General features: G+C 71.7%; 54 protein-coding genes, 1 pseudogene and 1 riboswitch (2 of these 56 running past the window's edge). Of the genes and pseudogenes, 35 read left to right on the top strand and 20 right to left on the bottom strand.

Going from position 1 to position 55,431, the window contains the following annotated elements:
• Positions 1-4,317: the 3' portion of a HAMP domain-containing protein gene (locus tag ABZ808_RS11220; RefSeq protein WP_357003813.1), read on the top strand. The gene continues 51 nt to the left of window position 1, outside the view; only the last 4,317 of its 4,368 coding nucleotides appear in the window; its start codon lies off the left edge, out of view; it ends in the stop codon at positions 4,315-4,317.
• Positions 4,314-4,868 (top strand): response regulator, encoded by a 555-nt coding sequence (locus ABZ808_RS11225; protein ID WP_357003816.1) that lies wholly within the window; start codon positions 4,314-4,316, stop codon positions 4,866-4,868. The genes ABZ808_RS11220 and ABZ808_RS11225 overlap by 4 nt, the downstream gene beginning before the upstream one ends.
• Before the next feature lie 57 nt (positions 4,869-4,925).
• Here ABZ808_RS11225 and ABZ808_RS11230 read toward each other — a convergent pair whose 3' ends face one another.
• Positions 4,926-5,261, bottom strand: a complete 336-nt coding sequence (locus ABZ808_RS11230) for an STAS domain-containing protein (protein ID WP_357003819.1) — start codon at positions 5,259-5,261, stop codon at positions 4,926-4,928.
• Positions 5,262-5,453: 192 nt separating this feature from the next.
• Between ABZ808_RS11230 and hemL the strand changes: the two genes are divergently transcribed.
• Genes hemL through ccsB form a run of 6 tightly spaced genes read left to right on the top strand, consistent with a single transcriptional unit; the run spans position 5,454 to position 11,467 of the window.
• Entirely contained in the window at positions 5,454-6,791 is a 1,338-nt protein-coding gene (gene hemL / locus ABZ808_RS11235; protein ID WP_357003822.1) for a glutamate-1-semialdehyde 2,1-aminomutase, read from the top strand.
• A gap of 6 nt (positions 6,792-6,797) precedes the next feature.
• Entirely contained in the window at positions 6,798-7,445 is a 648-nt protein-coding gene (locus tag ABZ808_RS11240) for a histidine phosphatase family protein (protein ID WP_357003825.1), read from the top strand.
• Positions 7,445-8,011: a TlpA disulfide reductase family protein gene (locus ABZ808_RS11245; RefSeq protein WP_357003828.1), complete on the top strand. Its 567-nt coding sequence runs from the start codon at positions 7,445-7,447 to the stop codon at positions 8,009-8,011. The genes ABZ808_RS11240 and ABZ808_RS11245 overlap by 1 nt, the downstream gene beginning before the upstream one ends.
• The gene (locus tag ABZ808_RS11250) at positions 8,011-8,832 is read left to right on the top strand and encodes a cytochrome c biogenesis protein CcdA (protein WP_357003831.1); all 822 of its coding nucleotides are present in this window, start codon (positions 8,011-8,013) and stop codon (positions 8,830-8,832) included. Before ABZ808_RS11245 ends, ABZ808_RS11250 begins: the two co-directional genes overlap by 1 nt.
• The gene (locus tag ABZ808_RS11255) at positions 8,832-10,487 is read left to right on the top strand and encodes a cytochrome c biogenesis protein ResB (protein WP_357003834.1); all 1,656 of its coding nucleotides are present in this window, start codon (positions 8,832-8,834) and stop codon (positions 10,485-10,487) included. Before ABZ808_RS11250 ends, ABZ808_RS11255 begins: the two co-directional genes overlap by 1 nt.
• Positions 10,487-11,467: a c-type cytochrome biogenesis protein CcsB gene (gene ccsB / locus ABZ808_RS11260; protein WP_357003837.1), complete on the top strand. Its 981-nt coding sequence runs from the start codon at positions 10,487-10,489 to the stop codon at positions 11,465-11,467. The genes ABZ808_RS11255 and ccsB overlap by 1 nt, the downstream gene beginning before the upstream one ends.
• A gap of 21 nt (positions 11,468-11,488) precedes the next feature.
• Here the strand turns inward: ccsB and ABZ808_RS11265 are convergent, their stop codons facing one another.
• Positions 11,489-11,737 (bottom strand): hypothetical protein, encoded by a 249-nt coding sequence (locus ABZ808_RS11265; protein WP_357003840.1) that lies wholly within the window; start codon positions 11,735-11,737, stop codon positions 11,489-11,491.
• Positions 11,738-11,863: 126 nt separating this feature from the next.
• The gene (locus ABZ808_RS11270) at positions 11,864-12,340 is read right to left on the bottom strand and encodes a MarR family transcriptional regulator (protein ID WP_357003844.1); all 477 of its coding nucleotides are present in this window, start codon (positions 12,338-12,340) and stop codon (positions 11,864-11,866) included.
• A 53-nt stretch (positions 12,341-12,393) separates the two neighbouring features.
• Here ABZ808_RS11270 and ABZ808_RS11275 point away from each other — a divergent pair, with 53 nt between their 5' ends.
• The 5 genes from ABZ808_RS11275 to ABZ808_RS11295 all read left to right on the top strand — a co-directional run bounded on the left by ABZ808_RS11275 (position 12,394) and on the right by ABZ808_RS11295 (position 17,088).
• A complete protein-coding gene (locus ABZ808_RS11275) occupies positions 12,394-12,990 on the top strand; it encodes a carboxymuconolactone decarboxylase family protein (protein WP_357003847.1) in 597 nt (198 codons plus the stop codon).
• A gap of 207 nt (positions 12,991-13,197) precedes the next feature.
• Entirely contained in the window at positions 13,198-14,658 is a 1,461-nt protein-coding gene (locus tag ABZ808_RS11280) for a menaquinone biosynthesis decarboxylase (protein WP_357003849.1), read from the top strand.
• Positions 14,658-15,632, top strand: coding sequence for a menaquinone biosynthesis prenyltransferase MqnP (gene mqnP, locus ABZ808_RS11285; protein WP_357003852.1), 975 nt, complete (start codon positions 14,658-14,660; stop codon positions 15,630-15,632). Before ABZ808_RS11280 ends, mqnP begins: the two co-directional genes overlap by 1 nt.
• Before the next feature lie 104 nt (positions 15,633-15,736).
• Positions 15,737-16,093: a GntR family transcriptional regulator gene (locus ABZ808_RS11290; RefSeq protein WP_124854291.1), complete on the top strand. Its 357-nt coding sequence runs from the start codon at positions 15,737-15,739 to the stop codon at positions 16,091-16,093.
• The gene (locus ABZ808_RS11295) at positions 16,090-17,088 is read left to right on the top strand and encodes a DUF1648 domain-containing protein (RefSeq protein ID WP_357003855.1); all 999 of its coding nucleotides are present in this window, start codon (positions 16,090-16,092) and stop codon (positions 17,086-17,088) included. The genes ABZ808_RS11290 and ABZ808_RS11295 overlap by 4 nt, the downstream gene beginning before the upstream one ends.
• Before the next feature lie 19 nt (positions 17,089-17,107).
• On the opposite strand, the gene ABZ808_RS11300 is transcribed toward ABZ808_RS11295, so the two are convergent.
• Entirely contained in the window at positions 17,108-18,070 is a 963-nt protein-coding gene (locus tag ABZ808_RS11300) for a terpene synthase (RefSeq protein WP_357003857.1), read from the bottom strand.
• Positions 18,071-18,226: 156 nt separating this feature from the next.
• Here ABZ808_RS11300 and ABZ808_RS11305 point away from each other — a divergent pair, with 156 nt between their 5' ends.
• On the top strand, positions 18,227-18,856 hold the full coding sequence (locus ABZ808_RS11305; RefSeq protein ID WP_357003859.1) for a UbiX family flavin prenyltransferase: 630 nt from the start codon (positions 18,227-18,229) through the stop codon (positions 18,854-18,856).
• A gap of 94 nt (positions 18,857-18,950) precedes the next feature.
• On the opposite strand, the gene ABZ808_RS11310 is transcribed toward ABZ808_RS11305, so the two are convergent.
• Entirely contained in the window at positions 18,951-19,217 is a 267-nt protein-coding gene (locus tag ABZ808_RS11310) for a BldC family transcriptional regulator (protein WP_007454516.1), read from the bottom strand.
• Between the two features lie 268 nt (positions 19,218-19,485).
• Between ABZ808_RS11310 and ABZ808_RS11315 the strand changes: the two genes are divergently transcribed.
• From ABZ808_RS11315 to ABZ808_RS11325, 3 genes are read left to right on the top strand one after another with little or no spacing between them, the layout of a single operon-like run.
• A complete protein-coding gene (locus ABZ808_RS11315; RefSeq protein WP_357003862.1) occupies positions 19,486-19,944 on the top strand; it encodes an Lrp/AsnC family transcriptional regulator in 459 nt (152 codons plus the stop codon).
• Between the two features lie 48 nt (positions 19,945-19,992).
• Positions 19,993-20,823 (top strand): SDR family oxidoreductase, encoded by an 831-nt coding sequence (locus ABZ808_RS11320; RefSeq protein ID WP_357003865.1) that lies wholly within the window; start codon positions 19,993-19,995, stop codon positions 20,821-20,823.
• Between the two features lie 31 nt (positions 20,824-20,854).
• On the top strand, positions 20,855-21,946 hold the full coding sequence (locus tag ABZ808_RS11325) for a PLP-dependent cysteine synthase family protein (RefSeq protein WP_357003867.1): 1,092 nt from the start codon (positions 20,855-20,857) through the stop codon (positions 21,944-21,946).
• A gap of 19 nt (positions 21,947-21,965) precedes the next feature.
• Here the strand turns inward: ABZ808_RS11325 and ABZ808_RS11330 are convergent, their stop codons facing one another.
• The 4 genes from ABZ808_RS11330 to ABZ808_RS11345 all read right to left on the bottom strand — a co-directional run bounded on the left by ABZ808_RS11330 (position 21,966) and on the right by ABZ808_RS11345 (position 25,716).
• Positions 21,966-22,586, bottom strand: coding sequence for a putative glycolipid-binding domain-containing protein (locus tag ABZ808_RS11330; protein ID WP_357004822.1), 621 nt, complete (start codon positions 22,584-22,586; stop codon positions 21,966-21,968).
• Between the two features lie 106 nt (positions 22,587-22,692).
• Entirely contained in the window at positions 22,693-24,720 is a 2,028-nt protein-coding gene (locus tag ABZ808_RS11335; protein WP_357004825.1) for a DEAD/DEAH box helicase, read from the bottom strand.
• A 326-nt stretch (positions 24,721-25,046) separates the two neighbouring features.
• The gene (locus tag ABZ808_RS11340; RefSeq protein WP_357003870.1) at positions 25,047-25,244 is read right to left on the bottom strand and encodes a hypothetical protein; all 198 of its coding nucleotides are present in this window, start codon (positions 25,242-25,244) and stop codon (positions 25,047-25,049) included.
• Positions 25,245-25,377: 133 nt separating this feature from the next.
• Entirely contained in the window at positions 25,378-25,716 is a 339-nt protein-coding gene (locus tag ABZ808_RS11345; RefSeq protein WP_357003872.1) for a hypothetical protein, read from the bottom strand.
• Positions 25,717-25,764: 48 nt separating this feature from the next.
• Here ABZ808_RS11345 and ABZ808_RS11350 point away from each other — a divergent pair, with 48 nt between their 5' ends.
• Positions 25,765-26,421 (top strand): hypothetical protein, encoded by a 657-nt coding sequence (locus ABZ808_RS11350; RefSeq protein ID WP_357003875.1) that lies wholly within the window; start codon positions 25,765-25,767, stop codon positions 26,419-26,421.
• Between the two features lie 411 nt (positions 26,422-26,832).
• On the opposite strand, the gene ABZ808_RS11355 is transcribed toward ABZ808_RS11350, so the two are convergent.
• Positions 26,833-28,392 (bottom strand): C40 family peptidase, encoded by a 1,560-nt coding sequence (locus ABZ808_RS11355; RefSeq protein WP_357003877.1) that lies wholly within the window; start codon positions 28,390-28,392, stop codon positions 26,833-26,835.
• A 255-nt stretch (positions 28,393-28,647) separates the two neighbouring features.
• On the opposite strand from ABZ808_RS11355, the gene mqnE reads away from it, so the two are divergent.
• The 3 genes from mqnE (at position 28,648) to ABZ808_RS11370 (ending at position 30,656) form a co-directional block, all read left to right on the top strand.
• A complete protein-coding gene (gene mqnE / locus ABZ808_RS11360; RefSeq protein WP_357003880.1) occupies positions 28,648-29,817 on the top strand; it encodes an aminofutalosine synthase MqnE in 1,170 nt (389 codons plus the stop codon).
• A 23-nt stretch (positions 29,818-29,840) separates the two neighbouring features.
• Entirely contained in the window at positions 29,841-30,278 is a 438-nt protein-coding gene (locus tag ABZ808_RS11365; RefSeq protein WP_357003883.1) for a hypothetical protein, read from the top strand.
• A gap of 72 nt (positions 30,279-30,350) precedes the next feature.
• Complete coding sequence (locus ABZ808_RS11370) at positions 30,351-30,656, top strand: DUF4229 domain-containing protein (RefSeq protein ID WP_357003885.1); 306 nt, start codon at positions 30,351-30,353, stop codon at positions 30,654-30,656.
• 89 nt (positions 30,657-30,745) lie between these two features.
• Here ABZ808_RS11370 and ABZ808_RS11375 read toward each other — a convergent pair whose 3' ends face one another.
• Positions 30,746-32,083: a C39 family peptidase gene (locus tag ABZ808_RS11375; protein WP_357003887.1), complete on the bottom strand. Its 1,338-nt coding sequence runs from the start codon at positions 32,081-32,083 to the stop codon at positions 30,746-30,748.
• A 211-nt stretch (positions 32,084-32,294) separates the two neighbouring features.
• Between ABZ808_RS11375 and ABZ808_RS11380 the strand changes: the two genes are divergently transcribed.
• From ABZ808_RS11380 to ABZ808_RS11395, 4 genes are all read left to right on the top strand, one after another.
• Positions 32,295-34,175: a M14 family zinc carboxypeptidase gene (locus tag ABZ808_RS11380; RefSeq protein WP_357003890.1), complete on the top strand. Its 1,881-nt coding sequence runs from the start codon at positions 32,295-32,297 to the stop codon at positions 34,173-34,175.
• Positions 34,176-34,218: 43 nt separating this feature from the next.
• Positions 34,219-34,367: riboswitch (cobalamin riboswitch) on the top strand.
• An 81-nt stretch (positions 34,368-34,448) separates the two neighbouring features.
• Positions 34,449-35,384, top strand: coding sequence for an ABC transporter substrate-binding protein (locus ABZ808_RS11385; RefSeq protein ID WP_357003892.1), 936 nt, complete (start codon positions 34,449-34,451; stop codon positions 35,382-35,384).
• Between the two features lie 22 nt (positions 35,385-35,406).
• A complete protein-coding gene (locus ABZ808_RS11390) occupies positions 35,407-36,513 on the top strand; it encodes an iron ABC transporter permease (protein ID WP_357004827.1) in 1,107 nt (368 codons plus the stop codon).
• Positions 36,510-37,328, top strand: a complete 819-nt coding sequence (locus ABZ808_RS11395) for an ABC transporter ATP-binding protein (RefSeq protein WP_357003894.1) — start codon at positions 36,510-36,512, stop codon at positions 37,326-37,328. The genes ABZ808_RS11390 and ABZ808_RS11395 overlap by 4 nt, the downstream gene beginning before the upstream one ends.
• A gap of 9 nt (positions 37,329-37,337) precedes the next feature.
• On the opposite strand, the gene ABZ808_RS11400 is transcribed toward ABZ808_RS11395, so the two are convergent.
• The 5 genes from ABZ808_RS11400 to ABZ808_RS11420 all read right to left on the bottom strand — a co-directional run bounded on the left by ABZ808_RS11400 (position 37,338) and on the right by ABZ808_RS11420 (position 40,887).
• Complete coding sequence (locus ABZ808_RS11400; RefSeq protein ID WP_357003897.1) at positions 37,338-38,111, bottom strand: VOC family protein; 774 nt, start codon at positions 38,109-38,111, stop codon at positions 37,338-37,340.
• A 94-nt stretch (positions 38,112-38,205) separates the two neighbouring features.
• Positions 38,206-38,943, bottom strand: a complete 738-nt coding sequence (locus ABZ808_RS11405; RefSeq protein ID WP_357003900.1) for an ABC transporter permease — start codon at positions 38,941-38,943, stop codon at positions 38,206-38,208.
• An 11-nt stretch (positions 38,944-38,954) separates the two neighbouring features.
• Positions 38,955-39,944: an ABC transporter ATP-binding protein gene (locus tag ABZ808_RS11410; RefSeq protein WP_357003902.1), complete on the bottom strand. Its 990-nt coding sequence runs from the start codon at positions 39,942-39,944 to the stop codon at positions 38,955-38,957.
• Positions 39,941-40,252 (bottom strand): transcriptional regulator, encoded by a 312-nt coding sequence (locus ABZ808_RS11415; protein WP_357003904.1) that lies wholly within the window; start codon positions 40,250-40,252, stop codon positions 39,941-39,943. The genes ABZ808_RS11410 and ABZ808_RS11415 overlap by 4 nt, the downstream gene beginning before the upstream one ends.
• The gene (locus ABZ808_RS11420) at positions 40,249-40,887 is read right to left on the bottom strand and encodes a transporter (protein ID WP_357003906.1); all 639 of its coding nucleotides are present in this window, start codon (positions 40,885-40,887) and stop codon (positions 40,249-40,251) included. The genes ABZ808_RS11415 and ABZ808_RS11420 overlap by 4 nt, the downstream gene beginning before the upstream one ends.
• Before the next feature lie 133 nt (positions 40,888-41,020).
• Here ABZ808_RS11420 and ABZ808_RS11425 point away from each other — a divergent pair, with 133 nt between their 5' ends.
• Genes ABZ808_RS11425 through ABZ808_RS11440 form a run of 4 tightly spaced genes read left to right on the top strand, consistent with a single transcriptional unit; the run spans position 41,021 to position 43,323 of the window.
• The gene (locus tag ABZ808_RS11425; RefSeq protein ID WP_357003909.1) at positions 41,021-41,431 is read left to right on the top strand and encodes a type VII secretion target; all 411 of its coding nucleotides are present in this window, start codon (positions 41,021-41,023) and stop codon (positions 41,429-41,431) included.
• The gene (locus ABZ808_RS11430; protein ID WP_357003911.1) at positions 41,428-42,354 is read left to right on the top strand and encodes a WXG100 family type VII secretion target; all 927 of its coding nucleotides are present in this window, start codon (positions 41,428-41,430) and stop codon (positions 42,352-42,354) included. The genes ABZ808_RS11425 and ABZ808_RS11430 overlap by 4 nt, the downstream gene beginning before the upstream one ends.
• Positions 42,355-42,365: 11 nt before the next feature.
• On the top strand, positions 42,366-42,713 hold the full coding sequence (locus ABZ808_RS11435; RefSeq protein WP_357003914.1) for a YbaB/EbfC family nucleoid-associated protein: 348 nt from the start codon (positions 42,366-42,368) through the stop codon (positions 42,711-42,713).
• Positions 42,714-42,717: 4 nt separating this feature from the next.
• Positions 42,718-43,323 (top strand): hypothetical protein, encoded by a 606-nt coding sequence (locus tag ABZ808_RS11440; protein WP_357003918.1) that lies wholly within the window; start codon positions 42,718-42,720, stop codon positions 43,321-43,323.
• 201 nt (positions 43,324-43,524) lie between these two features.
• On the opposite strand, the pseudogene ABZ808_RS11445 reads toward ABZ808_RS11440, so the two are convergent.
• Both ABZ808_RS11445 and ABZ808_RS11450 read right to left on the bottom strand, forming a co-directional pair.
• Positions 43,525-45,912 (bottom strand): annotated as a pseudogene (locus tag ABZ808_RS11445) (AAA family ATPase); the annotation flags it as partial.
• 547 nt (positions 45,913-46,459) lie between these two features.
• Positions 46,460-47,710 carry a DUF222 domain-containing protein gene (locus tag ABZ808_RS11450; RefSeq protein WP_357003920.1) on the bottom strand — a complete coding sequence of 417 codons (1,251 nt, stop codon included), beginning with the start codon at positions 47,708-47,710 and terminating at the stop codon, positions 46,460-46,462.
• A 458-nt stretch (positions 47,711-48,168) separates the two neighbouring features.
• Here ABZ808_RS11450 and ABZ808_RS11455 point away from each other — a divergent pair, with 458 nt between their 5' ends.
• The 3 genes from ABZ808_RS11455 to ABZ808_RS11465 are packed head-to-tail and all read left to right on the top strand — an operon-like array spanning position 48,169 to position 51,397.
• Positions 48,169-48,747: a winged helix-turn-helix domain-containing protein gene (locus ABZ808_RS11455; RefSeq protein ID WP_357003923.1), complete on the top strand. Its 579-nt coding sequence runs from the start codon at positions 48,169-48,171 to the stop codon at positions 48,745-48,747.
• 41 nt (positions 48,748-48,788) lie between these two features.
• Positions 48,789-50,594, top strand: coding sequence for an MFS transporter (locus tag ABZ808_RS11460; protein ID WP_357003925.1), 1,806 nt, complete (start codon positions 48,789-48,791; stop codon positions 50,592-50,594).
• On the top strand, positions 50,546-51,397 hold the full coding sequence (locus tag ABZ808_RS11465; RefSeq protein ID WP_357003927.1) for a menaquinone biosynthesis protein: 852 nt from the start codon (positions 50,546-50,548) through the stop codon (positions 51,395-51,397). The genes ABZ808_RS11460 and ABZ808_RS11465 overlap by 49 nt, the downstream gene beginning before the upstream one ends.
• A 39-nt stretch (positions 51,398-51,436) precedes the next feature.
• Here the strand turns inward: ABZ808_RS11465 and ABZ808_RS11470 are convergent, their stop codons facing one another.
• Both ABZ808_RS11470 and ABZ808_RS11475 read right to left on the bottom strand, forming a co-directional pair.
• Complete coding sequence (locus ABZ808_RS11470) at positions 51,437-52,393, bottom strand: hypothetical protein (protein WP_357003930.1); 957 nt, start codon at positions 52,391-52,393, stop codon at positions 51,437-51,439.
• The gene (locus ABZ808_RS11475) at positions 52,393-53,379 is read right to left on the bottom strand and encodes a hypothetical protein (RefSeq protein WP_357003932.1); all 987 of its coding nucleotides are present in this window, start codon (positions 53,377-53,379) and stop codon (positions 52,393-52,395) included. Before ABZ808_RS11475 ends, ABZ808_RS11470 begins: the two co-directional genes overlap by 1 nt.
• Before the next feature lie 372 nt (positions 53,380-53,751).
• Between ABZ808_RS11475 and paaA the strand changes: the two genes are divergently transcribed.
• The 3 genes in view from paaA to paaC are tightly spaced (at most 43 nt apart) and all read left to right on the top strand, a layout consistent with a single transcriptional unit that may run on beyond the window.
• On the top strand, positions 53,752-54,819 hold the full coding sequence (gene paaA / locus ABZ808_RS11480) for a 1,2-phenylacetyl-CoA epoxidase subunit PaaA (protein WP_357003935.1): 1,068 nt from the start codon (positions 53,752-53,754) through the stop codon (positions 54,817-54,819).
• Positions 54,816-55,103, top strand: a complete 288-nt coding sequence (gene paaB, locus ABZ808_RS11485; protein WP_139585175.1) for a 1,2-phenylacetyl-CoA epoxidase subunit PaaB — start codon at positions 54,816-54,818, stop codon at positions 55,101-55,103. The genes paaA and paaB overlap by 4 nt, the downstream gene beginning before the upstream one ends.
• A gap of 43 nt (positions 55,104-55,146) precedes the next feature.
• Positions 55,147-55,431: the beginning of a 1,2-phenylacetyl-CoA epoxidase subunit PaaC gene (gene paaC, locus ABZ808_RS11490; protein WP_357003940.1), read on the top strand. 441 nt of this gene lie beyond the right edge of the window; 285 of the gene's 726 nt are visible here — the first part of the coding sequence; it begins with the start codon at positions 55,147-55,149; its stop codon lies beyond the right edge, outside the window.

Genomic DNA, 55,431 nt, shown 5'->3' on the forward strand with positions numbered 1-55,431 from the left:
GCGCTCCTCGGTGAGTTGACCGAGGCGCTGCGACGGGTCCGTCGCGGCGACCTGAAGGTCCGGCTTCCCCGCCGCGCCGGCACTGCCGGTGAGGTGGCGGACGCCTTCAACGAGGTGGTCTCGGTCCAGGAGCGGCAGTACCTGGACCTGCGGCGGATCAGTCGGATCGTCGGTCGGGACGGCCGGCTCACCGAACGGCTCGACGACGAGGGGTTGGACGGCGCCTGGGCGGAGGCGCAGCGGACCGTCAACTCGCTGATCGACGACCTGGGCCGGCCGACGACCGAGATCGCCCGGGTCATCGTGGCGGTCGCGGACGGCGACCTGTCCCAGCACATGGCCCTGGAGATCGACGGGCGGCCGCTGCGCGGCGAATACCTGCGGATCGGCCGCACGGTCAACACGATGGTCGACCAGCTCTCGTCGTTCTCCAACGAGGTGACCCGGGTGGCCCGTGAGGTGGGCACCGAGGGCAAGCTGGGCGGCCAGGCCGATGTGCGGGGCGTCGCCGGCACCTGGAAGGACCTCACCGACTCGGTCAACACCATGGCGTCGAACCTGACCGGCCAGGTGCGGTCGATCTCGCAGGTGGCGACCGCGGTGGCCAAGGGCGACCTGTCGCAGAAGATCACGGTCAGCGCGCGGGGCGAGGTCGCCGAGCTGGCCGACACCATGAACTACCTCACCGACACGCTGCGGCTCTTCGCCGAGCAGGTGACCCGGGTGGCGCGCGAGGTGGGCACCGAGGGCAAGCTCGGCGGTCAGGCCGAGGTGCCGAACGTGGCCGGCACCTGGAAGGACCTGACCGACAGCGTCAATTCGATGGCGTCCAACCTGACGGCCCAGGTCCGCAACATCGCCCAGGTGTCGACGGCGGTGGCGCGGGGTGACCTGTCGCAGAAGATCACGGTGGCGGCGCAGGGCGAGATCCTGGAGCTGAAGGACACCGTCAACACGATGGTGGATCAGCTGTCGTCGTTCGCCGACGAGGTGACCCGGGTCGCCCGCGAGGTCGGCATCGAGGGCAAGCTGGGCGGCCAGGCGCAGGTGCGCGGGGTCTCCGGCACCTGGCGGGACCTCACCGAGAACGTCAACCAGCTGGCCGGCAACCTGACCAGCCAGGTCCGCAACATCTCGCAGGTGTCGACGGCGGTGGCGCGGGGTGACCTGTCGCAGAAGATCACGGTGGACGCGCAGGGCGAGATCCTGGAGCTGAAGAACACCGTCAACACGATGGTGGACCAGCTCTCGTCGTTCGCCGACGAGGTGACGCGGGTGGCCCGCGAGGTGGGCACCGAGGGCAAGCTGGGTGGTCAGGCGCAGGTCAAGGGCGTCAGTGGTACGTGGCGGGACCTGACCGACAACGTGAACTCGATGGCGTCGAACCTGACCAGTCAGGTCCGCAACATCGCCTCGGTGACCACGGCGGTGGCGAAGGGCGACCTGTCGCAGAAGATCACGGTGGACGCTCGTGGCGAGATCCTGGAGTTGAAGTCCACGGTCAACACGATGGTGGATCAGCTGTCGTCGTTCGCCGACGAGGTGACCCGGGTCGCGCGTGAGGTGGGCACCGAGGGCAAGCTGGGTGGTCAGGCGCAGGTGCGCGGGGTCGCCGGCACCTGGCGGGACCTGACCGACAACGTGAACTCGATGGCGTCCAACCTGACCGCCCAGGTCCGCAACATCGCCCAGGTCTCGACGGCGGTGGCGAAGGGCGACCTGTCGCAGAAGATCACGGTGGACGCTCGTGGCGAGATCCTGGAGCTGAAGTCCACGGTCAACACGATGGTGGACCAGTTGTCGTCGTTCGCCGACGAGGTGACCCGGGTCGCGCGTGAGGTGGGCACCGAGGGCAAGCTCGGCGGCCAGGCGCAGGTCAAGGGCGTCAGTGGTACGTGGCGGGACTTGACCGACAACGTGAACTCGATGGCGTCGAACCTGACCAGTCAGGTCCGCAACATCGCCTCGGTGACCACGGCCGTGGCGAAGGGCGACCTCAGCCAGAAGATCACGGTGGACGCCCAGGGCGAGATCCTGGAGCTGAAGTCCACGGTCAACACGATGGTGGACCAGCTCTCGTCGTTCGCCGACGAGGTGACCCGGGTGGCCCGCGAGGTCGGCATCGAGGGCAAGCTCGGCGGTCAGGCGCAGGTCAAGGGCGTCTCCGGCACCTGGCGGGACCTCACCGAGAACGTCAACCAGCTCGCCTCGACGCTTACCACCCAGTTGCGGGCCATCGCCCAGGTGTCCACGTCGGTGACCCGGGGTGACCTGACCCAGCGGATCGCGGTGAAGGCGCAGGGCGAGGTCGCCGAGCTGAAGGACAACATAAACCAGATGATCGTCACCCTCCGGGAGACGACCAAGAAGAACGCCGAGCAGGGCTGGCTGGACTCCAACCTGGCCCGGATCGGTGGCCTGTTGCAGGGCCAGCGTGACCTGGGCGAGGTCTGCCGCATGATCATGACGGAGGTGACGCCGCTGGTCGACGCCCAGCTCGGCGCCTTCTTCCTGGCCGACGAGACCGACGGCAGCGTGCGGCTGCGGCTGACCTCGTCCTACGGGTACGTGGCGCGCGGGCACGACGTCACCTTCGGCCCGGGTGAGGGGCTGGTCGGCCAGACCGCGCTGTCCCGCCGGACGATCCGGGTCAGCGCCTCCCCGAACAGCCGGCTCACCCTTCGCTCCGGCCTGGCCGAGACGCCCCCGTCCGACCTGGTGGTGCTCCCCGTGCTCTTCGAGGGGGAACTGCTCGGGGTGATCGAGTTCGCCAGTGTGGCGGCCTTCTCCGAGCTGCACCTGTCGTTCCTGGAGCGGCTGGTTCTCACCATCGGTGTCGCGGTCAACACCATTCAGGCCAACCGGCGTACGGAGGAGCTGCTGGCCCAGTCGCAGCGGCTCGCGCACGAGCTTCAGGAGCAGTCCGCGGAGTTGCAGCGCACCAACGCCGAGCTGGAGGAGAAGGCCACCCTGCTCTCCGAGCAGAAGGGCAACATCGAGACGAAGAACCGGGAGATCGAGCTGGCCCGGCTCGGCCTGGAGGAGAAGGCGCAGCAGCTCACCCGGGCATCGGCGTACAAGTCGGAGTTCCTGGCCAACATGAGCCACGAGCTGCGTACGCCGTTGAACTCGTTGCTGCTGCTGGCGCGACTGCTGGCGGAGAACTCGGAGCAGAACCTCAACCCGAAGCAGATCGAGTTCGCGCGGACCATCCACAGTGCCGGCTCGGACCTGCTCTCGTTGATCGACGACATCCTGGACCTGTCCAAGATCGAGGCGGGTCGGATGGACGTCGAGCCGACCGAGATCCGGTTCGCCGAGATCCGCGGCTACGTCGAGCAGGCGTTCGCGCCGCAGGCCGAGGAGAAGAACCTGGACTTCCAGGTACGGGTGAGCAAGGATCTGCCGCCGGCGCTGGTCACCGACGCGCAGCGGTTGCAGCAGATCCTGCGCAACCTGCTCTCCAACGCGGTGAAGTTCACCGACAACGGCGCGGTGACGTTGCGGATCGCGCCAGCGGCGGAGAACGCGGTCTTCGACGTGCCGGCGTTGACCAACGCCCAGCAGGTGATCGCGTTCACCGTGATCGACACCGGGATAGGCATCTCCGACGACAAGCTGTCGATCATCTTCGAGGCGTTCCAGCAGGCGGACGGCACGACCAGCCGCCGCTACGGCGGCACCGGCCTGGGGCTGTCGATCAGCCGCGACCTGGCCCGGCTGATCGGTGGCGCCATCACCGTGTCGTCGGCGCCCGGGCAGGGTTCGACGTTCACCCTGTTCGTGCCGCAGGTGCTGGCACCGGACGCGGTGGTCGCGCCCCTGTCGCCGTCGCCGCAGCGCGCCGGCCTGCCGTCGTCGCTGCTGATGCCGCCGCTGGAGCTGCTGCCGGAGAGGCCGGAGGCACCGGCCACCCGTCAGTTGGACGGCGCCACGGTGCTGATCGTGGACGACGACGTCCGCAATGTCTTCGCCCTGACCAGCGCGTTGGAGCTGCACGGCATGACCGTGCTGTACTCGGACAACGGGGCGGACGGCGTCCGCCTGCTGGCGGAGCACCCGGAGGTGGACATCGTGCTGATGGACGCCATGATGCCGGACCAGGACGGATACGAGACGACCCGGCAGATCCGCCGTAACCACCGGTTCGCCGACCTTCCCGTCGTCTTCCTGACCGCGAAGGCGATGCCGGGTGACCGTGAGTCGGCGCTCGCGGCCGGGGGAAGCGACTACATCACCAAGCCGGTCGATCTGGACGATTTGATTGAATTGATGTCGTCCTGGATCAGCGGCAGCCGAAGCAAGGAGATCTCGTGACCCAGATCGCCAAGGCGCTGCTCGTGGACGACCGGCGGGAGAACCTGATGGCCCTGGAGGCGATCCTCCAGGGCCTGCCGGTTCAGTCGGTGGCGGTGGAGAGCGGCGAGGCGGCTCTCAAGCAGTTGTTGGTGGACGACTTCGCGGTGATCCTCTTGGACGCGCAGATGCCGGACATGGACGGCTTCGAGACGGCCAGCCACATCAAGCGCCGCGAGCGGACCCGGCATGTGCCGATCATCTTCCTCACGGCGGCGGACCGGGACGCCCAGCTCGCCCTGCGCGGCTATCAGGTGGGGGCGGTGGACTACCTGACCAAGCCCTTCGACCCGTGGGTGCTGCGGGCCAAGGTGTCGGTCTTCGTCGAGCTGTGGGTGAAGACCCGGCAGTTGGCCGCCCAGTCGGACCTGGTCCGGGAACGCGACACGCAGTGGCGGCGGCTCACCGACGCGGTCGACGAGGCGACGACCCTGCTCCGCTCCGACGACCCGGAGGGCCGGGAGCGGGCGATGGAAATGCTGGAGCAGGCCCGCTGGGGCAGCAACTCCTGACGGCTCGCGCTCTGCCCTCGCCGGTTCAGCCCTCGGCGGGGCGGAGGTGGCCTGGGGTCAGCCGGCGGGCTGGTCGTTGCGGATCATCAGGGCGCTGCGGAGGCCGGTGATGTCCAGGACGCGGATCAGGAAGTCGCCGACGTGGGTGAGCATCAGCAGGCTCTGCGCGCGACTGGCCTTGCGACTGAGCACCACCAGGGTGCCCAGGCCCTGCGAGTCGCAGAAGGTGACGCCCTCAAGGTCGAGCACGATCCGGGGAGGCGGGTCGGCGAGAACCTCGTTGACCACGGTCGAGAGCTGGGAGGCCGTGAGCATGTCGATCTCACCGGCGAGGCGCAGCACTGCTTCGTCGCCTGTCCGGTGAAGCGTGATCGAAAGCTCGGCACGATCCACCCGGTCAGCCTAGCGCGATCCAGCCGCCCCAGCCCGTCGGGAGCCGTGCGCCGGCCCCCACGTCACCTCCGTGCCGCCCTCCGCCAGCCCTGCGTTCGTGCTGCTGGGAGGCACCCGGGGTGGGTGAGTCCGGTAACGTCGGCCCGGGGTGGCTGCGGATTGGCAGGCCGGCGCTGACACAATGGCCGCATCGTGACCGACATCGTTTCCGCCGGATCTGGCCGCTACCCGGCCGACGCGCCGGCCTCCGAGGCCCTGTTCCACCGCGCCCGCGCCATTGTGCCGGGCGGGGTGAACTCCCCTGTGCGCGCCTTCCAGGCGGTCGGCGGCACCCCGCGCTTCATGGTCCGTGGCGAGGGCCCCTGGCTGTTCGACGCCGACGGCCGCCGCTACGTCGACCTGGTCTGCTCGTGGGGTCCGCTGATCCTCGGGCACGCCCACCCGGAGGTGGTGGACGCCGTGCAGGCTGCCGCCGCCCGGGGCACCAGCTTCGGCACCCCCACCCCGGGCGAGGTGGAGTTGGCCGCCGAGATCGTCGACCGGACCCCGGTGGAGCAGGTACGCCTGGTCAACTCGGGCACCGAGGCCACCATGTCGGCGATCCGGCTGGCCCGGGGCTTCACCGGCCGCTCCAAGATCGTCAAGTTCGCCGGCTGCTACCACGGCCACGTCGACGCGCTGCTCGCCGCCGCCGGGTCCGGAGTGGCGACCCTCGGCCTGCCCGACTCGCCCGGCGTCACCGGCGCGGCGGCCAGCGAGACGATCGTGTTGCCGTACAACGACATCCGGGCCGTCGAGGAGGCCTTCGCCGCCGAGGGCGAACACATCGCCGCGGTGATCACCGAGGCCGCGGCAGGCAACATGGGCGTGGTCGCGCCCCGCGACGGCTTCAACTCCCAGCTCGCCCGGATCGCGCACGCGCACGGCGCCCTGCTCGTCGTGGACGAGGTGATGACCGGGTTCCGGGTCTCCCGCGCCGGCTGGCACGGCCTCGACGCCTCCGACGCCGACCTGTGGACGTACGGCAAGGTCATGGGTGGTGGCCTGCCCGCCGCGGCGTTCGGCGGGCGCGCGGAGATCATGGCGCGGCTGGCCCCGGCCGGCCCGGTCTACCAGGCCGGCACGCTCTCCGGTAACCCGCTGGCCTGCGCCGCCGGCCTGGCCACGCTGCGGCTGGCCGACGACGCGCTCTACCGCAAACTCGACGACACGGCCGCCGTCGTGGGCAAGCTCGCGTCCGACGCGCTGGCCGCCGCCGGGGTTCCGCACCACCTGTCGTACGCGGGCAGCATGTTCTCGATCTTCTTCACCGACGCCGATGTCGTCGACTACGACAGCGCCCGCACCCAGCAGGTGCCGGCGTTCAAGGCGTTCTTCCACGCGATGCTCGCCGCCGGCGTCTACCTGCCGCCGAGCGCGTTCGAGTCGTGGTTCGTCTCGGCGGCGATCGACGACGCCGCTCTGGAGCACATCGCCGCCGCCCTGCCGACGGCGGCGAACGCGGCGGCAGCGGCTGGTAACGGGGGGTAAAAAACCTTGAGCAAGACGGTGGTCCACGTGCTTCGGCACGGCGAGGTGCACAACCCCGACCAGATCCTCTACGGCCGGTTGCCCGGTTTCCGCCTCTCCGAGCTGGGCGTGCAGATGGCCAAGGCCGCTGCGGAAGGGCTGGCCGAGCGGGAGATCGTGCACGTGGTGGCCAGCCCGCTGGAGCGCGCACAGCAGACCGCCGAGCCGATCGCCGCCCAGTTCGGGCTGCCGGTCGGGGTGGACGAGCGGCTGATCGAGAGCGCCAACTGGTTCGAGGGCAAGAAGGTGTCCCCGGGTGACGGGTCGTTCCGCGACCCGCGCAACTGGTGGGTGCTGCGTGACCCGGTGACCCCGTCCTGGGGTGAGGCGTACCGGGTGATCGCCGAGCGGATGTTCGCCGCCGTGCACGCCGCCCGGGTCGCGGCCGAGGGGCGCGAGGCGGTGCTGGTGTCGCACCAGCTCCCGATCTGGACGCTGCGCCGCCACGTCGAGCGCAAGCGGCTCTGGCACGACCCGCGCAAGCGGCAGTGTGGGCTGGCGAGCCTGACCTCGTTCCACTTCGACGGCGCGAAGGTGGAGGGCATCGGCTACAGCGAGCCGGCCGCGCACCTGATCGCTCTCTCCGCGACAGCCCGGACGGCCAAGGGGGCCTGATGAACGCCCGGAGGTGGACCGCGGGTCTGCTCGCCGCCGTCGCGATGGTGGCGCTGGCCGGCTGCACGTCGCAGGGGCGGGAGAAGACCTGCACGACCACCGCCGACGGGGTCATCGAGTGCGCCCCGGACCAGCGCTCGGCGCCTCCGAAGCTCGCTGGTGAGCTGCTCACCGGCGGCACGTACGACGTCAGCCAGGCTCGCGGTCAGGTCGTGGTGGTCAACTTCTGGGGCTCCTGGTGCGCGCCGTGCCGGGCCGAGGCCGACGACCTTGAGGCCGTCTACCAGGCGACCAAGGGCTCCGGGGTGACGTTCCTCGGCATCAACGTCCAAGATCAGCGGGACAAGGCCAAGGCGTTCGAGGAGGGCCGGGTCACCTATCAGAGCCTGTTCGACCCGTCCAGCCGCCTGGCACTCGACCTGGACATTCCGCCCAACACCGTCCCGGCGACGGTGGTGCTCGACCGGGAGGGCCGGGTCGCGGTGGTGATCCGGGCCGCCGTCAAGCAGGAGGGCCTGCAACCGATCGTCGAGCGGGTCGCCGGCGAGAAGCCGGCGTCGGGCTGATGGGCGAGACCTTCCGGGAGCTGGCCCTGAGCGGGCCGCTGCTCCTGGCCATCGGCGCGGCGGCGCTCGCCGGCCTGGTCAGCTTCCTCTCCCCGTGCGTGCTTCCGCTGGTCCCCGGCTACCTCTCGTACGTCACCGGCCTCGCCGGCGCCGACCTCGAAGGCCGTCGACCCGAGGCCGACCCCGCGTCCGCCGAGGGCGGTGGCGGTGTCGCCGTCCGCGAGCGGACCGCGACCGTGGCGGTCAAGGGCCGGGTGCTCGCCGGGACGCTGCTCTTCATCGCAGGCTTCACCGTGGTCTTCGTCGCCACCGCGATTCTGTTCGCCGGCATCGGCCGGGTCTTCTTCGAGTACGAGCGGCAGCTCGAAATCGTCGTCGGCGCGCTGATCATCGTGCTCGGGTTCGGCTACCTCGGGCTGATCCCCGCACTGCAACGGGAGTTCCGGATCTCCCGACTGCCCTCGGCCGGGCTGCTCGGCGCCCCGGTCGTCGGGGCGGTCTTCGCGCTCAGTTGGGTGCCCTGCACCGGCCCCACGCTCGGCGCGGTGATGGGCATGGCGACCGCGAGCGGCCAGAGCGACCGCGCCGTGGTGCTCGCCGTGGCGTACTGCCTCGGACTGGGGATACCGTTCGTCGTCTTCGGGCTCGGCTTCCAGCGCCTGCTCGGGGTCTTCCGCGCCGTTCGGCGCAACAGCCGCTGGGTGACCCGGATCGGCGGCGCCCTGCTCATCCTGATCGGCCTGGCACTGGTCACCGGCGGATGGCAGAACTTCGTGATCTGGCTGCAGACCACCGTCGGGGTGGGCGAGGTGAGCATCTGATGACCGCCGTCGACGACAGGCCGCAGACCGAGGCGCCGGCGCCCCGCCGCCGCCCCAACCGGCTGCTGGCGCTGCTACGCAACTCGTGGCGGCAGCTGACCAGCATGCGTACCGCGCTGATCCTGCTCTTCCTGCTCGCGGTCGCCGCCATCCCCGGCTCGGTGCTGCCGCAGCGCGGGGTCAGCCCGGAGCGGGTCAACCAGTACTTCATCGACCACCCGGACTGGGCCCCCCGGCTGGACCGGATCGGCGCGTTCGAGGTCTTCGGCTCGGTCTGGTTCTCGGCGATCTACCTGCTGCTGTTCACCTCGCTGATCGGCTGCATCACGCCCCGGCTGCGCGACCACGTCCGGGCGCTGCGGTCCCGGCCCCCGGCCGCGCCGAAGCGGTTGGCGCGGCTGCCGCAGCACACCGTTCTGCCCGCCCCGGCCGGTGGCGCGGCGGCGGTCGCCGAGGTGCTGCGCAAGCGGCGCTGGCGGGTGGAGGTGCGCGGCGACGAGGTGTCCGCCGAGAAGGGCTACCTCAAGGAGACCGGCAACCTGCTGTTCCACACCTCGCTGATCGTGGTGCTGCTCGGCGTCGCGCTCGGCTCGTGGTACGGCTGGAGCGGCAACCGGCTGCTGGTGGCCGGAGCGGACAACGCCTTCTGCAACACCCGTCAGCAGTACGCCGAGGCGAAACTCGGCCCCCAGGTGGACAGCGCCGACCTGCCCGGCTTCTGCCTGCGGCTGGACGAATTCCAGGCCCGGTTCCTGCCGTCCGGCCAGCCGGAGTTCTTCAACGCCACGGTGACCGTCGACGGCCCGAACGAGCCGACCCGCAGCGCGGACTTCTCGGTGAACTCGCCGCTGCGGCTGAACGGGGCGAACGTCTACCTGCTCGGCCACGGGTACGCCCCGGTGATCCGCTACACCGACCGGTTCGGCCGCAGCCAGATCAGTGACCTCCCGTTCCTGACGACCGGTGACATGGGTCTGACCAGCGAAGGGCTGGCGGCCTTCCCGGACGCCAACGTCGATCCGGGCACCGGGCAGCGCGCACCCGACCAGCAGGTGGCGTTCACCGGCATCTACCTGCCCACGGCCCCGCAGCAGGCGCCGTTCGCCCGTTCGGAGTACCCGACGGAGCGCAACCCGGCGCTGAACCTGGTCGCGTACCGGGGCAACCTCGGTCTGGACGCCGGCATCCCCAGCTCGGTCTACCAGCTCGACCAGCGGCAGGTGAGCACCGGCAAGGTCAAGGAGATCGGCACCAAGCTGCTGCGCAAGGGCGAGACCTGGACGCTGGACGACGGCACGACCGTCGAGTTCCTGGGCACCGAGCGGTATGTCACGCTCTCCGTCCGGCACGATCCCGGCTCGACGATCCTGCTGGTCAGCTGCGGTTTCCTGCTGGTCGGGCTGATGGGTTCGCTGTTCGGGCGGCGCCGCCGGGTGTGGTTCCGGATGCTGCCGGCCGACCCCGCGAACGGATCTCCGACGGGCGGTAGTAGCTTGATGGAGGCCGGTGGGTTGCCGCGCACCGACTATCCAGGGTTCGCCGACGAGTTCGCCCAGCTCGTCACCGCTGTGGGCGGTGACGGGAAGGCGGCCGAGCGGGCGGGCACCGACGCTGACTCCAGTGGCCGGGCCGGTGTGCGAGAAGGGACCGAGTGATGTCCGCGCTCTCCGACAATCTGGTGACCTTCGCGATCCTGGTGTACCTGATCGCGATGATCAGTCACGCCGTGGAGTACGCGCTGGGCAACGCGCGTACCCGGGTCGCGGTGCCGGCTCCGGCTCGTGAGCTCGTGGGCGTCGGCGCGGGCGGCTCGTCCACCCCGACGGACTCCGCGCCGGTCCCGCCGTCGTCGACCGAGGTCCACAGCTCGGCGCGGCGTGCCCGGATCGCCGGCCTGATCGCGGTGGCCGCCACCGCGGTCGCCGCCGTGCTGCACCTCGCGGCTCTGGTCACGCGCGGCATCGCCGCCGACCGGATGCCCTGGGGCAACATGTACGAGTTTGTGCTCACCGTGACCTTCATCGGGGTCGTGGCCTGGCTCGGGGTGCTCTGGAAGCTGCCGTCGCTGCGCAAGCTCGGGCTGTTCCTCACCCTGGTGATGGTGCTGCTGGTGGCCACCGCCGAGCTGGTGCTGTACGTGCCGATCGTGCCCCTGGTGCCGGCTCTGAACTCGTACTGGTTCGTCATCCACGTGTCGACCATCGTCTTCGCGTCGGGCATCTTCCTGTTCGGCGCGGTGCCGGCGGTCGGGTTCATCATGCGCAACGGATACGAGCAGGGTAAGCGGAGTTTCCCGTACACCCTGGCCAAGCGGCTGCCCAGCGCGGGCAGCCTGGAGCGGCTGACGTTCGTGCTGCACGCGTTCTCCTTTCCGATCTTCACCTTCGCGGTGATCGCCGGCGCGATCTGGGCCGAGGCGGCCTGGGGTCGGCCGTGGGGTTGGGACCCGAAGGAGACCTGGGCGTTCATCTCCTGGGTGGTCTACGCCGGCTACCTGCACGCGCGGGCCACGCCCAGCGTCAAGCGCAACGTGGCCACCTGGCTGGCGGTGCTCGGCTTCCTCACCGTGCTGATGAACCTGTTCGGCGTGAACATCTTCTTCACCGGCCTGCACTCGTACGGCGGCCTGGACTGACCCCGGCGACGCACGGCCCGATCAGCCCGACGGTTGCGGGCCGTCGTCGAACGCGACCCGCGTACCCGAGCGCTGGGCGGGTCGCCAGGCGCGCAGTGCCCGCTCGACCTGGATGGTGACCTGATAAGACACCTCCGGCAGGTCGGCCAGTTCGATCCGTTCGCCGCGCAGTGCCAGTTGGGCGTGCAGCTCCCGGGCGATGGTGTCGCGCAACTCGACCAGCAGGGGCGACAAGCCGTCCGGGTCGCCGACGACGTAGGCATCCGACATGGATCCAGCCTGCCTGCCGCGTCTGCTGTCTCGCCACGGTCAGTGAGATGTGCCCACGGGCTTGACCGCGCAGGACCGACTCCTGGTCGCCGAGGGGGTCCTGCGGCCCGGAACCGGCCAGCGCGATCAGCCGCCGAACCAGCCCGGCACGTCGAGGCGGAACCAGTTGGTCGAGGCCATCGTGCGCAGGTCGTCCTCGATGGCGTCGACCCGTTGCGCGCCGAGGGCGTCGACCCACTGCTCGCGCAGCCGGTCGAAGATCTCCGCCGAGCGGCGCAGGCCGTCGGCGCCTCGCGGTGTCACCCGGACCAGGCGGCGGCGGGCGTCCGAGGGGTCGTCGGCCCGTTCCAGGTAGCCGACGGCGACGAGGCGGTCGACCGTCTTGCCGGCCGCCTGCTTGGAGATGCCGAGCCGTTGACCCAGCTCGGTGGCCGTGGTGCCGTCCACCCCCACGGCCTGGAGCACGAAGCCGTGCAGCGGCCGTAGCTCGGGATGCCCCTGCCGGGCCAACTCGGCGTGCAGGTCGTCGATCAGCGTACGGAAGCCGGCCAGCAGGAGCAGTGGCAGCGCGAAGCCGGGCCGCGTGGGGTCAGTGGTTGTCATATTAGACAACCACCTTTACTATCTGGTAAACCACGTTGACTATCGTACGGGACGTGTCCTCGGCGTTCCGACCGACGCCGCGAGAGCAGGTAACCGTGCCCGTCTTCACCGCACACACCGCCGAGACCGCGCCCGCCGCCTCCCGGTCGACCGTCGAGGGGGTACGCCGTCAATTCGGCTGGCTGCCCGCGCCGGTTGCCCTGATGGCCGAGTCACCCCAGCTGCTCAGCGGCTTCCTCACCGCCAACAAGGGCTTCGAACAGACCGACCTCTCGCCGCTGGAGCGAGAGGTGGTCGTCCTCGCCGTTGCCACCACCAACGAGTGCCACGTCTGCGTGGCCCTGCACACCGGCACGCTCACCCGGCTCGGCGCGACCACCGAGCTGATCACCGCGCTGCGCGCCGGCACCGCGCTGCCCGAGCCCCGACTGGAAGCGCTGCGCCGCTTCACGCTGGCCGTGCTCGACCACCGGGGCGCGGTGCCCGACGACGAGCTGGACGACTTCCTGGCCGCCGGCTACCAGCCCCGGCACGCGCTGGACGTGGTGCTCGGCGTCGGGACGTACACCATCTCGACCTTCGCCAACCGGCTCACCCGCGCGCCACTCGACCCGCCGCTGTCGCCCCACGCGTGGACGCCCGCGGCCTGACTCGCCGTCGGCCCGCGCGGCCAGGTCGCTCTTGATCCACTCGGTTTCCGTAAAGTCGGTGTATCCCAGGCGGCAGGACACCCCGGTTTCGTGGACGTCGAGTGGATCAAGGCTGAGGGTCCGCCGACCGGCCGCTGCCCCCGGTCATCGCGGGCGTCACACCACCCGGCTTCGTCGGCGGCGCACCCCGTGCGGGAGACTGTGGCCATGGCGGCTCGTGGCTTCCCGTACACCGATCTGAAGGACTTCCTCGCGGCGCTGGAGCGCGCGGGGGAGCTGCGCCGGGTCGACGTCCCGGTCGATCCCACGCTGGAGATCAGCGAGGTGGTCACCCGCACGGTGCGGGCTGGAGGGCCGGCGCTGCTCTTCGAGCGTCCGACCCGGGGTGAGATGCCGGTGGCGATCAACCTGTTCGGCACCGAGAAGCGGATGGCGATGGCGCTCGGGGTGGACAACCTCGACGAGATCGGCACGCGGATCGGCGAGATGCTCAAGCCGGAGCTGCCGCAGGGCTTCTCGGGCATGATGGGCGGGCTCGGCAAGGTCATGCAGCTCAAGTCCATGCCGCCGAAGAAGGTCAAGACGGCACCCTGCCAGCAGGTGGTCTACCGAGGCGACGACGTCGACCTCAACCGGCTGCCGGGGTTGCAGGTGTGGCCGGGCGACGGCGGGATCTTCCACAACTTCGGGCTGACCCACACCAAGCACCCGGAGACCGGCAAGCGCAACCTCGGGCTCTACCGCCTCCAGCAGCACTCGCACAACACGATCGGCATGCACTGGCAGATCCACAAGAACTCGACGGCGCACCACGCGGTCGCCGAGCGGCTTGGGCAGCGGCTGCCGGTGGCGATCGCCATCGGCGCCGACCCCGCCGTCGCCTACTCGGCCAGCGCGCCGCTGCCGGCCGACATCGACGAGTACCTGTTCGCTGGTTTCCTGAGCGGCGAGCGGGTCGAGATGGTCGACTGCCTGACCGTGCCGCTTCAGGTGCCGGCGCACGCGCAGATCGTCCTGGAGGGCTACATCGAGCCGGGCGAGCGGCTGCCGGAAGGGCCGTTCGGCGACCACACCGGCTTCTACACGCCGGTCGAGCCGTTCCCGGTGATGCACATCGAGTGCATGACCATGCAGCGCGACCCGGTCTACCACTCGATCGTCACGTCCCAGCCGCCGCAGGAGGACCACGGCCTCGGTAAGGCCACCGAGCGGATCTTCGCGCCGCTGCTGCGTTTCCTGATCCCGGACATCGTCGACTACAACCTGCCGGCCGCCGGGGTCTTCCACAACTGCGCGATCGTGTCCATCCGCAAGCGCTACCCGAAGCACGCCCAGAAGGTGATGAACGCGATCTGGGGCGCGCACATGATGTCGCTGACCAAGCTGATCGTGATCGTCGACGAGGACTGCGACGTGCACGACTACAACGAGGTGGCCTTCCGTGCCTTCGGCAACGTCGACTACGCCCGTGACCTGCTGCTCACCGAGGGCCCGGTGGACCACCTCGACCACGCGTCGTACCAGCAGTTCTGGGGCGGCAAGGCGGGCGTCGACGCGACCCGCAAGCTGCCCACCGAGGGCTACACCCGCGGCTGGCCCGAGGAGATGACCATGAGTCCGGAAGTCACGGCCCTGGTCAACAAGCGCTGGAAGGAGTACGGCATCTGATGCCCGCCGCCGACAACTCCCGCGATCTTGCGCTTTCGGTCTCCGATTCGCCTCCTTCATCCCCTTCTGCCCCGGCAGAAAGTGCAAGATCGCGGGGGAGGGTGCGGGCCTTCCTGGACCTCGTCGCGATCGAGCATTCCGTCTTCGCGCTGCCGTTCGCCTTCCTGTCGGCGCTGACCGCCATGCAGGTTTCCGGCGGTCGGGTGCGCTGGTGGGACCTGCTGCTGATCACCGTGGCGATGGTCGGGGCGCGGACGTTCGCGATGGCCGCCAACCGGATCCTCGACCGGAGCATCGACGCGCGGAACCCGCGTACCGCCGGTCGGGAGCTGGTCACCGGCGCGGTGAGCGTCCGCACGGCCTGGACCGGCGCGGCCGTCGCGCTGGTGGTCTTCCTCGCCGCAGCCGCGCTGCTCAACCCGCTCTGCCTGGTGCTGGCGCCGCTCGCCGTGGTGCCGCTGGTGGTCTACCCGTACGGCAAGCGGTTCACCAACTGGCCGCACGCCATCCTCGCGATCGCCCAGGCGGTCGGCCCGGTAGGCGCGTGGCTGGCGGTCACCGGCACCCTGGACGGCTCCTGGCCGGCCTGGCTGCTGGGCGCGGCGGTCGGGTTGTGGATCGGCGGCTTCGACCTGATCTACGCCTGCCAGGACTCCGAGATCGACCAGGAGATCGGCGTGCACAGCGTGCCCGCCCGGTACGGCCGGCGCTTCGCGCTGCACGCCTCCACCGTGGCGCACGTGGTGACCTTCGGGCTCTTCGTCTGGTTCGGGACCCTGGTCGGGTTCGGCTGGCTCTGGTGGGTCGGCCTGGCGCTGACCGCCGTCGCGTTCGCCTACCAGCACCTGGTGGTCAGCCCGACCGACCTGAGCAAGGTCAACCGGGCGTTCTTCACCGCCAACGGGTTCGTCGGCATCGCGCTGTTCGTGTTCGCCCTGCTCGACCTGGTGGTGCGGCTCGACCTGCGCCCCTGACAGTTGCGATGGCGGCAGACGGCGGCGGTGCGCTCGGCACCGCCGCCGTTCGCGTGCTGCTACCCTCATTGTTCTAACAACACTAGAACAAGTATTCTTTAGGCATGCTCTTCCGCATCGACCCCTCGCTGGATGAGACGCTCTTCGCCCAGCTCGTCACGCAGGTACGCCTCGCCGTGGCCCAGGGCGTGCTCCAGCCCGGTGAACGGCTGCCCGCCGCCCGCGAGCTCGCCGCTTCGCTCGATCTCAACGTGCACACCGTGCTCCGGGCCTATCAACTGCTCCGCGACGACGGGCTGATCGAGCTGCGACGCGGTCGCGGCGCCATCGTCACCGCCCGGCCCGCCGCCGACCACGCGAAGCTGCTGGCCGCCATCGACGAGGTGGTGCGCGAGGCGCGTGCCCTGCGTTTCTCCCCGGAAGCCACCGCCACACTCCTCAAGGAGGCGTTCTCATCATGACCACCGGCACCGCGCCTGCCCGTGACACGCGTCGGCGGACGCGCCTCGTCGGCCTGACGGTCACCATCGTCGGCCTCGTGATCCTTGCCGTGGCCGCCGCTGTGGCCCTCTCCTGGCGTGGCGACCTGCCCGATCCGGTCGCGACGCACTGGGGAGCCCAGGGCAGCCCCGACGGCTTCATGTCCCTCGGCGCCTTCCTCTGGGCCGGCTTCGGCCTGGGCGCCCTCCTGGTGCTCGGCTTCGGCGCGGTCACGACGCTGTGGGGGCAGTCGGCCGTGAGCCGCCGCATCGGCGCGGCGACCACCATCTGGGTGGCGCTCTTCCTGGCCCTCGTGCAGCTCGGCGCGCTGCACGCCCAGCTTGGGCTGGCGGACGCTCGCGGGGCCGGCGACATCGGTGGGGCGATCACCCTGGCGACCGTCGGTTCTCTCCTGCCGGCCGTGCTCGTCGGCCTGCTCCTACCCGGTGACCCGCCTCAGCCGGCCGCCGCTCCCGTCTCGCCCGAGGCGTCCCGCGTCCCCCTGGCGGCGAGCGAACGGGCGGTCTGGATCGGGCACACCGGCGCCGGGCCGGGGATCGTCCTGGGCGCTGTGGCCATCATCTTCCTGGTCACGCTCGCCGTCATCATCGGTGTGTGGGGCCTGCTGATCGTCGCGGCCCTGCTGGCCGGGGTCTTCGTGGGGATGTTCGCCTTCACCGTCCGGGTCGACGAGACCGGCCTGCTGGTCCGGTCGTCGGCCGGCTGGCCGCGCACCCGGGTCCCCCTCGACGAGGTGCTCCGCGCCAGCGTCGTCCAGGTCCACCCGCTGCGCGAGTTCGGCGGCTGGGGCTGGCGGGTGGGCCGCGGCGGCCGGGTCGGCATCGTCCTGCGTGCGGGCGAGGGCCTGCTGGTCGAGCGGACCGGCGGGCGCTCGATCGTCGTCACGGTCGCCGACGCTGGCACCGCCGCCGCGCTGCTCAACACCCTCGCCGACCGGCACCGGCACGCCCGGTGACCCGGCGGCGCGCCCTCGTTCAGCTTCGGGACGCCGAGTACCTGTCGCTCTCCAGTGACCAGTCGATCGTCCCCCGCACCGAGCTGGCGATCCCCTCCACGTGCGCGGCCACCGCCGGGGCCAGCTCGGGGCCGAAGGACGGGACCGTGGCCCGCAGCTCCATGAACCGCCCCATCGTCGTGCGCCAGCGGTCCACCACCGCCTCCACGGCCCGATCGTCCGGCAGGCGCTGCTCCCGCGCGATGGCCAGCACCAGGTTGTGCCCGCCCGAGGTGACCCGATCCGTCTCCAACGACACCAGGTCGTTGAACCAGGAGAGCAGGTCGTTGCCCGTGGCCGCCAGCTCCCGCAGCGCCGGGTGGTGGTAGACGGCGTCCGGCAGCGCGTGACCGGTGACAAATTCGATCATGGTGTACGAGACGTACGCCGCCGAGGTGGCCCGGCGCAGCGCCACGTACTCGGTGACACCGGGAACGTGGCCCCGGGTCTTGTTCTCCGCCTCCGTCCGGTTGCCTGCCAGGTGGTGGGCGACGGCGTCGGCGAAACGCTGCTGCCAGGGCGGGGGCATCCGGGCCCGCGGCGCTCGCCACGCCTCCACGAGCATCCGGCGCAGCGGTCCCCGGAAACCCGCCGGGCGGGCGCGGGGGCCGTGGCGCAGCACGCGGAGCACCCCGTCCCGCAGCGCCGCGACGTCCGCGCCGCTGGCGCGGTGTGGCCCGTCGCAGGCGTCGTCGAGCAGGAAGAACCAGGTCCAGAGGGCGGCGACCGTACGCAGGTCGGCGGCGCTGGCGTCGGGGTAGAGCCGGCCGGCGTACCAGGCGATGCGACCGGCGTCCAACCCGCGCAGGGCGACGTCGTCCAGCGGCAGGTCGAAGCGGCGCACCCAGCCGGCCAGCCACTCCTGGGTCGCCTGGGCATGCGGTGAGCACCGGGAGGGAAGGGGACACTCGGCGCGTAGTGTGCGGGCTGCCGTCGCCGTCATCGGTCGCCCCTCCGGTCGCTGCACAGGGGTGATCCTCCCATCCGAACATGTCAGAAATCGGCTGCCGATGATGTCCGTCGTGGGCCGGGACGACGGCGGGCGGACGAGGGCGGGGGCCACGGCACGGCGCACACCCGGACCAGGCAGGCTGGGGGCATGCGCGAACCATGGGTGGTCGGGGTCTCCGGAGCCTCCGGAACGCCGTACGCGGCAGCCGTCGTCGGCGGGTTGCTCGACGCGGGGGAGTCGGTGGACCTGATCGTGTCCCGCGCGGCACGGCTCACCGTGCTCGACGAGACCGGCCGGGCGTTCCGCGACGCGCACTGGGCCGAGGACCTCGCGGCCTGGCTCGGCCGGGACCTGACCGGCGCGGACGTGCGGCACTGGCCGGCGGGCGACCTGGCAGCCGGGCCGAGCAGCGGCTCCTACCGGGTACGCGGAATGGCGGTGGTGCCGGCCAGCACGGCGGCCTGCGCGGGCATCGCGATCGGGCTCTCCAAGGATCTGCTGCAGCGTGCCGCCGAGGTCAACCTCAAGGAGCGCCGACCGGTGGTGGTGGTGCCCCGGGAGACGCCGGTGACCCGCAGCCACCTGGAGCACCTGATCGCGCTGCACGACGCCGGTGCGGTGGTGTTGCCGGCCAGCCCGGGTTTCTACGGCGCGGGCGCGGCGGCCAGCGCCCAGCAGTTGGTCGACTTCGTGGCCGGCAAGGTGCTGGACGCGCTCGGCGTGCCACACACCCTGTTCCGGCGCTGGTCCGGCCAACTCGGCGCGGGCAGGAGCTGAGCGGTCCGTCCAGCTGATCCGGCCCTGCCGGTGCCGTCAAAGCGGGACGCGGACCGGACTGGTGTCCGGTCCGCGTTACATTGTCCGCACCAGTTCAATACATGCCGGCGTTGGCCGGACCCGGCCCGGTGGAAGCGGCCGGCCCCACGTTGCGTGGCTTTCCGACCTCGTCCACCTCGTCAAGCATGCCCTCCCCCTCAAGCAGGGCTCGCACCTCGGATTCCCGAAAACGGCGATGCCCGCCTGGAGTCCGGATGCTTCCTATCCGGCCAGCCGCCGCCCATCGCGTCACAGTCTTCGGGTCCACCCGAAACAGCGCGGCGACCTCACCCGGTGTCAGCAGGCGATCTCCAGTGTCCACAGCCCCCTCCTCGCGTCGACGAAGCCCCTGGCTGAACACACTGCCCCCGGCTGGTGCGAGCCCAGAGCCGTCATGAGGGACGTATGGCAATTACAGCACCAGCGACCTGGCCTGTCCGCCAAACGCGAAAAATGCACTGAGTGGGAAGTTAGTAATGGTACTGGTGCAACCCCTGCCTTGACAGTCAGTTTGTGAACAGTTACTCACTGTTCTGTCCAACGGATGCCGAAGGCGTCTCGTTACGCCCAACCGGTTAAGGTCACTCTCCGTGGACGCCATCGACCTGAGCCTCGTCGACCTGCTGCGGGGAAACGCCCGCCTCTCGTACGCGGAGCTGGCCCGGCAGGTGGGCCTCTCCGCTCCGGCCGTGCACGAGCGCGTCGGCAAGCTGGAGAGCAGCGGCGTGGTCCGCGGCTACCGCGCGGACGTGGCACCCGAGTCGATCGGGCTGGGCGTCACGGCGCTGATCGGCATCGTCGAGGACTCCGGCGCGGACTCCGACGACATGCTGGAGTCGCTGCGGGTGCTGCCCGAGATCGAATCCTGCTACTTCATGGCCGGCGTCGAGTCGTTCCTGCTGAAGGCGCGGGTCGGCACGATCGCCGAGCTGGAGCAGTTGATCGTGCGGCTGAACCGGACCCCCGGGGTCGCCTCCACCCGGACGGCCATCGCCCTCTCCACCAAGTGGGAGAACCGCCCCCAGCCGGTGGGCCAGCCGCCCGCCTGACCCGCGTACCCCTGGTGTCGCCGCGCCGCGCGGCGGTAACGTGCGTCGATGACCTCGCCGGGACACGGCACGGCCGTGGTGACCGGGGCCGCCGGCGGCCTGGGCCGCGCCGTCGCCGCCGCGCTGCACGCCGACGGCTGGACGGTGCTGCTCACCGACCTCGACCCGGCCGCGGCGGCGGCTGCCGCCGCGCCGCTCGGCGGCTGGTCGGCGGCGCTGGACGTCCGTGACGAGGACGCCTGCGCCAGGATCGCGGCGACCGCCGCGAGCCGGGGCGGCCTCGGCCTCTGGGTCAACAACGCCGGCATCCTGGTCACCGGGCCGTCCTGGGAGCACGACGGGCCGACCCGCCGCCGGGTGCTCGACGTCAACACCCACGGGGCCATGAACGGCACCCTCGCCGCGCTGGCCGTGATGCGCGGGCAGGGCCACGGCCACGTCCTGAACATCGTCTCGCTGGCCGGGTTGATCGCCGCGCCCGGCGAGACGGTGTACGCCGCCAGCAAACACGCGCTGCTGGCGTTCAGCCTCGGCACGCTGAGCGACCTGCGGATCGCCGGGTACGGGCGGGTGCACGTCTCCTGCCTCTGCCCGGACGGCATCTGGACACCGATGCTGCACGACCGGCTGGACGACCCCGGGGCGGCGGCCTCGTTCACCGGGTCGATGCTGACCCCGCAGCGGGTGGCCGCCCGGGCGGCCCGGCTGGCTCGCCGGCCCCGCCCGGTGGTCAGCCTGCCTCGCTGGCGGGGCGCCCAGGTCCGACTGCTGGACACCCTGCCCCGGCTGGCCGTCGGGCTGACCCCCCTCGTCCAGGCCGTCGGCCGGGCCGGGCAACGCCGCCAGCTCCGCCGGACCGCCCCGCCGGACCGGAGCTGACCACCTCAGGCCTGCTTGCTAGGTTTCCGGCGTGACTCATCTCGACCGGTGTGACGAGGCCAATCGCGGCTGGGTGAGCGAGGCCATCGCCGCTGTCGAGGCGGACGCGAACCGTTCGGCCGACACCCACCTGCTGCCGTTCCCGCTGCCCCGCGCCTGGGGTGTCGACCTGTACCTCAAGGACGAGTCGTCGCACCCGACCGGCTCACTGAAGCACCGGCTGGCCCGCTCCCTCTTCCTCTACGGGCTCTGCAACGGCTGGATCGGGCCGAGCACGACGATCGTCGAGGCGTCCTCGGGCTCCACGGCGGTCTCCGAGGCGTACTTCGCCCGCATGCTCGGGCTGCCGTTCGTCGCCGTGATGCCGGCCTCCACGTCGCCGGAGAAGATCGCGCAGATCGAGTTCCAGGGCGGCCGGTGCCACCTGGTGGACGACCCGGCGAGCGTCGTGGTCGAGGCCCGCTGGCTGGCCGAGGACTCCGGCGGCCACTTCATGGACCAGTTCACGTACGCCGAGCGGGCCACCGACTGGCGGGGCAACAACAACATCGCCGAGTCGATCTACGCGCAGTTGGAGTTGGAGCGGCACGCCATCCCGGCCTGGGTCGTGGTGGGCGCCGGCACCGGGGGCACCAGCGCCACCATCGGCCGGTACGCCCGGTACCGCCGGCTCTCCACCAAGCTCTGCGTGGTGGACCCGGACAACTCCGCCTTCTACCCGGCATGGCTGGCCGGCGACTGGTCGGTGCGGACCGGCAGGGGCTCCCGCATCGAGGGAATCGGCCGGCCCACCGTGGAGGCGTCCTTCGTGCCAGCCGTGGTGGACCGGATGGTCCAGGTGCCGGACGCGGCCTCGATGGCCGCGATGCGCGCCGGTACGGCGGTGCTCGGCCGCCGGGTGGGCGGCTCCACCGGCACCAACCTGTGGGGTGCCTTCGGCCTGATCGCCGAGATGATCGCCGAGGGGCGGACCGGCTCGGTCGTCACCCTGATCTGCGACCCCGGTGACCGGTACGCCGACACGTACTACTCCGACGACTGGTTGGCCGCCCAGGGCCTCGACCTGGCGCCGCACGCGGCCACCATCGACCGCTTCCTGGCCAGCGGCGCCTGGCCGGCCTGAACGGCGGCTCGGTCAGCGTTCAGCGCGGGTCGATCCGTTCGGCCAGACCGGGGTAGCGCACCACGTAGCCGTCCGCGTCCACATCGATGTCGGCGGTGAAGGTGCCACTGGCGAACCGCACCCGCCCCGGCCCGAGCCCGGTGTAGATCTGCTCGGCCGACACCACCTCCAGGCCGGGCAGCAGCACCCAGGCGACGGTGATCCGGTGTGGCAGGTCAGCCGGTGTGCCGGCGAGCCCGAGTCGGCGCACCGGCAGGGCATTGAACAGCGGCGAGCCGCTCAGGTCGACGTCGAGCGCGTCGTCCAGCCGGCCGGGGTCGTCGGTGCCCGGCAGACCGGCCCGGGGATGCCCGGCCGCGACCAGCGCCGCGTCCAGGTCACCCTGCTCGGCGGTGGTCACCCGCCACCGGCCCGCCGCCCGCTCCAGCGTCACCCTGCGCAGCCAACCCGACCCCTCGGCCTCGACCTCGACCCGGGACGCGCTCCAGTCGGGCGCGGTGGCCACCTGGTAGCGGGCGGTGAAGGGCACCGGGTCGACCGCGAGCAACGTGCCCCGGGCCGACAACCCGTTGCTGTCGTCGAGCAGGGCCTGCTCACTGCCGGCGGTGTCCGTACGGGACCAGAAAATCGACTTCGCCATGGTCGCCATGAGCCGGACGTTACGCGACCGGACCGCCAATAGCAGCGCATGCGCGAACGCCGCCGCGAAGCGTCAGCTCCGCGACGGCGTCCGTCAGATCAATGGATCAGTGGGTACGCGCCGGCGGCCGCCCGCCGAAACCACGCCGGTCGTCGCGCGGCCGGTCGTCACGGGGCCGGTCGTCCCGAGGACGGCCCTCGGAGCGGTAGCCACCCCGAGTGTCCCGGTCCGCGAAACGCCGCTCGCCGGCCGGCCGATCGCCCCGGTCACCCTGCGGGCGGTCGCCAAAACGCCGCTCGCCGGTGGGCCGGTCAGCGCTGGGCCGGTCGCCATAGCCCCGGCTGTCCCGGTCGGCGTACCGACGCTCGCCGGTGGGGCGGTCGCCGTAGCCGCGCTCGCCGGTCGGGCGGTCGCCGTACTGCCGGTCGCCGGTGGGGCGGTCGCCGAAGCGGCGCTCGCCGGTCGGGCGGTCGCCGTACTGCCGGTCGCCGGTCGGGCGGTCACCGAAGCGGCGGTCGCCCTGCGGCCGGTCCGCCCGGTCACCGAACTGCTGGCGGTCGCCGAAGCGGCGCTCACCGGTGGGCCGGTCGCCGTGCTGCCGGTCACCGTAGCGCCGCTCACCCTGCGGGCGGTCGCCGTAACCCCGGCTGTCCCGGTCGGCGTACCGACGCTCGCCGGTGGGGCGGTCGCCGTAGCCGCGCTCGCCGGTCGGGCGGTCGCCGTACTGCCGGTCGCCGGTCGGGCGGTCGCCGAAGCGGCGGTCGCCGGTCGGCCGGTCACCGTAGCGACGGTCGCCCGTCGGACGGTCGCCGAAGCGACGCGGGCCGCCGGACCGGTCGTCGAAGCGGCGCGAGCCGCCGGAGCGGTCGCCGTAGCCACGAGGCTCCGCCTCCACCCGGACCGGGACGCCGCTGGGCTCGCGGGCGCCGATCAACTCGGCCAGCACCGGGTCGCCGAGCCGGACCCGGGTCTCGGCCGGTGCCACGCCGGCCTTCTCCAACATCGCGAGGGTCGTACGGCGCTGCTTGGGCAGCACCAGCGTGGCCACCGCGCCCGACTCGCCGGCCCGGGCGGTGCGGCCGGCGCGGTGCAGGTAGTCCTTCGGGTCCTTCGGCGGGTCGACGTGCAGGACGAGGGTGACCCCGTCGACGTGGATGCCCCGCGCCGCCACGTCGGTGGCGACCAGGACGTTCATCCGGCCCTCACGGAACTCGGCCAGGGTCTTCGTCCGCATCCGCTGGGTCTTGCCGCCGTGCAGCCCACCGGCGCGTACGCCGACCGCCGCGAGCTGCTCGACCAGCCGGTCCACGCCGAGTTGGGTACGGGCGAAGACCATGGTCCGCCCGTCCCGGGCGGCGATCGAGGCGGCCACCGGGAACTTCTCGTGCGGTGGGATCAGCAGCATGTGGTGGTCCATCGTGGACACCGAGGCGGTGGACGGCGCGGTGGAGTGGGTCACCGGGTCGCTCATGAACCGCTTGACCAGCGTGTCGACGTCGCCGTCGAGGGTGGCCGAGAAGAGCAGGCGCTGACCGCCAGCGGGCGTCTTCGCCAGCAGCTCGGTCACCTCGGGCAGGAAGCCCATGTCGGCCATCTGGTCGGCCTCGTCGAGCACCGTCACCTCGACGTCGTCGAGCTGGCAGATGCCCCGCTCGATCAGGTCGCCGAGCCGGCCCGGGGTCGCCACGATGATCTCCACGCCGCGTCGCAGCGCGTCGATCTGACGGTCGTACGGAACCCCGCCCACGGCGGTCTTGAGGAAGATGCCGACGGCCTTGCCCAGCGGCACCAGGGCGTCGTTGACCTGCATGGCCAGCTCGCGGGTGGGAACCAGGACCAGGGCGCGCGGGCGCATCGGCCGGGCCCGGTTGCGATTGGCCAGCCGGGCGATCATCGGCAGACCGAACGCGAGCGTCTTGCCCGACCCGGTCTGCCCACGGCCCAGCACGTCCCGGCCGGCGAGCGCGTCCGGAACGGTGGCCCGCTGGATCTCGAACGGGGCGGTTATGCCCTGCCGGGCCAGCGCGCTAACCAAAGCCTCGGGCAGGCCGAGGCCGGCGAAGTCGACCGCCTCGACGGTCTCGGGCGAAGCGGACTCGGCCGGCGTGTCCGCGCCCGGAGCAGGCTCGGTCAGGTCGGCGGCGGTCGCTACCGGCGCGGCCTCCGTCGGGGCGGTGTCGGGAGTCGCCGGGGCGGCGTCGTTCGCCACCGCACTGGGATCGAAAACGGACGTAACGGTGCTGGGGTCAGCAGAGGTGGTCAACAAATGCCTTTCGAGCGGGGCGCATCTTCGCGATGGCCTGCCGCGGCTGTGCCGCCGGATCGCCCGCAAGACCGCCCAGGGGCGCGCACCACACGCGCCGGGTCAGTGATCCCGACCAGTGTACGGCGGTTCGCCAGACTCGCCAGCGGGTTGGCCGACCGTAGTGGGCGGACTCACCATCGTTACTGCTCTGCGACTCAGCCGTTGAGGACGCTCCCCACCAGGCTGTCCATGGCGTCGTTGGCCAGCAGGACGACCAGCACGCTGATCGCCACCAGCAGCCCCAGAGCGGCGATCAGGACGATCACCACCCGCGTGTTGCGGGACCGCTCGGCCGGGGTGTCCGCCCAGCCCTGCGCCAGGATGTGCCCGGTCAGCGAGCCGGAATTCTCCACCGCCCCGTTGGCTGGCAGCGCGATCGTGGTGAAGCCCGGCCCCTCACCGCCGCCGTAGACGGTGCCCGGCAGCTCGGCGCTGCCATCGCGCCCCGTGGGGCGAGTGGCGGCCGCCGTACCCCGCCCGGCGCGGTCACCCGCCGGGTAGGTCGAGGGCGCGGCCGTTCGGGCGCCGCCGGTGCCGCTCGGCGAGGGCGCGCGGCTGGTGGACGGCGAGGGGACGCCAGTGGTGGACGGCGAGGGAGTGCCGGTGCCGCTCGGCCGAGGAGCGCTGGTAGTGGATGGCGGCCAACTGGGCAGCGCGGGCGCGGGCACCACGGGCGCGGCGGCACCGGGTGCCTCGGCCCACGGACCGTTCGGTGCTGGCGGTGTCGCGCCCGGTGCCGACTGCGCCACGGGCGGAGCCGACTGCGCCACGGGCGGGGCGGGCGGCGTCGCAGGCGGGGCGGGCGGCGTCGCGGGTGGTGTCCACCGCACCCCGCTCGGAGCCGACTGTGCCGCGCCCGGGGTCCGTTGCGTCGTGCCGTTCGCGGACGGCCAGCCGGCCGGCGGCGCGGAGACCGATGCGGTGGCCCGTACACCCGGGGTGTTGGTCATCCCCGGGGGTGGCGGAAACGGTGGCGCCGGCCGGGGGCCGGGCGGCGGTGGCGGCGCGGGCAACGGCGGGCCGGGCGGGGGCGTCGACGGCCCGGGAACGGGCGGCGTCGGCGGGCCCGGGATGGGCGGCAGGGGCGAGGGCGGCGGCACGGGTGGACCCGGGACGGGCGGCGGCGCGGGGCCGGGCTGCGGCGGAGGGACTGGCTCCGGCGTCGGTGCCGGGCCGGGCGGGTACGGCCCCGGGCTGGGCGCGGGCTCCGGCTCACCCGGGCCGGTCGGCTCGGGCCTCGGAGGCGTCGGTCCCGGAGGCGTCGGTCCCGGAGGCGTCGGCCCCGGGGTCGGCGGTGCGGGAGGCTGGGCTGGCTCCGGAGGCTGCGCCGGCTCAGGCGGCTCGGGATTCACCGGCCCGGACCGGTACACGGCGGGCGTGCTGGCGTGGGGCTCCGGCGTACCCCCGGTGGAGGCCGCGAACCGGCTGCTCTCCGGCACCGTGGCGCTGGCCCGGGCCGGGGCGGTCGAGCCCTCCCGCTGGCCGGGCAGCGGGAGGCTGGCGGGGCTGGCCGAGCCGGTCGCCCGGTAGGTGGTCGCGGTGGCCGGGGCGCTGACCGGGAGGTCACCGGTCAGCGCCGAGACGGTCGCGACACTGGCCCGTGCTCGCACCGGGACGGCGGTCGCCGGGCCAGGGGGAGCATCGTCGGCCCCCGGGCGCCCGCCATCCATCTCGGGCGCGCTGCTGCCCGCATCGCCGTCGGGCGTGCCCTCGACGGCCGAGCCGGCATCGGTGCTGGTCGCCGGATCAGCCGCGCCTGGCTCCGGCGGGTCGGCCCGATCGACGACGGGGTCGACAGTCTCCGCCGGATCTCTCTGCTCGGCCATCTCCGCCCTCCGCGCCATGCTCGCACCCGAGCCCGTGACGTTCGGACCGGATGTGCCTGGTTGTCACGGTGCCACAGATCGTCCCAGGCGGACAGCCAGAGCCGGCGGTGGCGAGTCAGCTGTCGGTGCTCGGGCTGCCCGCCGGGCTGTTACTGGTGGTCCCGTCCCGGCTGGTCTCGGGCGTGGCGGGCGCCGACGCGGTGGCCGATGCGCTGGCCGGTGCCGTGGTCGGCGGCGTCGGCAGGGTCGTCGGCCGGCCGCCGGGGCTGGTCGTCGGGCTCGGCGTGGTGCTGCCGGTCGGCGTCGGGCTGGGTGTGTCGGTGGGCGTCGGGCTGGTCGACCCGGTCGGCGTGGGCGTCGGCTTCGTGGTCGGCGTCGGTGTGGTGGTCGGCGTCGGCTTCGTGGTCGGGGTCGGGGTCGGGGTGGGCGTCGGCCGCACGGGCGGCGGGGTCGGCACGGCCGGGGCCGGCACCGCGCCGATCACCCGGGTGGCGGCGTAGAGCCGGGACCAGCGGACAACCGAGATCTTGACCACGTCACCGGTGGTGGGCGCCTGCACCATCTTGCCGTTGCCGATGTACATGCCGACGTGGTGGATCGTCGTCCAACTGCTGCCGGAGGCGAAGAAGAGCAGGTCGCCGGGGAGCAGCGCGCTCTGCGGCACCGTACGACCCCGGGTGGCCGCGTACTGGTCTCGGGCAACCCGGGGCAGGTTGAAGTAGTCGGCGCCGCGCGACCGGTACGCCGCCCACATCAGGCCGGAGCAGTCGAACGCGTCCGGCCCCTCCTCCGACCACTTGTACGGGTCGCCGAGTTGGGCGAGCGCGTACCGGACGGCGGCCAGCGCGCGTGGGTGCGCGGCCATCCCGCTGATGTTCTGACCGGTGACGTAGCCCGCGCCGAGCTGCTGCTCGGTGGCTTCCTGTAGACGCTCGATCTCGATCAGTTGCGTGGCGTTGTTCTTGCGGAGGGTGAGCAGGCTGGTCTCGGCCGCGCGCAGCGCCGTCTCGCCGGTGGTGAACTCCGCCTGGGCTGCGTCGACCGCGGCCTTGGCCGCGGCGTGTGCTTCGTAGGCCTTCTGCTCGCCGGCCCGTGCCCGCGTCAGCTCCCCGGTCACGCCGGTGGTGGCGCCCTCGACCTTTTCGCCACGGTTGATCCGGTGGAGGCGGCTCAACCCCTGGATGTCGTCGACGAAGTCGCCGGGGGGCAGCGCGGCGGCGGCCTTGACGGCGTCCGAGGCGGCCGCGTCGGCCGCCTGCTGGGCACGGAGCACGGCATCCTGCGCGGTCTCCAGCGCCTTGCCGGCCGCTTCGAGTTGGGCCTGCGCAGCGGTGCGTTTCTGCTGGCTCTGTAACAGCCCGTCGCCGAGGAGGCCGACCTGACTCTCGGCGGCGGCGATCTGGGCGGCCAGCGGGCCCGCGCCGACGTTGACCACCGGTGGGACGGTGCCGACGGTGCCGGGCGCGCCGCCGGGAAGCCGGAGCTGGCCGACCGCCGCGGGCCGGGAGCCGGTGTCCGGCACCGTGGTGGGCACGGCGGGGTCGGCGTACGCGGGGGTGGCCAGCACGGCGGCGGCGATCGCGCCGAGCAGGGCTGCCCAGAGCTTCGGCCGCAGCACCGGCGAGATCACCGGGCTCCGTCGTCGCTGCCGTCGCCCGCGCTCGCTGTCGACCATTCCGCTCCCGTCCAGTGCTCGCCGCCACGCTCGGTAGGCGCGGCCGTCGGGGCAGACCAGTGTGTGAGTTCCGCCCCACCCTGTCTTACCGCACCCGCCCGGTGATGTCGATGCGTGGCCGGGTTACGGGAGGCTGAGAGTCTGTTGAATGGGTCGCTGGGCCTGTTGGGTGGATCGCTGCCGCCGACCGTGCCGCCGCGACCATCGGAGCGCCGACGTACGCTCGACCGGGACCGCAGGTGGAAGGGACGTGCCATGGACGCCGGACTCAAGCGCGAGCTCGAAGCGAAGGTGTACGCCGGTGAACGGCTGACCCGGGAGGACGGGGTCGCGCTCTACGAGAGCGACGATCTGACCTGGCTGGGGCGGTTGGCGCACCACAAGCGCACCGAGCTGAACGGTGAGCGGGTGATGTTCAACGTCAACCGGCACCTCAACCTGACCAACGTCTGCTCGGCGTCCTGTGCGTACTGCTCGTTCCAGCGCAAGCCGGGCGAGAAGGACGCGTACACGATGCGCATCGACGAGGCGGTCCGCAAGGCCAAGGAGATGGAGGATGAGCAGCTCACCGAGCTGCACATCGTCAACGGCCTGCACCCGACGCTGCCGTGGCGCTACTACCCGAAGGTGCTGCGCGAGCTGAAGGCGGCGCTGCCGAACGTCAAGCTCAAGTGCTTCACCGCGACCGAGGTGCAGTGGTTCGAGAAGATCAGCGGCCTGAGCGCCGACGAGATCCTCGACGAGTTGATGGACGCCGGCCTGGAGTCGCTGACCGGCGGTGGCGCGGAGATCTTCGACTGGGAGGTCCGCCAGCACATCGTCGACCACGCCTGCCACTGGGAGGACTGGTCGCGCATCCACGCCCTGGCGCACAGCAAGGGCATGAAGACCCCGGCGACCATGCTGTACGGCCACATCGAGGAGCCCCGGCACCGCGTCGACCACGTGCTGCGGCTGCGGGAGTTGCAGGACGAGACCGGTGGCTTCGCGGTCTTCATCCCGCTGCGCTACCAGCACGACTTCGTGGACTCGGCGGACGGCAAGATCCGCAACCGGATCCAGGCGCGCACCACGATGGCGTCGCCGGCCGAGTCGCTGAAGACGTTCGCCGTCTCCCGTCTGCTCTTCGACAACGTGCCGCACGTGAAGAACTTCTGGGTGATGCACGGGCTGTCGGTGGCTCAGCTCTCGCTGAACTTCGGCGTGGACGACCTGGACGGCTCGGTCGTCGAATACAAGATCACGCATGACGCCGACTCGTACGGCACCCCGAACACCATGCACCGCGACGACCTGCTGCACCTGATCTGGGACGCCGGTTTCCAGCCGGTCGAACGGGACACCCGCTACAACGTGGTCCGGGAGTACGACAAGGCGCCGTCGCTGGCCGAACGCCGCGCCGAACCGCAGCAGGTCTGGGCCTGAGCCACCACGTACCCTCGCAGTCGATGACCGAGCAGCGCGAGTCCGAGAAGCAGGGCGGGTTTCCCCGCCGAGACGACCAGGGGCGGGTCCGTACCCTGGCCGACCTGCTCGGCGTGTGCCTGGCCGGTCTGATCATCGGCGTGTTGGCGCTCGTGCTGTTCGAGTTGGCGTTCGCCATGTTCGGTGCCGGCGACTTCGGTCACACCAACGGTTGGCTGGCCGTGATCCTGCCGGCCTGGTTGTTCTGGGACGACTTCCGGGCCTGGGAGTTCGGCGCGGCCCGGGTGGTGGCGGCTCTGGTCGCGGCGGCCGTCGGGGTGGTCTCGGGGCTGCTGATCGCGGGGCTGGCCTCCGGGTTGCCGCCGCTGCTGTCCGGGGCGTTGGCGGCGGCGGCGTTCACCGTGGCGTACGCGGTGGTCTGGTTTCCGGGTGTCCGCTGGCTGGCCCGCCGGACCGGCTGACCCCGACCGCCCGCCGGGCGAGTCGATCTTTCCGCCGCAGGGCGGGCGAGCTAGGGAACGGATGTGGTGCAGGTGAGCGCGGCGGTCAAGTACACGCTGGGCCGGCTCGGGCTGTTCGTCGCCGTGCTGGCGGGCCTCTGGTTCGTCGACATGGACATTTTCCTGAAGCTGATTCTGGCGCTGGCGTTCTCGGCCGCGCTCTCCTTCTTCCTGTTGCGTGGCTTCCGCGACGACATGGCCGAGGAGATGGCCGAGGCGGCGGAGCGCCGCCGTGCGGAGAAGGAGCGCCTGCGCTCCGCCCTAGCCGGCGACGACCAGCCCTCCACCGACCAGCCCACCACCAACCCCACCCCTCCCACCGACGAGCCCCCGCGTTGATCAAGAGGTTCGCGTCACCGGGAGGCTGTCCCGTGACGCGAACCTCTTGATCACCCCCGATAGGTCAGGAGGGGTCCCGATGGGGCCGGTCACCAGTTGGTGGAGCCGGGGACCCGGGGCCAGGGCTTTGACGTGGGCTTGATGAGGTACGCGATGCCGCCCGAGCCGCCGGAGACTCCGCCGGTCGCGTTGGTGCGCTTGGTCCGCAACCAGATCTGCTCGAACTGGGCACGCTTGTAGACGTTGCGCACCACGTCGTTGCTGGACGAGGCGGGGTCGTTGACGATGACGTCGCCCTCGGCGGTGAAGCCGACCACCACGAACAGGTGCCCGGACGTGCCGTAGTTCGCGCCGTCCAACTCGCTGGCCAGGAACGACTGGCTGGTCACCACCGGGATGCCGGCGGCGATGAAACGCTCCAGTTCGTCGAGTGAGTGCAGCCGGGTGACCCGGCCCTCCAGTCCGGGGAAGCTGGCCGCGTACGCGGTGTTGAACGGCCAGTTGCCCGCGCCGTCGTACGCGTAGTCGAAGACCATCCGGGCGGCGTGGTTGACCGTCGGGTCGGGGTAGGTCGGGTCCACCCAGGAGGTGTCGGCCGCCGACGGCCTGCGCCCCCAGTACTCGACGACCATCTCCGCGGAGGTGGGCGAGCACCACGCCTCGCCGCCGCCGTCGTACTCCGGGTAGTGCCCACTGTGCACGTTCTGCGAGTAGCGCGGCACCGGCAACTCGACGCCCCAGGCGATGTGCCCCGCGCTGGGCGGGACGGTGAACCGGTCCGGCACGTTGGAACTCATCGCGCCGAGCATCCGGACCACCGGCGAGGCCGTCTGCCCGGGTGCCCGGTAGAGGGTCAGTCGCAGTTGGTACGACCGCAGCAGCACCCCGGCGTCGGCGTCGTCGATGCTGAAGGTGTCGGTCCAGATCGTCGACCAGGGATCACCCTGCCGGTTGACGCTGGCCCGTTTGATGTCGGTGTCGCCGGAGGCCCAGCGACCCATGACGTACCAGGGGGTCTGGTCGCCGCTGGTGTAGCTGCCCTGCATCTCCACCTGGATCCAGGTGCCGGCGGGGGTCTCGGCGTTCCAGGAGGCGATCAGTTCGGTGGCGTCGAAGCCGATCCGGGTCACCGGCGAGGTCCAGGTGCCGTACTCCCAGGTGCGGGTGGCGCCGGTGTGCGGATCGGCGTACTCGATGGTGCCGGCCGGGCGGGCCAGGGTGACGCCCGCTCGCGCCCCGGGCACGACGCGGGTGCCGGCGCTGCTGCCCCGGTGCCAGTCGGCGGGCCCGGACCAGTCCTGGAAGGTGATCCGCTCGTCGTGGGCGGGAGCGGGTGGTCGACCCGCTGTGGCGGGGGCTGCGGGGGCGAGCAGGGTGAGCGCGCTGACGCCCGCGAGGGCGGCCGCGTGCAGGCGGGATCTGGCCATGGGTGCTCCGCGGTGTCGAGAGGTGCATCGTCGCTGGTCAGTGTTCCGCGCGGAGGGAAGTTTCGCCAGTGGGTGCTGGGAAGAAAATCATTGCCGCAGCGATGGTGAATCTGGGATGCACAAGGCAACGACGGATATTGATTCGACCATGTGGCTGGTGATGAAGTGTGCATCACCGAGCGGGATGTCCCGCCCTTCGAGGAGGTAGTACATGGCCCTCCGCACGCCCACACCTCTCCGCCGTGCCCTGGCGCTCGCTGTCGTCGCCGGGCTGGGCATCGTCACCGTGGCCGCCGGACCCGTCGCCGCGAAACCGGCACCGGATCGCACCGCCGAGTCGGCCGCCGCCGGCTACCGGGTGCTCGGGCCCCGGACCCTCGCCGACCGCAACGCGGTGGCCCGCACCGGGGCCGCCATCGACTACTCCGAGCACGGGGTCCTGCACATCTCGGCGACCGCGAGCGAGGCCGCCGCGATCGGCCGGCTCGGATTCCGCCTGGAACCGCTGACCCCGCCACCGAACGCCGAACGCGGCGCCGGTGAGGTGGGCACGTTGGCCTTCCCGCCCGCCGACTCCAACTACCACGACTATGCCGAACTGACCGCCGTCGTGAACCAGGCCGTGGCCGACCATCCGGCCATCGCCCGCAAGATCAGCATTGGTACGTCGTACGAGGGCCGCGACCTGATGGCCGTGAAGATCTCCGACAACGTCGGCACCGACGAGAACGAGCCGGAGATCCTGTTCAACGCCCAGCAGCACGCCCGTGAGCACCTGACCGTCGAAATGGCGATCTACCTGCTCAACCTCTTCACCGACAGCTACGGCAGCGACTCCCGGATCACCAACATCGTCAACAGCCGGGAGATCTGGATCGTGCCGACCGTCAACCCGGACGGCAGCGAGTACGACATCGCCACCGGCTCGTACCGGTCCTGGCGCAAGAACCGCCAGCCCAACAGCGGCTCGTCCAACGTCGGCACCGACCTGAACCGCAACTGGTCCTACAACTGGGGTTGCTGCGGCGGCTCGTCCGGCTCGACCTCGTCGGAGACCTACCGCGGCCCGTCGGCGTTCTCCGCCCCGGAGACGCAGGCGCTGCGCAACTTCGTCAACAGTCGCGTGGTCGGCGGAACCCAGCAGATCAAGGCGAACATCGACTTCCACACGTACTCGCAGCTGGTGCTCTGGCCGTACGGCTATACCACCGCGAACACCGCGGCCGGGATGAACGCCGACCAGTACAACACCTTCGCCACCATCGGCCAGCAGATGGCGGCCACCAACAACTACACCCCGCAGCAGTCCAGCGACCTCTACATCACCGACGGGGACAGCATCGACTGGATGTGGGCCACCCACAACATCTGGGCGTACACCTTCGAGATGTACCCGGGCTCGGCGAGCGGCGGCGGCTTCTACCCGCCCGACGAGGTGATCCCCGCACAGACCAGCCGCAACCGCGAGGCCGTGCTGATGCTCAGCGAGTACGCCGACTGCCCGTACCGGGCCATCGGCAAGCAGGCGCAGTACTGCGGCGGCGGTGGTGGCGGCACCACGGTCTGGTCCGACACCTTCGAGACCGCCACCGGGTGGACCATCAACCCGTCCGGTACGGACGCCGCCACCAGCGGAGTGTGGGAGCGGGGTGCCGCCCAGGCGACCACCTCCTCCGGCGCCAAGCAGCTCACCCCGTACGCCGGCGCCAACGACCTGGTCACCGGCCGGCTCGCCGGCTCGGCGGCCGGTGACTACGACGTCGACGGTGGCGTGACAAGTGCCCGGTCCCCGGCGGTGACCCTGCCGTCGTCGGGCACGCTGACCCTCTCGCTGGCCTGGTATCTGGCACACGGCTCGAACTCGTCGTCAGCCGACTACCTGCGGGTGAGCGTGGTGCACAACGGCGGCACCACCGCGCTGCTCACCCAGGCCGGCGCGGCGACCAACCGCAACGGGAGCTGGGCGGTGGCGAACCTCAACCTCACTCCGTACGCCGGCCAGTCCGTGCGGATCCTCGTCGAGGCCGCGGATGCCTCCGGCGCGAGCCTCGTGGAGGCGGCTGTGGACAACGTCACCATCACCGCCTCCTGATCGGGTGGGGCCCCGTTCCGCCCCTGCGGGGCCCCACCACCCGCTCCGAGCCTCCAGATCCCGCGGTGCGCTACCGTCTTAGCGACCACTCCGCAGCGAAGCCGGTGCGATACCGGCGCTGTCCCGCAACTGTGATGCCCCGCCTGACGGTGGGGACAAGCCAGGTCGCCTGCGGATCGGTCGCGACACGCGCTCTCGAGGAAGGGCGCCTCGTGGGCGGGCGTACGGAAGCCCTGTCGGCGAAGCAACACTCCTCGACCGACAGGAGGCCCCATGTTCAGACGTACCCCCCGGCTCTTCGCCGCGACCCTCGCGGTCGCCGCGCTCGCCCTCGGCGCCTGCGCCGAGAAGACCACCGACCAGCCGGCGCCCGGCGTCGGTTCGGCGACCGCCAGCTTCCCGGTGACGGTCGGCTCGCTCACCCTCGACAAGCGGCCCGAGAAGATCGTGTCGCTGGCGCCCACCGCCACCGAGATGCTCTTCGCCATCGGTGCCGGCCCGCAGGTGACCGCGGTCGACGACCAGTCCAACTACCCGGCTGACGCGCCCAAGACCGACCTGTCCGGCTTCCAGCCCAACGCCGAGGCCATCGCCAGCAAGAACCCCGACCTGGTGGTGATCTCCGACGACCGGAACAAGATCGTCGACCAGCTCGGCAAGCTCAAGATCCCGGTGTACCTGACCCCGGCGGCGACCACGCTTGACGACTCCTACCGGCAGATCACCGATCTGGGCACGCTTACCGGGCACGCCGACCAGGCCACCGACGTCACCACCCGGATGAAGGACGACATCGCCAAGCTGGTCAAGGACGTGCCGCAGCGCGCCGAGAAGCTCACCTACTTCCATGAGCTGGGCCCGGAGCTCTACAGCGCGACCAGCAAGACCTTCATCGGCTCGATCTACGACCTGGCCGGTCTGACCAACATCGCCGACCCGGCCGACGCGGACGGCAAGAGCGCCGGCTACCCGCAGCTGTCCCAGGAGTTCATCGTCAAGGCCGACCCCGACTTCGTCTTCCTGGCCGACGCCAAGTGCTGCCAGCAGAGCGGCGACTCGGTCAAGGCCCGCAGCGGCTGGGCCGGGGTCACCGCGGTGAAGAACAACCAGGTCGTGGCGCTGGACGACGACATCGCCTCCCGGTGGGGCCCACGGATCGTGGACCTGCTCCGGGTTGTCATCGACGCGGTCGCCAAGGTGCCCGCGTGATCGACGTCCGTCGGTGACCGGACTGCTTCCGGTGGCCACCCCGGCACCAACCACGCGGCCGGCCGGGACGCAGCTCGCGTCCCGGCCCGCCGGCCTGCGCAAGCGCTGGTTGGCTGCCGGGGTGTTCGCGGTGCTCGTCGCGCTCGTCGCCGGGGTGTCGCTCGGCCCGGTCAGTCTGCCGCCGGGCAGCGTCGCCGCCGAGCTGCTCAACCTGATCCCCGGGGTGCACCTGGAGAGCGGGTTGACCGAGCGGGAAATCGCCATCGTCACCGAGTTGCGGCTGCCCCGGGTCGTGCTGGGCCTGCTCGTCGGTGGCCTGCTCGCCCTGGCCGGCGGCTGCTACCAGGGCGTGTTCCGCAACCCGCTCGCCGACCCGTACCTGCTCGGGGTGGCCGCCGGCGCGGGCCTCGCGGTCACCGCGGTGATCGCCCTCGGCGGCGCCGGCCGGCAGGGCGCGATCTCCGGGCTGCCGCTGACCATCCCGTTGGCCGCTTTCGTCGGGTCGCTGCTCGCCGTGACGATGACCTACCTGCTCGGCGCGGCCGGCGGCCGGAGCCGGTCCCCGGCGATGCTGATCCTGGCCGGGGTCGCGGTCTCCGCGTTCCTCTCCGCCGGGCAGACGTACCTGCTGCAACGGCACTCCGACACCATCCAGTCCGTCTACTCCTGGCTGCTGGGCCGGCTGGCCACCGCCGGCTGGCACGACGTGCTGCTGGTGCTGCCGTACGCCGTGGTGACCACCGTGGTGGTGCTGCTGCACCGCCGCGAGCTGGACGTCCTCGCGCTCGGCGACGACGAGGCGCGCAGCCTCGGCCTGCACCCGCAGCGGTCCCGCTACCTGCTGATCGCCGCCGCGTCGTTGGGCACCGCCGCCGCCGTCTCCGCGACCGGCCTGATCGGCTTCGTCGGCATCATCGTGCCGCACACCGTCCGGCTGCTCGCCGGGTCGAGCTACCGGGTGATCCTGCCGCTGTCGATGCTGTTCGGGGCGGCGTTCCTGGCCCTGACCGACGTGGTGGCCCGCACCGCCGCCGCCCCGGCCGAGGTGCCCATCGGGGTGGTCACCGCCCTGCTCGGCGGCCCGTTCTTCGTCCTGGTGCTGCGCACCGCCCGGCGGGTGCTCACATGAGCCCCGAGCCGGCCGGCGTGCCCGCTCCCCGCCAGGCCGGTGCGACGGCGGTCGAGGTGCGGGGGTTGCACGTCAGCCTGGGCGGCACCCCGATCCTCACCGGCGTCGACCTGACCGTCGCCGTCGGCGAGTGGGTCACCGTGATCGGCCCGAACGGCGCCGGCAAGTCGACCCTGTTGCGCGCCGTCGGCGGCCTGCTGCCCGCGCCGGGAGCGATCACCCTGTTCGGTACGCCGAGCGCCGAACTGCGCCGCCGGAACCGCGCCCGGGTGGTGGCCACGGTGGCACAGTCACCGGTGGTGCCACCCGGCATGTCGGTGCTGGACTACGTGCTGCTCGGCCGTACCCCGTACATCCCGCCGCTGGGCCGGGAGTCGGCCGCGGACGTGGCCGCCGTGCACGAGGTGCTCGACAGGCTGGACCTCGTCGGCTTCCACCGCCGCGAGCTGGCGACCCTCTCCGGCGGCGAACGGCAGCGGGTCTTCCTGGCCCGGGCGCTCGCCCAGGGCGCGACGCTGCTGCTGCTCGACGAGCCGACCAGCGCGCTGGACATCGGCCACCAGCAGGAGGTGCTGGAACTGGTCGACCAGCTCCGCCGCGCGCACGGCCTGACCGTGCTGGCCACCATGCACGACCTCTCCCTGGCCGGCGAGTACGCCGACCGGATGGTGATGCTGGCCGACGGTCAGGTGGTGGCGACCGGCACCCCCCGCGAGGTGCTGACCGAACACCTCCTGGCCACCCACTACCGGGCCAGCGTCCGCGTCGTCCCCGGCACCCACGGCCCCCTGGTGGTCCCCGTCCGCCCTCGCTGACGGGGGCGGTCAGTCCTCTTCCGGGCCGAGGTCGATCACCGAGAAGAGGGCGCCCTGCGGGTCGCGTAGGGCGGCGAACCGGCCCGTCGGGATGTCGCGGGGTGGGACGAGGATGGTTCCGCCCAGCTCGGCGGCGCGGGCCGCGGCGGCGTCCGCGTCGGTCACCGCGAAGTACACCGTCCAGTACGCGGGCAGGTCGGCCGGGAAGTCGTCGGCCAGCGGCGGCATCATCCCGGCGACGATCCGCGCACCGAGCCGCCACCCGGTGTACGTCATTCCGCCGACCGGCTGTTCGTCCGGCTGCCAGCCGAACACCAGCTCGTAGAAGACCTTCGCGCCCTCCGGATCGGGGGTGACCAGCTCGTTCCAGCTCATGGCGCCGGGCACGTTGAACACCTCGGCGCCGGGCATCGCCAGCGGCTGCCAGACGCTGAACGTGGCGCCCGCCGGGTCGGCGAAGACCGCCATCCGGCCCCGGTCGAAGACCTCGAACGGCGGCACCACGACCTGCCCGCCGGCCCGCTCGACCCGGCCGGCGACGAGTTCCGCGTCGTCGGTGGCGAGGTACGTCGACCAGATCGGCACCTGATCGGGAATCGCGGGCGGTCCCACTCCGGCGACCGGCTGCCCGTTGAGCAGGAAGACGGTGTAGCCGCCCGCCTCGGGCTCCGGTGTCACCCGTCCGGTCCAGCCGAACAGCTCGGGGTAGAACCGCCGCGCGTCGGTCAGATCCGGGGTGGCCAGGTCGGCCCAGCAGGGCGTACCCGGCGGGACGGTGCTCACGTCAAGACCCCTCTCGGCCGGGGCGGCCACGGCGGCCCCCTGCGGGAATCCTGGCACCGTCCCGCCGCGGCCCGGGGCGGAAACGGACGAATCGTCAGCTGAACCGGCGACCCTCGTCCCGCCGGTACGCCCAGGCGGCGAGCGTGGCGAGCAGCACCACCCAGACGCCGAGCATGATCAACGAGAGTGGCTCGACGTCGTAGTCGCCCACCGCGGCCCACATCAGCTCGGCCGCACCCCTGGTGGGCAGGAACGGCGCGATCGTCTCGATGAAACCGGGTGCGTCCCCCGGCGCGGAGAGCAGCCCGCCGCCGAACGCGAGCGGCAGGAAGACGACCTGCGCCACCACGATCGCCGCCTTGCTCGGCAGCGAGTAGCCGATGGTGAGCCCCATCAGCGTGAATGGCACCGAGATGACGGCCACGGTGACGATGGCCAGCAGGAACGCCGCCGGGGTGATCCGGGCCGCGGTCAGGGTCGCGCCGATCACCACGACCGGGATCAGCGACAGGAACGTCAGCGCCAGGCCCGCCAGCACCCGGCCGGCGAAGCGGGGCGCCGGCCCGGCCGGCAGCGTCCGGGTGTACGGGCTCCACGGCTGGTCGCGATCCTCGGCGACGCCGACGCCGTACTGGAAGATGTTGGCGCTCATGACCGAGAAGGTGACCATCGACGCGGTGGCGAAGGTGGCGCCGACCGGATCGTCACCGGCGAACGGCACCACGAAGAAGATCATGGCGGCGGCCGGGAAGAAGGCGCTGCCGACGACGGCCACCGGGATCCGGATGAGCTCCAGAAGCTGGTAGCGGGCGTGAACCAGGGCGAGCTGCACGGTGCGCCTCCTCAGACGGCGGTGGGTCGGCCGCCGGCAGCGGCGGTGGGCTGGCTGTCTGCGGTGGGCTGGCCGTCGGCGGCACGGGTGGGCTGGCTTTCGGCCGTGGTGGTGGGGTGGGTTCCGGTGGTGGGCTGGTCGGTGCCGGTGATGGCGAGGAACGCCTCTTCCAGCGAGGTCGGCCGCACCTCCAGGTCGACGAAGGTGACCCCGGCGGTGACCAGGGCCCGGACCAACTCGTCGGCGTCGGTGGTGAGCAGGTGCAGCCGGCCGTCGATCCGTTCGGTGCGGACCACACCGGGCAGCTCGGGCAGCGCGTCGGCGACCAGGCTGACCCGACGTACGCCGACGATGCCGCGCACCGCCTCGACCGTGTCGTCGGCGAGCACCCGGCCCTGCCCGATCACCACCACCCGGTGCGCGAGCGCCTCCACCTCCTCCAGGTAGTGGCTGCTCAGCAGGACGGTCCCGCCGTCGTCGTGGAACGCGCGGATCGCGTCCCACAGCGTGTGCCGGGCGGCCACGTCCAGGCCGGTCGTCGGCTCGTCGAGCAGCACGAGCCGGGGCCGGCCGACGAATGCCAGCGCCACTGCCAGCCGGCGCCGCTGCCCGCCGGAGAGCCCACCGGTCTGCCGTCGGGCGAGGTCGCCCAGGCCGAAGCGGTCGAGCAGTTCGCCCCGGGGCACCGGGTCCGGATAGTGCGCCGAGACGAAGTCGACGACCTCGCCGACCCGGAGCGTGCCCGGCAGGCCGGTCTCCTGCGGGGTGACGCCGATCTGTCGGCGGGATGCCGGATCGCGGGGGTCGCCGCCGAACAACTCGACCCGGCCCGAGCTGGGACGGCGTAGGCCGACCAGCAGGTTCATCAGAGTGCTCTTGCCGGCGCCGTTGGGGCCGAGCAGGCCGACCAGTTCACCGGCGCGGACCTCCAGGTCGACGCGGTCGAGGGCGAGGACGTCGCCGTACCGGCGGCTGGCCTGGTCGGCGCGGGCGAGGGTCATGACTGCTCCTTGGTGGCAGTGGGGTCGAGCAGGGTGCGGATGGCTTCGGTGTACTCCTCGAACGCCAGCCGGCCGCGCCGGCTGAGCCGGATCAGGGTGGCCGGGGTGCGTCCACGGTGGGTCTTGCTGATCTCCACGTAGCCGGCGTCCTCCAGCTTGCGCAGGTGCACGGAGAGGTTGCCGGCGGTCATCGCGAGCAGTTCCTGCAACCGGGGAAAGGCGATCCGGTCGCCGTCGTTGAGCGTCGAGAGCGCGGCGACCACCCGCAGCCGGGCCTGCGCGTGGATGACCGGGTCGAGTTCGGTCACGACCGGTGTCGCTGTCGCCGCCGGGCGATCGTTCCGGCGGCCAGGATCCCGCCGCCGCCGGCCACCGCGATGACCAGTGCGTGCCAGCCCGGCCCGGCGATCGTGCCGAGCACGTTGCTCACGCTGATCCAGACGCCGAGCCGGAACAGGTCCCGGTCCAGCCAGATGGCTCCGCCGGCCATGTGCAGCGCGCCGGTCAGGCCAACGGCGGTCGCCGACCAGAGCAGCGCCTCCTGGTCGTGTGGCAGGTGCTCGGAGATCCGGCCGACCGCCGCGTACACGCTCACCGACCCCAGTGCCCAGGCGCAGCCGTACCAGCGTCCGCGTTGCGCGGAGTCGCCACTGACCTGCCCGTACGCCCGCGCGCCAGCGACCGCCTGGACCGCCGCGGCAGCCGCGAGCAGGACGAACAGGACGGTCAGGGGCAGCCACTCCGGTAGCCGGACCAACACCCGACCGTCGGGTGCGAAGCGCAGGAAGAACAGCCCGAAGCCGATCAGCCAGGCCACACCCCACGGCCAGTAGACCAGTCGGGCGTCCGGCTCCAGCCGACGTGCGGTGGCTGCCTGCTGCTCACGGATCAGCCGGAGCGCGGCTGCCGCGTCGGAGGGTGGCAGGTCATCGTTGGGTTCCACGCAAACTACTTTACGCCGCAAAGTCAATGCCCGGTGTCCCGCGCGCCGCGCCGGGGTACCGACAGCGGCGCGGGGTGCCTATGGTGGGGAGCCGTGGTGACTGACCGGTCGCACAGGACACAGAGGAGGGTCCGTGTCGAGCCCGAGCGGTGAGCTGGAGGTCGAGCCGGAGGCTCTGAAGGCGTTCGCGGCGGCGTCCACCGACCGGGCGGCCCGCTTTCGCGAACTGCACCGTTCGTTCGGCGACGGGCACGTGCCACGGCACGCCTTCGGTGTGATGCCGGCGTCGTTCAGCCTCGCGGCGACGTACGCCGAGCAGTTCGAGGCGTGCCTACAGGGGCTGGCCGATGGAGCCGAGGTGATGGCGGACATCGCCGAAGGACTCACCGACACCGCCGACTCCTACACGGGCTCCGACGTGGCCAACACGGACCTGTTCGTGCCCGGCCGTCCGCCCGCTCCCGACGTACTCGCTCCCGGCCCCTGGTCGCCGAGCCCGTCCTCGCCCGGCGACGCCGGCCGGACTGGGCAGGTGCCGGCGTGAGCACCGAGGCGTTGCAGCGCAACAAGACGTACTTCGAGCAGATCGTCTCGGGTACGCCCGACCCGTTCAAGCCGTTGTCCAACGCGGTGTTGTGGCCCTTCGAGCAGCTGCTCGAACTCGTCGCAGGCGAGCCGGACGACCTGATGCGCGCCGCCCAGCTCTGCCTGAGCACCGGTGCGGCGGTCCGCGAGATTGCTGGTGAGCAGGTGCAGCACCGGGCTCGCCTGCGGGGCTCCTGGAAGGGCGACGCCGCCGAGAGCTTCCACGCGTCGATGGAGTCGGTGGAGGAGGCGATCGAGGAGTTGGCCCGTGGGCTGGACGGCACCAAGGAGGTGCTGGTCGACGCGGCCAACGCGGCGGTCGACGCGTTCAACCTGCTGGTCGAGTTGATCCTCGAGTTCCTGCTCTGGTTCCTCACCGAGGTCATCATCGCGGCGGTGGCCGCGGCGCTCAGCGCCGGCATCTCGCTCGCGGCGACGGTCGTCCGGGTGCTGGCCAAGCTCGCTACCGTGGTGGGCCGGATGGTCAAGGTCGTCGCGCGGTTCGCCGAGATCCTGACGAAGCTGGCCGCCAAGATGCAGAAGGTCGCCGAGCTGCTGATGAAGTACCGCGAGGCGGTGCTGAAGATCCGCCAGGCGAAGAAGGCATACCGGATGTGGAACAAGTCCGGGTGGACGGCCGAGGCGCGGGCGTTCCAGATCGAGAAATTCAAGGTGCTCTTCCCGGGCAAGTTCCTCATCAACCAGGCGTCCCCGGTGAACATCCCCGGCATCGGCGGCGCCCTGCTGGACACCGGCGTCGGGCTGCACGACATCTCCGACGGCACCAAGGACCGCAACTACCTGGTGGACGGCACGTACCGCGAGGATCTCGGCCCGTACACCAAGGGCGTGCAAAATATCTTCGACTCCATCCTGACCTGAGAGGGACCGACATGACCTTTCCGGGTCTGGACCGCATCGAGGCGCTGGCCCGCAACCTGGACGGTTGGCAACGTGAGCTGGCCGGCAAGATGGCCGAGATCGAACAGAGCAACGCCGAGGGTGTGAGCGACTCCGGGTTGGTCCGGGTCACCGCCGCCGCCGACGGCACGATCGTGTCGACCGACCTCGACGCGCGGGCCATGCGTTTCGACTCGTACACGCTGGCTGAGGAGTTCACCGCCGCCGCCGGCCGCGCGCAGGAGGCTGCCGCCGCCCGGGTACGCGAGCTGGTGGGCGAGGTGATCGGCGACGCGCCCGCTGCCGGACGACCGACCGGCGACCGCCCGGATCGATACTGATCCGATGGCCGACATCAGCTACCAGGAACGGCTGACCCAGCTCGTCGAGCCGGGTGAGCAGCTGCTCGCCGTCGCGAAGGCGAGAATCGCCCAGGGCGCCCTGCCGCCCGACCCGCCGATCGAGGAGCAGCCGGCCACGTCCCGCGGCGGCGGTGGCGTCTCCGGGGCGCTGCTCAACCTGCTCTCGCCGATATTCTCCTTCCCGGCGGGAGACCGGATCGTCGATCGCCTGGCCTACGGAATCGCCGGCCGGGGAGCGCCCGGCTCGTCCGCCTCCACGCTGCAGTACGCGCGGCGGCCGGTGCCTCCGGCGACCACCATCGAGGACACCATCCTCGCCGTCACCGACCGGCGGATGCTCGTGTGCGCGTCCGGGCCGTTGAAACTCTGGTCGAACCGGGCCGACGACGAACGGGCGGCGGCCGAAACCCGGATCGTCTGGTCGACGCCCCGCGCCGCGGTGGCCGACGCCCGGGTGGGCTGGCACCGGCTCAACCCGAAGCGGCTCCGGATCGAGTTCGTCGACGGCTCGTGGTTGGCCTTCACGGTGCCGATCGCCGAGCCCGGCAAACCGCTGCGCGACATCGCCTCAGCCCTGACCGGTCGCTGACCCGACCCGCGGCGGCGCCAGCCCGCAGCGGCACGCAACGGGTTTGGTCGAGGTTTACAGCGATGCCGGCTGTAGTGGCCCGGCCTGCGGTGGTGTGGCCTGTTGCGGTGTGGCCTCGGGCGGTGCGGCCTCGGGCGGTGCGGCCTCGGGCGGTGCGGCCTCGGGCGGCGCGGCTTCCGGCGGCGTGGTCAGCAGCGGCGCGGGCAGCGGTTCGCGGTGCAGCACCGAGAGCCGGGACACCGCACGGGTGAGCACCACGTACAGCCGGTGCAGCCCGCGCGGCTCGGCCGCGACGATCGCGGCCGGCTCGACCACCACCACATGGTCGTACTCCAGGCCCTTGACCAGCGTCGCGGGCACCACGGTGACCCGCTCCGCGGCCACCACGTCGTCGGCGGTCGCGGTCGCGACACCGGCGGCGGCGAGCGCCGCGCGCAGCCCGTCGACCGCGTCGTCTGCGGCGATCACACCGACCGAGCCGTCGTGGGCGAGCGCCGCCCGCACGTCGTCCACCGTCGCCGACGTCAGGTCGGTCACGGTACGCACGTCCAGGCCGCCGTCTCGGCGCAGCGACTCGGCCGGCGGCACGTTGACGGCGAGTGCCGGCAGCAGCAGGTTCGCGAACGCGACCACTGCGGCGGGCACGCGAAAACCGACCGTCAACGGAACCACCACGGCGTCCGGCTTGCCCAGGTGAGCCAGGGATTCCCGCCAGTCCGTCGCCGCCCACGGCGTGGTGCCCTGAGCGAGGTCACCGAGGAGGGTGACCGAGCCATGCTCGCTGCGCCGGGCGATGGCCCGACACTGCATCGGGGAGAGATCCTGCGCCTCGTCCACCACCACGTGCCCGAACCCGGAGGCCCGCTCCAGCAACCCGGCCGCCTCGTCGATCAGCACCGCGTCGGCGGTGGTCCAGCGGGTCGCCTTCGCGGTACGGGCCGGCTTCACCCAGGTCAGCAGCGCCTGCTCGGCGTCGGTGAGCAGACCATCCGCTGCGGCGGCGAGTCGAGTCGGGTCGGAGAGCAGGCCGTACACCAGCCCTTCCGGGGTGAGCGCCGGCCAGACCGCGTCCAGGAGGTCGACCACCGGCCGACAGCGGCCCATCCGGCGTAGCCACGCATCGCTGGGTGACTCCGCGCGCCGCGCCTCGGCCTGCCGTTGCAGCAGACTCACCACCCGCGCGCGGACCCGCTCCCGGCCCGTGCCGTACGGCAGCCCTTCCCGACGGGTCTCCTCGACGATCCGATGTAGTGGGTCCAGCCCGATCCGCCACCGGAACGAACCGTCCGACACCGTGATCGAGTCGGTCGGCGTACCGATCTGAGCCTGCACCGCGCGCCGCAGCACGTCGGCCATCCGCACGTCGTGCTTGAGCGTGGCGACCGCCGGCGCCTCGACCGCCCGGACCGGCACCCGCGAGATCAACTCCTCGACGGTGGCCTGCTCGACCTCGACCTCACCGAGCGCCGGCAGCACCGCCGCGATGTACGACAGGAACGCCCGGTTCGGCCCCACGATCAGCACACCCGCCCGCCGCAACCGCTCCCGGTGCAGGTAGAGCAGGTACGCGGCCCGGTGCAGACCAACCGCCGTCTTCCCCGTGCCCGGTGCCCCCTGCACGCAGATCGAGTCGGCCAGATCGGCCCGGACCAACTCGTCCTGCTCAGGCTGGATGGTGGCCACGATGTCCCGCATCGGCCCGACGCGCGGCCGTTCGATCTCGGCAGTCAGGATCCGGCTGGTCGTGCCCAGCTCCTCGCCCCGATCGAGCCGCTCATCCTCGAAGCTGGTCAGCACCCCGTTGCTGAACCCGAACCGCCGCCGGACCGCCACCCCCTGCGGATCGCGCGCACTGGCCCGGTAGAACGACCGGGAGACCGGCGCCCGCCAGTCCAGCACCAACGGCTCGCCCCGCTCGTCGGTGACGTGCCGCCGGCCGACGTGATACCGCCGACCGTCATGATCGGTGCTGGTGCTGGTGCTGGTGCTGGTGCTGGTGCTGCTGCCGCTGCTGCCGCTGCTGCCGCTGCTGCCGCTGCTGCCGCTGCTGCCGCTGCTGCCGCTGCTGCCGCTGCTGTCGCTGCTGCCGCTGCTGTCGCTGCTGTCGCTGCTGTCGCTGCTGCCGCTGCTGTCGCTGCTGTCGCTGCTGCCGCTGCTGTCGCTGCTGTCGCTGCTGTCGCTGCTGCCGCTGCTGCCGCTGCTGTCGCTGCTGTCGCTGCTGTCGCTGCCGCTGCTGCCGCTGCCGCTGCTGTCGCTGCTGTCGCTGCTGCTGTCGGTGCCGCTGGCCTCGCGGTTCGGGCTACTGCTGTCTTTGCTGCCCAAGGTTTCGCGGTCCGGGCTTCCGGCGAAGTCGAGGCGGCCGAAGAAGAGCGGCGTGGTCGGGTCGTCGGCCAGTTCGGCCACCCGGCGGGCCAGCGTGCGACCGAGTGTCTCCGCGGCGTACGCGTCGCCGGCCACCTGGTCGCCCGTGGCGAAGAGGGATTCGGCTCGTTCCCGCATCCGCCGCAGCGCCGCACGCGAGGTGGCCAGGTGTGCGCGCTCGGCGGCAAGGTCCTTGTCGAGGTGGGTGTCAAGGTCAGGTGCGGGCATGCTGACGTCCCATCGTCCACAGCTGCTGCTCGCTCGCGTGTCCGGGGGCGGATGGCCGGCCGCCCGGCGCGGCGACGTCCGTTCCGGTGCAGCTCACCTCGGCCGTCAAGCGGGGTGCAACCGTACGCTCCCGAGCCTGTCCCTGCCACCGAATTACCGATGCGGCCACCCGGAAGAGACGGCGTGGCGCCGCGACGGCGGGATGGCACGCCGACGAACAACCGCCCGATCCGCTGTGCTGTCCGAATCTCCGTGTCGCCCGATCCGCTGTGCTGTCCGAATCTCCGTGTCGCTCGATCTGCTGTGCTGTCCGAACCTCCGTGTCGCTCGGTCTGCTCTGTCGTCCGAACCGCTGGTCGCTCGAACTGCTGTGTCGCTCGATTCGCTGTGTCGGCCGTGCCTTTCGGTCCCGGGGGGTGTTTGTCGCTGAGCCCGCGCTGGATCCCGAGGTGGGCGCTGCGGCCCATCGCGGTGGACGGCAATGCCGGCGGGTGGCTGAGGTGGGCCGTTTGTCTGGTCCGGTGCTGCGTGTGTGGTGCTGTCGGCTTTAGCAGCGGCGATGGTAGAGGTTGCGCCGTGGGACGCGGTGCGGGTCGAGCCAGCGGGGCGGAAGAAAGTCGGGCTTGCCGTCCGGCGCGATGCGGACCGCCCAGTCACCCTGGTGAATGAGGCGATGGTGGTGGCCGCAGAGCAGGACCGCGTTGCCCAACGCCGTTGCGCCACCATCGGCCCAGTGCTGGACGTGGTGGCCATCGCACCATCGGGACGGCCGGTCGCAGCCGGGGAAGGCGCAGCCACCGTCGCGCAGCACCAGCGCGCGACGCAGTGGCCCGGTGAAGAGACGGCGTTGACGCCCGACGTCCAGGACCTGACTGTTGCCGCCAAGCACGGCCGGCAGCACTGCGGCATCGCAGGCGAGTCGGCGGATCGCGCCCGGTGTGAGGCGTTCGCCGGTCTCCAGGGCGCCCGCGCGTACGCCGTTGACCAGCGCATCCAGCGAAACGGTCACCACCAGTTGTGGGCGGTCGCCGCCGTTGTCGGGCAGATGGCCGGTGCGCAGCGCCAGCCGACAGATCTCACCGAGCGCGTCCGCCCGGCGTTGGCCGGGACTGCGATCGTCGTGCACTCCTGCGGGGGCGCACAGCGGATCGATCGCTTCGCGCAGCAGGCTCGCCGTTTCGGTGTCGAGGCTGCCGCTGAGACGTACCTGCCCATCCTGCTGGTCGGAGAGGGTGACGTGCCGGCGGGTCTCGGCCCGCTCGGTGGCCCGCTCAAGGGCTGCCAGCTCAGCTTGGTCGGCCAGGTCGGGGGCGACGTGCGCGAGGACGCGCTCCCCGAGACGGCTCAGGGTCGCCGGATCGAACCTGTCGGCCCACGCGATCAGCAGATGGGTGGCCTTGTCGGTCACCTCCGGCCCCGCCTCGACAGGAAGGGCGGCGACGGTCTCCGCCACGACGCGGCCCTGTTCGACGGTGATGATGCCGCCATGCAGGGCATCGCGGACCGCTGGTGGCGCGGCGTCGAGGGTGGCCGCGAGCTGAACGAGCTGACGGGCAGATCGCCCCGAAAGCCGGAGCCGATCCCGCAGCCAGACCGCGGTGGACGAGGCACCTTCGGTGACGGCCAGGCCGCGGGCGTCCAACTCGCGCACCAGACCCATCTCGACGGCGGCCAGCCGCTGCGCCGCAGCGTGCGCAGCATCGAGCGATGCGAGCAGCTCGGCGTCCGAGAGCGCCCACAGGGAGGCCGCGACACAGTCGTCGACGGCACCACTCGCCTGCGACAACGCCCTCAACATGAAGACAAGATAGAACATGTGTACGACATTTTTGTGCCCCGTTCGGCCAGGTTGCGGTCCGCCTCGCCCGCGTCGGGAGTTGCCGGCGGGCTGCCTGCGGTCAGAGCCTCTGCCAGGTGCCAGGTGCCAGGTGCCAGGTGCCAGGTGCCAGGTGCCGCCGCACCCGCGCCCGCCGCGCCGCCGTGCCGCCGCACCCGTGCCCGTGCCCGCGCCCGCGCCGCCGCGCCCGCGCCGCCGCGTTGCCGGTCGCCGCCGCAGCCACGTCCTCCGCCGGCCGCAGCAGCGTCCTCCGCCGATCGCCGCACCGCCGGTCGCTGCCACTCCGCCGCCGACCAGCGCCGTCGCTTGCCGTCACTGTCGCTGGCCGCCGCCATTCAGCGCGGGTCGTGGACGCCGGACGTGTGCCGGCAGAGCGCGGGGTGATGGCGGGTCGGGTGGGCGGCCGGGATCATGGGGTCATGACCGACGCCCGTCCCGAGCCGCGCCGAATGATCAGTGACCCGCAGGTGATGCGGGCGCTGGCTCATCCGGCCCGCATCGCGATCATCGAGTATCTGAGCAGCCGCGAGGGTGGCGGCACCGCCACCGAGTGCGCGGAGATCGTCGGGCTGTCGCCGAGCGCGACCAGTTATCACCTGCGGGCGCTGGCGAAGTTCGGGCTGGTGGAGCAGGCGCCGAGCCGGGGGGACGCCCGCGAGCGCGTGTGGCGTACGTCGAATGTCAGCTGGATGGTCGACGCGGGCCGCGAGGCCGGGCCCGAGGCGCGGGCTGCGGAGCAGGCGCTGGTGGAGGCGCACGCCGTCCGGGCCATGGAGCGGACCAGGGACTGGTTGCGGCGCGCCGGGGATGAGCCCGCCGAGTGGTACGACGTTGCGCTGTTCAACGACACGCTGGTCCTGCTGACGGCGGAGGAGTTGGCGGAGTTGAACGAGGCCGTCGTGGCGCTGCTCAGGCCGTACCACCCTCGTCGGCGATCCGACCCGCCGGAGGGCGCTCGTTCGGTGGCGGTGCAGTACCGGGTGGTGCCGCTGGCCTGAGGGGGTTGTGTCGATCAGTTGTGAAGGATTATTTTCGAAATATGTCCTTCACAACTGATGAGTCGCGCTGGACAGACGTCTGGTTGGCCGCCACCGCACGCGGGACCACGATCTGCGGCGACTTCCTCGCCGCCACCGCGCTCGCTCTGGCGCTGCAGGGAGCCGGCGCCGGTGGGCTCGCCGTCTCGGGGCTGCTGCTCGCGGCCACCCTGCCGCTGGTGGTGCTCGCCCCGCTCGCCGGCCGCGTCGCCGACCGGGTGGACAGCCGCACCCTGCTGGTGACCGTCGGGGTGGCTCAGGCCGCCATCTGCACGATGCTCGCCGTCACCAGCCACCCGGTCCTGGTCGTCGGTCTGGTCACGCTGCTCGCCTGCGGGCTCGCGGTGACCCAGCCCTGCCTGGCGGCGCTGCTCCCAGCGATGGTCCGCCCGGCTGACCTGCCCCGGGCGAGCGCGATCAGTCAGACCGCCGTCTCCCTCGGCGCGCTCGGCGGTCCGGTGCTGGCCGGGCTGCTGGTGGGGCAGTTCGGCACCCGCGTACCGCTGCTGGTCGACGCCGCGACCTACCTGGCGCTGGTGGTCGCCGGCCTCCTGCTGCGGACTCGTCGCGGCGGCCGCCCGACCACCGCCGCAGCACGGACCGCACCCGCCGTTGCCGCGTCGGCCGCGTCGGCCAAGCCCGCGCCGACCGCGCCGACCGCGCCGACCGCGCCGACCGCGCCGACCGCGCCGACCGCGCCGACCGCGCCGACCGCGCCGACCGCGCCGACTGCGCCGACCGCGCCGACCGCGCCGACCGCGCCGACCGCGCCGACCGCGCCGACCAGGACCGTGCTGGCCAGGAGTGCGTCGACCGCGTCGACCGCGCCGACCGCGCCGACCGCGCCGACCGCGCCGACCGCGCCGACCGCGTCGACCGCGTCGACCGCGCCGACCGCGCCGACCGCGTCGACCGCGTCGACCGGGGCCGTGCCGACCATGCCGGCCGGCGCCGCGCTGGCCGCGTCGGCCGGGTCCGTGCCGGCCGGGGCCGCGCCGGCCGTGGCCGTCGCCGGTGCGATGGCGTCCTTCGGTGGTACGGCCCAGGGCTGGCGGCTGCGCCGGGATCCGTTGATGCTCGTCATGGTGGTGAGCACTGCCGTGGTGATCGCGGCGGTCGGCGGCATCAACGTGATCGAGGTCTTCTTCATTCGGGAGACGCTGAACGGCTCTGCCACCACGTACGGCTTGGTCGGCGCAGCATGGATGGCCGGCATGCTGCCGGGCGGCTGGTACGCGGCGCGGCTCGCACGTCGGTTCCACGACGACGGTGCGCTGGTGCGCGGGGTGCTGGTCACGCTGGGTGGGTGCAGCCTGATGGTGCTGCTGGGGGCGACGGTGCCGGCGGCGGCTCTGCTGGTGCCGCTCTGGTTGGTGGCCGGCGCGGCCAACGGCGCGGAGAACGTGTTCGCCAACCTTCTTACCGCTCGTCGGGTGCCGGAGGCGATGCGTGCCCGCGCGTACGCCAGTTATGGCGCGGCGGTGCAGGGTGGCTCGATGGCGGGCTACCTGGTCGGTGGCGTGTTGCTCACGGGAGTTCCGCCCCGACCGTTGATCGCGGCGGCCGGCGCGGCTGGGTTGCTGGTGGTGCTGGCCTTCGTGCCGATCGTCGCCCGGGCGTTACGCGGGCCGGTGAGTGGCGATCCGGCCGTACCCGAGCGTGGCTCGCCCGGCGGACGAGAGCGCCAGCCGGGTGCGGGGTTGGCCACTTCGGGCCGGCCCGGCGAGCCGGAGCCAGAGGGCGGGGATACGGTCGGGTCATGGCTGAGCGCATCGCACGCCCGCGGGTCGGGCACATCCAGTTCCTGAACTGCCTGCCGATCTACTGGGGTCTGATGCGCTCCGGTGCCCTGCTCGACGTGGACCTGCACAAGGATTCGCCCGACCAGTTGAATGCCGCGCTGGTCGCCGGTGACCTGGACATCGGGCCGATTTCGCTGGTGGAGTACCTGCGGCACGCCGACGAGTTGCTGCTCCTGCCGGATCTGGCCGTGGGCAGCGACGGTCCGGTGCTCTCGGTCAACGTGGTCTCCACCCGACCTCTCGCCGAGCTGGATGGCACCCGGGTGGCGCTCGGCTCGACCTCGCGGACCGGGGTGATGCTGGCCCAGTTGCTGCTCGCCGAGCGTTACCACGTACGCCCCGACTACTTCCGCTGCCCACCGGACCTGACCCAGATGCTGCTGGAGGCCGACGCCGGGGTGCTGATCGGCGACGTGGCGCTGCGGGCGCTCCATGAGGCGCCGCAGCGGGGTCTCATGGTCACCGACCTTGGGCAGGCGTGGCGGGAGTGGAGCGGGTTGCCGATGGTCTTCGCCGTCTGGGCGGTTCGTCGCGACTTCGCCGCTGCCCACCCGGGCCTGGTCAAGGAGGTGCACGAGGCGTTCCTGCGCTCCCGGGACCTCTGCCTCGCCGAGTTGGACCAGGTCGCCGAGGCGGCGGCGCGGTGGGAGACGTTCGACGCCGCGACGCTTGCCACGTACTTCCGGACCCTGGACTTCTCGCTCGGTGACCGGCAGGTCGCCGGGCTGCGGGAGTTCGCCCGCCGCGCTGCCGCGATCGGTGAGGTGCCGGCGCTGCCGGACGGCGGCCCGGAGTTCTTCGCCGGCTGAGCCGCCGGGCCACCGCGCCGCAGGGCGCGGGAGGGTGGCTCAGGTGGCGGGGCGGAGCAGCGCCTCGGTGATTTTCTCGCAGTTCTTCATGCCGTAGTCGTAGCCCCTGTCGATCGGGTACTTGACCATCACGCCCATCGTCCAGGTGTCGCCGATGGCCAGGCAGTTGATGTGCATCTCCTGCTCCTGGGTGCGGTCGATCCACCCGTTCTTGATGGCGATCTGCTTCTGCTCGGCGGCCGGGAAGGCCTTGCGAATGCCGAAGTCTCCCGCGCCGCGGACCAGCTTCATCTCGTTGAGCAGCCACTTGGTCCACTTCGGCCCGGCGGCGGTGCCGGTGGCGATGCAGTTGCCCAGCCGGGCGGTGTCGCGAGGGGAGAGTGCCGTCCGGCTCCAGCCCTTGTCGGGGGCGACGCTGCTGTCGGTGAGCTTGCACATGGAGATCAGCCGCCGGATCGAGGCGTCTCGGCCGACCGAGTTGTAGAACTGCTCGGCGCGGGTGTTGTCGCTGTCGCGGATGATCTTCGTGGCGTCGTCCAGCTTCGCGTCGCTCGGCGAATCGCCGTCCTCGGCCGTGCGGCGCAGGTAGTCGGCGACGATCCACGACTTGATCATCGAGGCGGTGGTGCTGGTCTCGTCCATGTTCTTCGAGCCGATGATCTTCCCGGTGCGGCGGTCGAGCACGCTCCAGGAGTACCAGCCCTCGATGTCCAGGTTGAGGTCCTTGGCAGCGAACGGCAGCGGCTCCAGCGACGGGCTGGGGCTCGGCGACGGCGAAGCCGGCTGGCGGGCGCTGCGGCCGGTGGCCGCACCGGTGGACCGGCTGGCCGCGTCGGAATCACCCCACTTGGCGGCGGCCTCAGACTCGAATGGCGACCCGGGCAGCAGTCGCAGCGACACCAGCACCAGCCCGATCAGGATGACCGCGATGGCGATCAGCCGCAGCGGGGCCGCGTCGCCGCCGCCGCGTCGGTCAGCCCGACGGTTGCCGGCCATCAGAGCGCGTCCGGTTGTTGCGGCACCTTCAGCGCGGCGCCCGGCTGCGGGGTGACGAGTTGGGTGGCCACGCTGGCACAGACCTGCGCGCCGTAGTCCAGGGGGAGCTTGGCGTAGTTGTAGCGCAGCATCACCGCGAGGCTCCACTTGTCGTTGACCGCGAGGCAGGTGACGTGCCAGTTGCCGTCGTAGTTGAGCGGGGTCCAACCGTTCTTCATGCTGACCGGGCCCTGCGCGGTGATTGACTTCGGCAGACCGTCGATGATCCCCCAGCGCCCACCACCCGAATCGGACTTCTGGTCCTTGTCCGCGGTGGTGCCGCGAACCTTGCTCATCTCGTTGAGCACCCACTTGGTCCATTTCGGGCCGGCGGCCTTACCGCTGGCGATGCAGTCGCCGAGCCGGACCGCGTCGCGGGGAGACATCCTGGTGAAACTCCAGTAGCCCTCGTACTTCGGCACATTGCCCCGCTTGGTGTCGGTCAGCCCGCAGATCGTGATCGCCCGCTGGATGACCGGGCTGGGCTGCCCGTTCGGCAGTGGCTTGTAGGAGCCACCGGCAGCGGCGTAGACCTTGTTGGCGGCCCCGTCGTTGCTGTCCCGGATGGCAGTGACGGCCATCTTCTTGAGGGCCTCGCTCGGCTCCTTGTCACCGAGCTGCCGCAGATAGTCCGAGACGATCCACGCCTTGATCATCGACTCGGTGGAGCTGGTCGCGGTCATGTTCGGTGACCCGGAGATCTTGCCGGTCGTCCGATCCATCAGCGCCCACGAGAAGAATTGGCCCTTGAAGGCCACCGACACCGGGCCAGCGGCCAGTGTGGGTGGTGGCGGCGGGGTGGGCGAGGGCGCGGCGACGCTCGCGGCGCCGCCTCCGCCTCCGCTGCTGCCGCCGTCGGAGAGTCGGGCGTACGCGGCGGGGACCAGCAGGACGCCACCGAGAAGGACCGCCACGACGGCGAACACCATGGTCACGCGAGATCGCATGATTTGGGTGAGCTCCAGATGTCAGGGCCGGGGGGACCGGCTTGTTGTCCGGGGCGATCGGTGCGTTCGCCGAGCCACGGGGGAGGTGGCCTCTGTGGAACCGACGATTGGCGACAGCCGATCGGTTGACCGGCAGAAGTCTACGTCCGGACCGGCCGGGCGGCAGGGTCCGGCACCTGGCAACACGCCGTATCGGTGGGAAATCAGGCTTATATGTGTCTTGTGTGAGGTTTCACGTTGGGGCAGTGATCTAAGTCATAGGCGAGTCGGTAGCGATGCGTGGCTAAAAAGTGCCGATCCGTGACGGAAGGTGACTCGGGTTTCCTGTTACACCCCCTAGTGCATCAAGGCGCAAGCTGTAACACTTGCCTCATGTATGGCAGCGACTTCTCCGGATCGGACGACGCGCCCGGCGCTGGCCTGCTCGGCGAGGTCGAAGCGGCCGAGGCCGAGTTGCGTGCGGCCGCCGCGCGTCAGCGCCGGGGCGGACCAGCGCCCGACGAGGACCTGGCGGCGTACTTCGCCGAGGTGGTCGACGCGGAGCAGAAGATCGAGCCGCGCGACTGGATGCCCGACGCGTACCGCCGGACGCTGATCCGACAGATCGCCCAGCACGCCCATTCCGAGATCATCGGCATGCAGCCGGAGGGCAACTGGATCAGCCGGGCGCCGTCGCTCAAGCGCAAGGCGATCCTGTTGGCCAAGGTGCAGGACGAGGCGGGCCACGGGCTCTACCTCTACGCCGCCGCCGAGACCCTCGGCATCAGCCGTGACGAGCTGGTCCAGCTGCTGCTCGACGGCCGGCAGAAGTACAGCTCGATCTTCAACTACCCCACCCTGACCTGGGCCGACGTGGGCGCGATCGGCTGGCTGGTGGACGGCGCGGCGATCGTCAACCAGGTGCCGCTGTGCCGCTGCTCCTACGGCCCGTACGCGCGGGCGATGATCCGCGTCTGCAAGGAGGAGTCGTTCCACCAGCGCCAGGGCTACGAGATCCTGCACACCCTCGCGCACGGCACCCCGGGGCAGCAGGCGATGGCCCAGGACGCAGTAGACCGCTGGTGGTACCCGTCACTGGCGATGTTCGGCCCGCCGGACGGCGACTCCACCCACTCCACCCGGTCGATGGCCTGGAAGATCAAGCGCTTCTCGAACGACGATCTGCGTCAGCGCTTCGTCGACATGTGCGTCCAGCAGGCCGAGATCCTCGGGCTGCGCATCCCCGATGACGACCTGCGCTGGAACGAGGAGCGGCAGGCGTACGACTACACCCAGCCGGACTACGACGAGCTGATGCGGGTGATCTCCGGGGACGGGCCGTGCAACCGGGAACGGATGGCGCATCGCCGGGCCGCACACGCCGACGGCGCATGGGTACGCGAGGCCGCCGCGGCGTACGCCGCCAAGCGGGCGGAGAACAGGGAGAAGGTAGCCGCGTGAGCACCGAACACTCGCCGCTGTGGGAGGTCTTCGTGCGGGCGCGGCGCGGGCTTTCGCACACCCACGTCGGCAGCCTGCACGCCCCCGACGCCGAGCTGGCCCTGCGCAACGCCCGGGACCTCTACACCCGCCGGCAGGAGGGCGTGTCGATCTGGGTGGTGCCGGCCGGCGCGATCACCGCGTCGAGCCCGGACGAGAAGGACGCCTTCTTCGACCCGGCCGCCGACAAGGTCTACCGCCACCCCACCTTCTACGAGGTGCCGGACGGGGTGGCTCACCTGTGAGCGAGCGGAGCGAGCGAACCAGCCAGCTCAGCGGGGTGGCGGCGTGAACGGGCCGTACGACTTCACCCTCGCCCTCGGCGACGACGCGTTGATCGCGGCGCAGCGGCTGGCCGAGTGGACCACCCGTGCGCCGGAGATGGAGGAGGACATCGCGCTGGCCAACATCGCCCTCGACCAGCTCGGCGCGGCCCGCCTGCTGCTGTCGTACGCGGGTGAGCTGGAGGGCGCAGGCCGCGACGAGGACGCGTTGGCGTACCTGCGCGACGACCGCGAGTTCCGCAACGTGCTCCTGGTCGAGCTGCCCAACGGCGACTTCGCGGTGACCATG

The organism is Micromonospora sp. NPDC047527, from assembly GCF_040643015.1.
GTDB lineage: Bacteria > Actinomycetota > Actinomycetes > Mycobacteriales > Micromonosporaceae > Micromonospora.

Coding starts and splice junctions, on each gene's coding strand:
- ABZ808_RS11245 (WP_357003828.1), top strand. CDS start 7,445: ATGAACGCCCGGAGGTGGACCGCGGGTCTGCTCGCCGCCGTCGCGATG.
- ABZ808_RS11410 (WP_357003902.1), bottom strand. CDS start 39,944: ATGACCCTCGCCCGCGCCGACCAGGCCAGCCGCCGGTACGGCGACGTC.
- ABZ808_RS11305 (WP_357003859.1), top strand. CDS start 18,227: ATGCGCGAACCATGGGTGGTCGGGGTCTCCGGAGCCTCCGGAACGCCG.
- ABZ808_RS11450 (WP_357003920.1), bottom strand. CDS start 47,710: ATGTTGAGGGCGTTGTCGCAGGCGAGTGGTGCCGTCGACGACTGTGTC.
- ABZ808_RS11385 (WP_357003892.1), top strand. CDS start 34,449: ATGTTCAGACGTACCCCCCGGCTCTTCGCCGCGACCCTCGCGGTCGCC.
- paaA (WP_357003935.1), top strand. CDS start 53,752: ATGTATGGCAGCGACTTCTCCGGATCGGACGACGCGCCCGGCGCTGGC.
- ABZ808_RS11435 (WP_357003914.1), top strand. CDS start 42,366: ATGACCTTTCCGGGTCTGGACCGCATCGAGGCGCTGGCCCGCAACCTG.
- ABZ808_RS11380 (WP_357003890.1), top strand. CDS start 32,295: ATGGCCCTCCGCACGCCCACACCTCTCCGCCGTGCCCTGGCGCTCGCT.
- mqnE (WP_357003880.1), top strand. CDS start 28,648: ATGGACGCCGGACTCAAGCGCGAGCTCGAAGCGAAGGTGTACGCCGGT.
- ABZ808_RS11290 (WP_124854291.1), top strand. CDS start 15,737: ATGCTCTTCCGCATCGACCCCTCGCTGGATGAGACGCTCTTCGCCCAG.
- ABZ808_RS11470 (WP_357003930.1), bottom strand. CDS start 52,393: ATGGCCGGCAACCGTCGGGCTGACCGACGCGGCGGCGGCGACGCGGCC.
- ABZ808_RS11330 (WP_357004822.1), bottom strand. CDS start 22,586: ATGGCGAAGTCGATTTTCTGGTCCCGTACGGACACCGCCGGCAGTGAG.
- mqnP (WP_357003852.1), top strand. CDS start 14,658: ATGCCCGCCGCCGACAACTCCCGCGATCTTGCGCTTTCGGTCTCCGAT.
- ABZ808_RS11270 (WP_357003844.1), bottom strand. CDS start 12,340: ATGACAACCACTGACCCCACGCGGCCCGGCTTCGCGCTGCCACTGCTC.
- ABZ808_RS11395 (WP_357003894.1), top strand. CDS start 36,510: ATGAGCCCCGAGCCGGCCGGCGTGCCCGCTCCCCGCCAGGCCGGTGCG.
- ABZ808_RS11255 (WP_357003834.1), top strand. CDS start 8,832: ATGACCGCCGTCGACGACAGGCCGCAGACCGAGGCGCCGGCGCCCCGC.
- ABZ808_RS11440 (WP_357003918.1), top strand. CDS start 42,718: ATGGCCGACATCAGCTACCAGGAACGGCTGACCCAGCTCGTCGAGCCG.
- ABZ808_RS11250 (WP_357003831.1), top strand. CDS start 8,011: ATGGGCGAGACCTTCCGGGAGCTGGCCCTGAGCGGGCCGCTGCTCCTG.
- ABZ808_RS11475 (WP_357003932.1), bottom strand. CDS start 53,379: ATGCGATCTCGCGTGACCATGGTGTTCGCCGTCGTGGCGGTCCTTCTC.
- ABZ808_RS11375 (WP_357003887.1), bottom strand. CDS start 32,083: ATGGCCAGATCCCGCCTGCACGCGGCCGCCCTCGCGGGCGTCAGCGCG.
- ABZ808_RS11365 (WP_357003883.1), top strand. CDS start 29,841: ATGACCGAGCAGCGCGAGTCCGAGAAGCAGGGCGGGTTTCCCCGCCGA.
- ABZ808_RS11295 (WP_357003855.1), top strand. CDS start 16,090: ATGACCACCGGCACCGCGCCTGCCCGTGACACGCGTCGGCGGACGCGC.
- ABZ808_RS11300 (WP_357003857.1), bottom strand. CDS start 18,070: ATGACGGCGACGGCAGCCCGCACACTACGCGCCGAGTGTCCCCTTCCC.
- ABZ808_RS11355 (WP_357003877.1), bottom strand. CDS start 28,392: ATGGTCGACAGCGAGCGCGGGCGACGGCAGCGACGACGGAGCCCGGTG.
- ABZ808_RS11465 (WP_357003927.1), top strand. CDS start 50,546: ATGGCTGAGCGCATCGCACGCCCGCGGGTCGGGCACATCCAGTTCCTG.
- ABZ808_RS11460 (WP_357003925.1), top strand. CDS start 48,789: ATGTCCTTCACAACTGATGAGTCGCGCTGGACAGACGTCTGGTTGGCC.
- ccsB (WP_357003837.1), top strand. CDS start 10,487: ATGTCCGCGCTCTCCGACAATCTGGTGACCTTCGCGATCCTGGTGTAC.
- ABZ808_RS11280 (WP_357003849.1), top strand. CDS start 13,198: ATGGCGGCTCGTGGCTTCCCGTACACCGATCTGAAGGACTTCCTCGCG.
- ABZ808_RS11265 (WP_357003840.1), bottom strand. CDS start 11,737: ATGTCGGATGCCTACGTCGTCGGCGACCCGGACGGCTTGTCGCCCCTG.
- ABZ808_RS11320 (WP_357003865.1), top strand. CDS start 19,993: ATGACCTCGCCGGGACACGGCACGGCCGTGGTGACCGGGGCCGCCGGC.
- ABZ808_RS11455 (WP_357003923.1), top strand. CDS start 48,169: ATGACCGACGCCCGTCCCGAGCCGCGCCGAATGATCAGTGACCCGCAG.